Consider the following 56,575-nt stretch of genomic DNA (forward strand, 5'->3'; position numbering starts at 1 on the left):
CTGGCCAACTCCGGTGGTGCCTGGGACAACGCCAAGAAGCTCGTCGAGGACGGTCACCACGGCGGCAAGGGCAGCGAGGCCCATGCCGCGACCGTGATCGGTGACACCGTCGGCGACCCCTTCAAGGACACCGCGGGCCCCGCGATCAACCCGCTGCTGAAGGTGATGAACCTGGTGGCGCTGCTGATCGCTCCGGCGGTGATCAAGTTCAGCTACGGCGAGGACAAGAGCATCGGCGTGCGGATCTTCATCGCCGTCCTCGCGTTCCTCGTGATCGCCGGCGCGGTCTACGTCTCCAAGCGGCGCGGGATCGCCGTGGGTGACGAAGGCAACGAGAAGAAGGCGGCCAAGTCGGCGGATCCCGCGGTGGTTTCGTAGGCCCACCGACGAGTCCCAGCTCAAGGGGCGGGCGGGCGGCGCGCGTTCATGCGCCGCACGCCCGCCCTGTGCGTGCGCGCCGCTCGGCCGTGAGGCTTCTCTCTCCTGGGGCGAATGCTGATGAAAGGTGTCTATTAGTGACATTCAGGACGCAGATGTCATGCGTGTGCTGTGTAAGGTCCGGGGGCTGAGAGGCCACGGAAGGGACCGATCCGGTGAAAAAGAAGCTCGCGGCCGCACTGTCCGGCAGTGCGGTACTGGTACTGGCGCTGACGGGATGCGGTGGCGGCAGCGAGGACAACAAGGAACTCGACGCCTGGGCCAAGAAGGTCTGCGACCTGGTGCCGGCCCAAAACAAGAAGATCACGGCGGCCTACGACGCGATCACCAAGGCGGCCGAGGACACCGAGAGCACCCCGGCGGAGCTCCAGAAGGCCGACTCCCAGGCCTTCCAGGACCTGTCCGACGGCTACAAGGCGCGCGCCACGGTCATCCGCAACGCCGGGGCGCCTCCCGGTGCCGAGGACGGCGCGAAGAAGCTCCAGGAGGCCGTCAAGCAGCTCACGACGCTCTCGGCGTCCTACGCCGACATGAAGACGCAGGTGGACGGGCTCAACACCAAGGACCAGGCGAAGTTCGCGACCGGTCTCAAGGACGTCTCCGCCGAGATGCAGAAGGTCGAGACACAGCGTCAGACCGCGCTCGCCGCGCTGAAGGACCTGGAGTCGGGCGACACCAAGCAGGCCCTGGCCGATCAGCCGGGCTGCAAGCAGGCGTCCACGTCAGCGACGGGGTCCGCTTCGGCGACGGACAGCTGAGCGGCCGGAGCCGGCGGCCGAGCGGGGTCGCCTCGCGGCGAGCCGATCGTCGAGGCGTGGCGGGCGGCGGGTGCGGACGGCGGCCGCGGGCCACAATGGGGGCGTGAGTACCTCCAGTCTGCCCACGCTGCCCGCCGCTCCCGCTCCCGGCCGTCCCGATGTCACCGTCCGGCTGCGGGACGCCCTCCTCGGGGCCTCCTTCACCGCAGACGGGCTGCTGGAACTGCTCGGCGCCCCCGCCTACGCGGCCCTCGCGCGCAGCGAGACCGTCCCCGCGCTCCGGGCGACCCGCGGGGACACCCCGCTGGAGGTGCTCGTACGCCTGTTCCTCCTCCAACAGCCGGTGCCCCACGCGCGCGTGGCGGACGTCCTGCCCGTCGAGGCGTGTCTGCAGAGCGGCTGGCTGGTCGGCGCCGGCGCGGACGAGGTCGCCGCGACCGTGGACGTACGGCCGTACGGGGGCCCCGGTGGCGAGGACTGGTTCATCGTGTCGGACCTGGGCTGTGCCGTCGGCGGTGCCGGTGGCATCGGCAGCCGGGAGGAGGGCGTCGTCCTCGGCGTCGGCGGTGCCTCCACGACCCTGGCCGGCATCACGGTCCGTACGCCCGTCTCGTCCGCCCTCGACCTCGGCACCGGCTCCGGGATCCAGGCCCTGCACGCCGCGCAGCACGCCACGCGCGTGACGGCGACCGATCTCAACCCGCGCGCGCTGCACATCACCGCGCTCACGCTGGCCCTGTCCGGTGCCCCGGCGGCCGATCTGCGGGAGGGCTCCCTGTTCGAGCCCGTCAAGCAGGGGGAGACGTACGACCTCATCGTGTCGAACCCGCCCTTCGTGATCTCGCCCGGCGCGCGGCTGACGTACCGCGACGGCGGGATGGGCGGGGACGATCTGTGCCGCTCGGTCGTTCAGGGGGCGGGGGAGCTGCTGAACGAGGGCGGGTTCGCGCAGTTCCTCGCCAACTGGCAGCAGGTCGCGGGGGAGGACTGGCAGGACAGGCTCAGGTCGTGGGTGCCGCGCGGGTGCGACGCGTGGATCGTGCAGCGCGAGGTGCAGGACGTCACGCAGTACGCCGAGCTGTGGCTCAGGGACGCCGGTGACCACCGCGGCGACCCGGCCGAGTACCAGGCGCTCTACGACGCGTGGCTGGACGAGTTCGAGGCGCGCAAGGTGAGGGCCGTGGGCTTCGGCTGGATCACCCTGCGCAGGACGGGCTCCGCCGAGCCCTCGATCACCGTGGAGGAGTGGCCGCACCCGGTCGAGCAGCCGCTCGGCGACACCGTCCGGGCGCACTTCGAGCGCCTCGACTACCTGCGCGCCAACGACGACGCGGCCCTGCTGGAGGCCCACTTCACACTCGTGCCCGAGATCGTCCAGGAGCAGGTCGGACTGCCCGGCGCGGAGGACCCGGAGCACGTCGTGCTGCGCCAGCACCGTGGAATGCGCCGGGCCACCAAGGTGGACACCGTCGGCGCGGGCTTCGTCGGCGTGTGCGACGGCTCGCTCAGCGCGGGTCGCATCCTCGACGCGATCGCCCAGCTCATGGACGAGGACCCGGTCATGCTGCGCGACCGTACGCCCGCACAGATCCGGCTGCTGGTGGAGCAGGGGTTCCTGGAGCCGTCCCGGTCGGCCTGACCGACAACAATCCGGCCTGACCGGCAACAAGAAGAGTCGAGGGGGAGACACCCCCACCCGGCGCGGTCTGAATCCGGTCGGTTTCTGTGAGCGTCCGGCGTAGCCAGAGGTGGCGGTGGGGCGGGGCCGGCAAGGGGGTCCGCGGTCGTGGCGGCACGGCGTTCACCCGGGGTTCGTCCGCCCGCCGTCCGCGCGTGCCAGTCTCCACCGGAACCGCACGCGCGGACGGGAGAAACAGGGGGCACGGACAATCATGGAGAGCGGACCGGCGATCTTCACGGGAATGGTGTTCGCCCTGTTCGGAGGAGGGCTGCTGGTGTGGACCGCGGCCCGGGTACGGCATCGCGAGCCCGTCGCCCACGGTGTGAGTCCCGTCGCATCCGCGGCCCTGGCGACCCTCGCCGCCCTCATCGCGCTGGCCCTCGGCGCGTGGTGCCTGACCGGCCTCTAGGACGGCTCCCGGGAGGTCTTCGCGAGCAGGCCGACCGGTAAGAGGGAGATCACCCTCCGGATGAGACCGAAAAGGCCGGTGGGTACTCCGGGCGGCAGGAATGGCGGTAGTCGGGTTACCGTTCGAGTGGCCGTTGCGGGCTTTTCCCGTTTGACACGGGGGCGGGATGTACCGTCACACTCCGCAGCGTCAGCACGACCCGACCCCGGGAACCAAGGCCTGGGGATACCCCCAGCGTCGACCGGAGAGAAGAGCGAAGTTGTCCCCGACCAGCGACCCCGCACAGGGCGGCCGCCGACTCGTCATCGTCGAGTCGCCTGCCAAGGCGAAGACGATCAAGGGCTATCTCGGCCCCGGATACGTCGTCGAGGCGAGCGTCGGGCACATCCGCGACCTCCCCAGCGGCGCCGCAGAAGTGCCCGAGAAGTACACCGGCGAGGTCCGCCGCCTCGGCGTGGACGTCGAGCACGACTTCGAGCCCATCTATGTCGTCAACGCCGACAAGAGGGCCCAGGTCAAGAAGCTCAAGGACCTGCTGAAGGACTCCGACGAGCTCTTCCTCGCCACCGATGAGGACCGCGAGGGCGAGGCCATCGCCTGGCACCTCCAGGAGGTGCTCAAGCCCAAGGTCCCGGTCAAGCGGATGGTCTTCCACGAGATCACCAAGGCCGCGATCCAGGCCGCCGTCGCCAACCCGCGCGAGCTGAACCAGAAGCTGGTCGACGCCCAGGAGACGCGCCGCATCCTCGACCGCCTCTACGGCTACGAGGTCTCGCCGGTCCTGTGGAAGAAGGTCATGCCGCGCCTGTCGGCCGGCCGTGTCCAGTCGGTCGCCACCCGGCTCGTCGTCGAGCGGGAACGCGAGCGCATCGCGTTTCGTTCTGCCGAGTACTGGGACCTGACGGGCACCTTCGCGACCGGCCGCGCGGGGGACTCCTCGGACCCGTCGTCGCTGGTCGCGCGCCTCCAGACCGTCGACGGCAGGCGGGTCGCGCAGGGCCGCGACTTCGACTCCCTGGGACAACTGAAGAGCGCGAACACCCTCCACCTCGACGAGGCGAACGCCCGCGCGCTCGCCGCCGCCCTGGAGCAGACCCGGTTCGCGGTCCGCTCGGTCGAGTCCAAGCCGTACCGCCGCTCGCCCTACGCCCCGTTCCGTACGACGACCCTCCAGCAGGAGGCCTCGCGCAAGCTCGGTTTCGGCGCGAAGGCGACCATGCAGGTGGCCCAGAAGCTGTACGAGAACGGCTTCATCACCTACATGCGTACGGACTCCACGACCCTCAGCGACACCGCCATCACCGCGGCCCGCGCCCAGGTCACCCAGTTGTACGGTGCCGACTACCTGCCCTCGTCGCCGCGTACCTACGCCGGGAAGGTCAAGAACGCCCAGGAGGCGCACGAGGCGATCCGCCCCTCGGGTGATCGTTTCCGCACGCCCGCCGAGACCGGCCTGACCGGCGACCAGTTCAGGCTCTACGAGCTGATCTGGAAGCGCACGGTCGCCTCGCAGATGAAGGACGCGACCGGCAACAGCGTGACCGTGAAGATCGGCGGCACCGCCGCCGACGGCCGCGACGTCGAGTTCAGCGCCTCGGGCAAGACGATCACCTTCCACGGCTTCCTCAAGGCCTACGTCGAGGGCGCCGACGACCCGAACGCCGAGCTCGACGACCGCGAGCGCCGGCTGCCCCAGGTCGCCGAGGGTGACGCCCTGAGCGCCGAGGAGATCACGGTCGACGGGCACGCCACCAAGCCCCCGGCCCGCTACACCGAGGCCAGCCTGGTCAAGGAGCTCGAAGAGCGCGAGATCGGCCGCCCCTCGACGTACGCGTCGATCATCGGCACGATCCTCGACCGCGGCTATGTCTTCAAGAAGGGCACGGCACTGGTGCCGTCCTTCCTGTCCTTCGCCGTGGTCAACCTCCTGGAGAAGCACTTCGGCCGGCTCGTCGACTACGACTTCACCGCCCGGATGGAGGACGACCTCGACCGCATCGCGGCCGGTCAGGCGCAGTCCGTGCCGTGGCTGAGGCGCTTCTACTTCGGTGAGACATCGCCGAACAGCGGCTCCACCACCGGCGGTGCGGCCGACGCCGGCAACGGCGACGGGGACCACCTCGGCGGCCTCAAGGAGCTGGTGACCGACCTGGGCGCGATCGACGCGCGCGAGGTCTCCTCGTTCCCGGTGGGCAACGACATCGTGCTCCGGGTCGGTCGCTACGGCCCGTACATCGAGCGCGGTGAGAAGGACTCCGAGAACCACCAGCGGGCGGACGTGCCCGAGGACCTGGCGCCGGACGAGCTGTCCGTCGAGCTCGCGGAGGAACTGCTCGCCAAGCCGAGCGGTGACTTCGAGCTGGGCGCCGACCCGGTGACGGGCCACCAGATCATCGCCCGCGACGGCCGCTACGGCCCGTACGTCACCGAGGTGCTCCCCGAGGGCACTCCGAAGACCGGCAAGAACGCCGTGAAGCCGCGTACGGCCTCGCTGTTCAAGTCGATGTCGCTGGACACGGTGACCCTCGAGGACGCCCTGAAGCTGATGTCGTTGCCGCGTGTCGTCGGCAAGGACGCCGAGGGCCAGGAGATCACCGCGCAGAACGGCCGCTACGGCCCGTACCTGAAGAAGGGCACGGACTCGCGGTCGCTGCAGACCGAGGACCAGCTCTTCACGATCACGCTGGAAGAGGCGCTGGCGATCTACGCCCAGCCCAAGCAGCGTGGCCGCGCGGCCGCCAAGCCGCCGCTCAAGGAGCTGGGCACCGACCCGATCAGCGAGAAGCCGGTCGTGGTCAAGGACGGCCGCTTCGGACCGTATGTGACCGACGGGGAGACCAACGCGACCCTGCGCTCCGGTGACAGCGTCGAGGAGATCACCCCGGAGCGCGGTTTCGAACTGCTCGCCGAGAAACGGGCGAAGGCGCCCGTCAAGAAGACGGCGAAGAAGGCGCCCGCCAAGAAGGCTCCGGCCAAGAAGGCGACGGCCGCCAAGAAGACCGCGGCGAAGAAGACCACGACGGCCGCGAAGAAGACGGCCGCGAAGAAGACGACGGCGAAGAAGACGACCACCGCGAAGAAGGCGACGGCGTCGAAGGCGGCGTCCGAGGACTGAGTACACCGCTGTTCCTCCACTGAAACTTCGCAATGCGAACGTCCCGGCATCACTTTGGTGTCGGGACGTGCGCACGTCAGGACGCGCTCCCCGGGCTGTCGGTGGCTCCCGATAGGCTGAATGCATGACCCGTGCGGAGCAGCCAACGGCCCCTGACCCGGCCCCCGACGACGCCCTGGTCGCGGACTCCCGCGAGCGCGCCGTCCGCGCCCTGCTGCGCAGGCCCCAGCTCAAACGCCTGTGGAGCGCCCAGCTCGTCGGCGGGATCGGCGACACCCTCGCACTCCTGGTGCTGGTGCTGCTGGCCCTTCAGGCGGCGATCGCCGAGGGCTCCTTCGGCGGCGGCTACCGGGGCGTGGCGTTCGCAGTGGCGACCGTCTTCGGTACGCGCATCCTGGCGACGCTGCTCTTCGGCGCCGTCCTGCTCGGCCCGTTGACCTCGCTCACGTCGCAGGAGGGGCCGCTCGACCGCCGCTGGACCATGGTCGGCGCGGACGGAGTCAGGCTCGCGCTGCTCATCGTCGCGCCCCTGTGGGTCGACTGGATGCCGGACGACGCCCTCGCGATGCTCCTGGTGACCGTCTTCGTGGCCGGAGTCGCCGAGCGCTTCTGGACCGTGTGCCGCGAGAGCGCGGCGCCCGCCCTGCTGCCGGCTCCTCCGCCGGAGGGGGCGACGGTACGACCGCTGCCGGACCACCTGGACGCGCTGCGCCGCCTGTCGCTGCGGACGACCTTCGTGGCGATCCCGCTGGCCGGTGCCGCCCTTGTCGCCGCGGGCCTGCTCAACAATCTGCTGGGCTCCGGCATCGACTGGTTCGGCCAGCACCAGGCGGCCCTTGCGTCGTATGTCGCGGCCGGGCTGTTCGCCGCGTCCCTGTCCCTGCTGACCTTCCTGGAACTGCCCGCCACCCGCACTCCGCGCGCGCGTTCGCCGCTGGAGGGGCTGCGCCGTCCCAAGACGGGCACCGGCGTCGACAAGGGCCGTACCGGCGCGATCCCGCTGCTGGTGCCGGCCTGCGCGGCCGTCGCCGGGGCGATCGCGGCCGCGGTGGCCGTCGCCGTGCTGCACGCCAAGGACCTGGGCGGGGGCCCGGTGATGTACGGGCTGATGGTGCTCGCGCTGACCGGCGGCGTCGTGATCGGCATCCGTACGGCGCCCAAGGTGCTGGTCTCGCTGTCCCGGCGCCGGCTGCTCGCGCTGGCGATCGCCTTCACCGGGATCGCCCTGCTGGCCGCCGGGCTCGTCCCGGACGTCACCACCGTGCTGCTGATCGACGCGCTGGCCGGTGTCGGCGCGGGTGTGGCCGCCAACACCGGGCACACCCTGCTCGACCAGGAGACCGAGGAATACCGGCGGGCGCGGACCACCGAGCATCTGCACGCGGTCGTGCGGGTTGCCGTGGCGTTCGGCGCGCTGGTCGCCCCCGTGGTCGCCGCGGCGGTCGGACCGCACCGGCTGGAGAACGGCAAGTTCGTGTTCGCGCACGGCGGCGCCGCGTTCACCCTGATGCTGGTCGGCGCGCTCCTGCTGCCGGTGGCCGCGCTGGTCCTCGCCAAGGTCGACGACCGGTCCGGCGTACCCCTCCGGCACGACCTGCGGGACGCGCTGCTCGGCGGCGACGACCCGGAAGCGGTGCCCGCCGCCTCCGGCTTCTTCATCGCCCTGGAAGGCGGCGACGGGGCCGGGAAGTCCACCCAGGCCGAGGCGCTCGCCGAGTGGATAAGGGCCAAGGGCCATGAGGTCGTGCTGACCCGCGAGCCGGGGGCGACCCCGGTGGGCAAGCGGCTGCGGTCGATCCTGCTGGACGTGTCGAGCACCGGGCTCTCGCACCGCGCGGAGGCGCTGCTGTACGCGGCGGACCGCGCGGAGCACGTGGACACCGTGGTCAGGCCCGCGCTGGAGCGCGGCGCGGTCGTGATCTCCGACCGGTACATCGACTCCTCGGTGGCGTACCAGGGCGCCGGGCGGGACCTGTCCCCGACGGAGATCGCCCGCATCAACCGCTGGGCGACCGGCGGCCTGGCACCGCATCTGACCGTCCTGCTGGACGTGTCCCCGGAGATCGCCCGCGAGCGGTTCACCGAGGCGCCGGACCGGCTGGAGTCGGAGCCGGCGGAATTCCACGCGCGCGTGCGCTCCGGATTCCTCACGCTGGCCGCCGCCGACCCCGGCCGGTACCTGGTCGTGGACGCCGGGCAGGAGCCCGAGGCCGTCACGACCGTCGTACGGCATCGCCTCGACCAGATGCTTCCGCTGTCCGAGCAGGAGATCCGGGAGCAGGAGGAGGCCCGCCGCAAGGCCGAGGAGGAGGCGCGGCGCAAGGCCGAGGAAGAGGCCGCGCGCAAGGCCGAGGAGGAGCGCCTGGAGCGTGAGCGCCAGGAGCAGCTCGCCCGGTTGAAGGCCGAGGAGGAGGAGCGCAAGCGGCGCGAGCTGGAAGAGGCCCAGCGCCGCGAGGCGGAACGCCAGGCGGAGGAGGCCCGGCTGCGGGCCGAGGAAGCGCGCAGGCGGGCCGAGGAGGAGCGGGCACGGCTCCTCGCCGAGGAGAAGGCACGCGCGGAGGAAGAGGCGCGGCGCAAGGCCCAGGAGGAGGCCGCCCGCAAGCGGGCCGAGGAGGAGGCGCGACTGCGTGCCGAGGCCGAGGAGCGGCGGCTGGAGAAGCAGCGCAAGGCCGAGGCGGCTCTGCTGAGGGCCGAGGAGGCCCGGCGGCTCGCCGAGGCCGCGGCCCTGGCGGCGGAGGCGGGGCCCAAGCAGGCGGCCACTCCTGCCGTGGGCATGGACGCGGCGACCGTACCCACGCCTGTGGTGACGCCGACGAACGCCTCGGGCGGACCGGTGGAGGAGACGGCCGTGCTGCCTCGGGTGCCCATGGAGAAGGACGACGAGGATGCGTCCGCAGGTGGGACTTCCGGTGGGTCCACCTCCGATGCCGAGGTGACGGCCGAGCTGCCTCAGCCTCCGGTGCCGCCGGGTGCGGCGGACGAGACCGCGGTGCTGCCTCCCGTGCCGCCGGGTGCTGCGGACGAGACCGCGGTGCTGCCTCCCGTGCCGCCGGGTGCGGCCGACGAGACCGCGGTGCTGCCTCCCGTGCCGCCGGGTGCGGCCGATGAGACCGCCGTGCTGCCTCCCGTGCCTCCGACGCCGGGGGAGGGGCCTTCGGATCGGGTGCCGCCGGCGTACTTCCGGGACGAGGAGCGGACGCGTGAGCTGCCGCAGGTCGACGCGGAGGGGACGCCGCGGCGCAGGGCCCGGTCGGACTGGGCGGAGGAGACTCCGTTGGACGATCTGCCCACGCTGGCCGACGAGTTGCTCGGGCCGCATGACGACGAGCCCAGGGACGATCGCCGTCGCAGGCGCTGAGAGGCCACGCCGGTTGTCAGTGCTCGCCCCCACAATGGACCCCAAGGGCAATGGACAGCCGGCGCGAAAGATGACGAAAGGGCGGCGTGACCCATGACCGTATGGGACGACCTGGTCGGCCAGGAGAGGGTGAGCGAGCAGCTCGCGGCCGCCGCTCGGGACGCCGACGCCCTGGTCACCGCCGTCGCCACCGGTGCCCCGCCGCCCGAGGCGTCGAAGATGACCCATGCCTGGCTGTTCACGGGCCCCCCGGGGGCGGGCCGGAACCAGGCGGCGAGGGCCTTCGCCGCCGCACTGCAGTGCGTCAGTCCGGACCGGGCCCTCGGGGGAGTCCCCGGCTGCGGGTTCTGCGACGGGTGTCATACGGCACTCATCGGCACCCACGCCGACGTCTCCTCCGTGGCCGCCGTCGGCACCCAGATCCTCGCCGACGACATGCGGGACACCGTCAGGAAGTCCTTCACCTCACCGGCGACCGGCCGCTGGCAGATCATCCTCGTCGAGGACGCCGAGCGGCTGAACGAGAAGTCGGCCAACGCGGTCCTCAAGGCTGTGGAGGAGCCCGCCCCGCGCACGGTCTGGCTGCTGTGCGCGCCGTCCATCGAGGACGTCCTGCCGACGATCCGCTCCCGCTGCCGCCACCTGAACCTGAGCACCCCCTCCGTGGCGGCCGTCGCCGACATGCTCGTGCGCCGCGAGGGCGTCGAGCCGGCCGCCGCGATGGCCGCCGCCCGGGCCACCCAGGGCCATGTCGACCGGGCCCGCCGCCTCGCCACCGACCCGGCCGCGCGCGAGCGCCGTGCCGCCGTGCTGAAGCTGCCCCTGCGCGTCGAGGACATCGGCGGCTGTCTCAGGGCGGCGCAGGAACTCGTCGACGCGGCGGCCGACGACGCCAAGCAGCTCGCCGAGGAGGTGGACGGCAAGGAGACCGAGGACATGAAGGCGGCGATGGGCGCCTCCCAGGGCGGCCGCATGCCCCGCGGCACGGCGGGCGTGATGAAGGACCTGGAGGACCGGCAGAAGCGCCGCCGCACCCGTACCCAGCGCGACAGCCTCGACCTTGCCCTGACCGACCTCACCGCCTTCTACCGTGACGTTCTCGCCCTCCAGTTCGGCTCCCGGGTGGCGATCGCCAACGCGGACGCCGAGGACGTCCTGGAACGGCTCGCCCGCAGCAGCACCCCGGAGACCACACTCCGCCGCATCGAGGCGATCGGCGCCTGCCGCGACGCCCTCGACCGCAATGTGGCCCCGCTGCTCGCGGTGGAGGCCATGACGATGGCGCTCAGAGCCGGTTGAAGCGGAGTTGACCGGAGTTGACCACGTCACTCGTACGAGGCGTTGTTTACACGGATTGCAATCAGTAAACTGCACAGAGTTACGCTCGCCTGATGCAGACCAGGCGCAGCTCCCGCTCCTTCCGCACCGTCGGCACCCTTCTGGCCGCCGCGCTCCTCGTCTCCGCCTGCTCCGCGGGCGCCTCGACGAGTTCGGCCACCTCGGCCGCCGACGTGGCCCTGGGCGCGCTGCCGCAGTCGACACCGGCCGCGCTGTCGTCGTACTACCGGCAGAAGGCGCGCTGGCACGGCTGCGGGATCCCCGGTTTCGAGTGCGCCACGCTGAGGGCGCCGCTCGACTACGACCGGCCGGCCGGCGGGGACGTCCGGCTCGCGGTCGCCCGCAAGAAGGCCACCGGGCCGGGCAAGCGCCTCGGGTCGCTGTTCGTGAACCCGGGCGGACCGGGCGGCTCGGCGGTCGGCTACGTCCAGGCGTACGCCGGGATCGGCTACCCGGCCGAGGTGCGGGCCCGTTACGACATGGTCGCGGTGGACCCGCGCGGAGTCGGCCGCAGTGAGCCGGTCGCATGCCTCGACGGGCGGGACATGGACACGTACACCCAGACGGACGTCACTCCCGACAACGCGCGCGAGACCACCGAACTCGTCAGCGCCTACAAGAAGTTCGCGGAGCAGTGCGGCGCGCACTCGGCGAAGTTGCTGCGGCATGTGTCGACGGTCGAGACGGCCCGGGACATGGACATCGTGCGGGCGGCACTGGGCGACGCGAAACTGAACTACGTGGGGGCGTCGTACGGAACGTTCCTCGGGGCGACGTACGCGGGCCTGTTCCCCGGCCGTTCGGGGCGGCTCGTGCTGGACGGCGCGCTGGACCCCTCGCTGCCCGCGCGCCGGGTGAACCTCGACCAGACGGCGGGCTTCGAGACGGCGTTCCAGTCGTTCGCGAAGGACTGTGTGCAGCAGCCGGACTGCCCGCTCGGAGCGAAGGGCACCCCGAGCGCGGAGGTCGGCCGCAGGCTCAGGGCCTTCTTCAGGAATCTCGACGCGCACCCGATCCCCACCGGCGACGCGGACCGCCGCACCCTCGGCGAGGCCCTCGCCACGACCGGTGTGATCGCGGCGATGTACGACGAGAGTTCCTGGGCGCAGCTGCGGGAGGCGCTGAGTTCGGCCATGAAGGAGAACGACGGCGCGGGGCTGCTGGTCCTCGCCGACAGCTACTACGAGCGGGACGCCGACGGCCGCTACAGCAACCTGATGTCCGCCAACGCGGCGGTGAACTGCCTCGACCTCCCGCCCGCCTACGCCGGCCCGGAGGAAGTCGAGAAGGCCGTCCCGACCTTCGAGAAGGCGTCCCCCGTCTTCGGGGCGGGCCTCGCCTGGGCCTCCCTCAGCTGCGCGTACTGGCCGGTGCGGCCCACGGGTGAGCCCCACCGCATCGAGGCGCGGGGCGCCCGCCCCATCGTCGTGGTCGGCACCACCCGCGACCCGGCCACCCCCTACCGCTGGGCCCGCGCCCTGGCCGCCCAGCTCACCTCGGCCCGCCTGCTCACCTACGAGGGCGACGGCCACACCGCGTACGGCCGCGGCAGCGCCTGCATCGACTCGGCGATCAACGCGTACCTGCTCCGCGGGACCCCGCCGGCGGACGGGAAACGGTGCTCGTGACCCCCTCCCCGGACCGACGAACGGCTCCGGACACCGCACGCCGGGGCTGGTTCGGAGCACCCCCCGAAACTGTGTAGACTTGCCGACGTTGCTGACCGCACCATGGTGCGGACGGCGCGCCGCCTTAGCTCAGATGGCCAGAGCAACGCACTCGTAATGCGTAGGTCTCGGGTTCGAATCCCGAAGGCGGCTCTGAGAAACCTCAGGACTCACTCGCCGTGACCTGGGGTTTTTCTTTGTCCTTTGCTGCTCCAGCTCCAGCTCCAGCCCCAGTTGCCGTGCGGTCGGTTTCGGTTCGTGGTTCAGGTACGAGCGTGGAGGAACGCGTCGGGCAATGAGACGCGGTGCGTTTCCACGTAGTGCGGGTTGGCTTCCTTGCGTATCGATCCGTTCGGCCGGCCGGGGCGGTTGTCCAGTTCGTCGTGGAAGCCCAGCAATCCCAGCACGGCGTCTCGTTCGACGAGCCTTCGACGTGTGCGGGACAGGACGAACCGGCGCCGGGACGGTGTCCGGTCCGGTGGCTGGCGCAGACGGTTCGGGCCGGCTCCCCCGTGACGACGTGTCCGGGCGGACATCTTCCGCGCGGCCAGTCACCATGGGTCCGTCAGGATGGGCTCGTCACCATGGGTTCGTCACGACGGGGTGGACCGGGCTGGGCCAGCGCGCGGAGGTGCCGTATGTCAGGAACCGGGTCGGCGGGCGGCTACTCCGTCACGCCCCTCGCCAAGAAGCTCGGCATCAAGGCGGGGCACCGGGTCCGGCTCGACGGTGCGCCCGAGGGGTGGGACATCCCCGGCCTGCCCGACGACTGCGATGTCGCCGTCGGCGGCTCGCACGGCGCGGATGTCGTCCTCGCCTTCCACCGCGAGTACGCGCGGCTCGCCGCCGAGGCGGGTGAACTGGTCGCCGGCCTCGCGGACGACGCCGCCCTGTGGATCGCCTGGCCGCGCAGGGCCGCCGGGCACGTCAGTGACATCACCGAGAACGCCCTGCGGGAGGTCTTCCTCCCGCTCGGAGTCGTCGACGTGAAGGTCGCGGCGCTGGGGGAGGACTGGTCGGGACTGAAGTTCGTGCGACGGAGGGAGAACCGACGGACGTGACACACAGACCCCACACTTCCCCGTACCTGAAGTCCTCACCGAGGATCGCCGTAGCCGTCGTGACGATGGGGAACCGCCCCGACGAGGTCGACGCCCTGTTGCGGTCCGTGGCCAAGCAGGACATCGCGCCGGCCCGGATTGTGATCGTGGGCAACGGCTGCCGGCTGCCCGAGTTCGCCGAGCGGCTCTCCCTGCCCGGCGAGGTCACCACCGTCGACGTCGAGGAGAACCTCGGCTGCCCCGGCGGACGGAACGTGGCGCTCGCCCGGCTGCGGGACTTCGGCGACGTGGACGCCGTAGTGGAACTCGACGACGACGGCCTGCTCGTGGACGCCGATGTGCTGCGCCGCGTACAGGAGTTGTTCGCGGGAGACGAGCGGCTCGGCATCGTCGGCTTCCGTATCGCCGACGAGAGCGGCGAGACCCAGCAGCGGCACGTGCCCCGCGTCGGCACCTCCGATCCGATGCGCGGCGGCCATGTCACCGGCTTCCTGGGCGCCGGGCACGCCTTCCGCACGGCCATGCTCGCCGAGACGGGGGACTGGCCCGCCGAGTTCTTCTTCGCCCACGAGGAGACCGACCTCGCCTGGCGGGCCGCCGACCGCGGCTGGCGCATCCTGTACGCGCCCGAACTGCTGCTCCAGCACCCGAAGACCTCACCGGCCCGGCACGCCATCTACTACCGGGTCAACGCCCGCAACCGGGTCTGGCTGGTGCGCCGCCGACTGCCCCTGCTGCTCATCCCCGTGCATCTCGGTGTGTGGACGGCGCTCACCCTGCTGCGGATCCGGTCGGCGAGTGGACTGCGCGCGTGGTTCGGCGGGTTCGTCGAGGGCCTGCGGGAACCGGCCGGTGAACGGCGGCCGATGCGGTGGCGAACGGTGTGGCACCTCACCCGGCTGGGACGCCCGCCCGTGATCTGAGGGCCCCTGGTCCGGGGACAGGACGAGGATCCCGGTCGTTCACCTCCACCGACCGGGACCCTCTCGCGTCCCACGGATCCGGCCGCGACGGCGACACTCCCCCGAGTTGCGCGTCGTACGCGCGCGCCCTCGGGCCAGATCCGATGATGTGATCACATCAGGTTGCGCCAACAAATCGCTAACATGTGGCCAACGCATCTACGTGTGGTGGTCCGCCGGTTGGCGCGAAGTCGACGGCGGCGATGGGGGACCGACGGTGTGCAACCGCGGAGCGACAACGGATTCCGGCAGTGGCCGGCATCGGACGGCTGGCGGGAAACCGCCGTGAAGAGGGCGGATTTCCGCCAGAAGTGGGCGGCGTGATGGGGCGCGGATCGCAGTCGGGGCTGCGGTTCGGACTGCTCGGGCCGCCGATTCTGTACGACGGCCAGGGTGGCGCCGGTGTCCGGGTCGTCGGCAGCCGCAAGCAGCGGATCCTGCTGGCCGCGCTGCTCCTCGAAGCCGGCCGGGTCGTCTCCACCCACTCCCTCAAGGAGGCACTGTGGGGGAGTACCCCGCCCGCCTCGGCCAAGGCCTCGCTCCACAACCACGTCTCCCGGCTGCGACGGCTGCTCGACGACCCCGAACGGCTGCAGGCGGTGGCCCCCGGCTATCTGCTGCGCGTCGCGCCGGGTGAACTCGACGTCCAGGTCTTCGAGAGCCACGCCGCCCGGGCCCGCGGCGCGCACGCCGACGGGAACTGGAGCGAGACCGTCCGGGAATGCGCGGCGGCACTCGCGCTCTGGCGGGGCGCACCGCTCAGCGGGGTCCCCTCCGAGCTCGCCGGATACGCCCTGGTCCAGCGCCTGGAGGAGGCCCGGCTGCTCCTCCTGGAGTGGCACTACGACGCCGAGCTCGCCCTCGCCGACACCCGGCCGGACGCCCTCGTCCCCGAACTCTCCGCACTGGCCGCGGAACACCCGTTGCGCGAGTCCTACCACCGCCAGCTGATGCTCGCCCTCCACCGCACCGGCCGCCAGGCCGAGGCCCTCGCCGTCCACCGCGACCTGCGCACCCGCCTGGTCGAGGAACTCGGCGTGGAACCGGGCCCGGCGGTCCGCGAGGCACATGTGGAGGTGCTGCGCGGGGGAGACAGCGGCGGGCGGGCCGAGGCGGGGGCCCGGGGTGGGGGTGCTGTTCGGGGCGACGGGTCCGACCGGACCGGTGGTGAGAGCGCAACGGGCCGTTCGGGAGCTGCCGTTGACTTCGGTGAGTCACGGGAAGAGAGCAGGCCGGCCTCTCCCGGTTCCCGCCTCAGCGCCCCTCTTGGCGTCCCTTCCGGCGCCCTTCCCGTAGCCGCTACGCGCGAAGATGCCCCGCCCGCCACCCATTCGTCGCGCCCCGCCGCCCATTCGTCGCCCCCCGCCCCCGAGGCCGAGACCCCCCTCCCTCGCCCCGCCCAACTCCCCCCACCCCCAGGCCACTTCACCGGCCGTGTCACCGCCCGTGACGACCTCCGCCGGGCCCTCACCCTGGGCGACGGCCCGGCCGTAGGCGTCGTCAGCGGTATGGCCGGCGTCGGCAAGAGCGCGCTCGCGCTGCATGTGGCCCATGGGCTGCGGGAACGTTTCCCTGACGGCCAGCTCTACGTCAATCTCCAGGGCGCCACCCCGGGCATGACCCCCCTCACCCCGTCCCAGGCCCTCACCGCCCTGCTGCGCGACCTCGGCGCCGACCCGCGCCGTATCCCCGAACACCCGGACGCGGCAGCCGCGTTGCTGCGTTCGCTGCTCGCGCCCACCCGCACGCTCATGGTGCTGGACGACGCCGCGAGCGCCGCTCAGGTACGGCCGCTGCTGCCGGCCGGCGGCGGCTGCGCGGTGATCGTCACCAGCCGCTCCCCCCTGACCGCCCTCGACGACGCCCACCGTTTCCCGCTCTCCCCGCTCTCGGCCGAGGAGAGCGCGGAGTTGCTGCGCGCGGTGTCGGGCCGTGACGGCCGGGACAGCCCCGGCGCCGACGGCGGACCCGCCGACCGCGGATCCTCTGACGGCGGACCCACTGACGGCGGACCCACTCACGGAGGCACCCGCGCCACCTCCGCTCCCGGCACCCCCACCACCTCCCCCACCACCCTTATAGACGCCACCCACCCCCTCATAGAACTCACCGGCCGCCTCCCCCTGGCCCTGCGCGTCGTGGCCGCCCGCCTGGCCGCCCGGCACGCCCTCACCCCCGATGTCCTGGCCGACCAACTGGCCGCCACCGAGGACCGGTTGCGGCATCTGGAGTACGACGACCTCTCCGTCCGCCGTTCCCTGGCCGTCGCCCACGACGCCCTCGCCGCCTCGGGCCGCCGTTCCGACCGCGACGCCGCCCTCGCCCTGTGCCGCATCGGCGCCCTCGACCTGCCCACCTACGGCGTCCCCCTCGTCGCCCGCCTCCTCGGCGCCGACGGCGGCGACGAGACCCGGGCCGAGGACGCGCTCGACCGCCTCGTCGACGTGGCCCTCCTGGAGGAGACGGCGTACGGCCGCTACGCCCCGCACGGCCTGGTCCGCGACTTCGCCCGGGAACTCGCGCGCACCGGGCACGCCCCCGACATCGCCCGCACCGCTCTGCGCTGGTACGCGGCCGTCGCCGAACGCGCCCTCATCGCGATCGCCGAACCCGGCCTCGACCTGGAGGACCGCTGCCGCCCGACCGCCGCGCAGCCACCGGAGCACGCGGCGCATGTGCTGGCCATCCCGCCGTTCCCCTCCTCCGAGAGGGCCTTCGCCTGGTGCGAGTCGGAACTGGAGAACATCGTCGCCCTGGCCGAACGGCACGCGGACACCCCCGACGAACGCGCCGCCGCCCATGTCTCCACCCTGCTGCGACTGCTCTCGCCCTTCCTCCAGCGCAGCGGCCGGGTCGCCGAGACGGAGGTACTCGGCCGGGCCGCGCTCACGGTGGCGCGGCGGCTCGGTGACGAGGAGGCCGAGGCGTGCGCCCTGGGCGACCTGGCCGGACTGCACTTCCTGACCGGCCGGCACAGCGAGGCCCTGGCCCTCAACGACCAGGCCCTCGCCATCTGGCGGCGGCTGGGCAGGGACTCCTGGACGCGCCGCTGCCTCAACAACCGGGGTCTGCTGCTCGAAGGCCTGGGCCGGTACGCCGAGTCGGGCGAGGCACTGCGGCAGAGCCTCACCTACTCACCGCAGTTGAACGACCCCTTCGGCGAGGCCGTCACCCACAGCAATCTGGGCAACCTGTACGAGCACACCGACCCGCGCGCCGCCATCGAGCAGCACCGCCGCTCGCTCGCCATCGGCGAGGAGGCCGGCAGCGTGGTCGTACGGCACTCGGCGCACTGCAACATCGGCTACGCCCATCTCACCCTCGGCGAACCGGCCGCCGCGGTGGCCCACTTCGAGGAGAGCCTGCGCATCCTCGGCAGCCCCGGCGACTGGCACGGCGAGTCGCAGAGCCGTCTCGGCCTGGTCCGCGCCCTGCGCCTGACCGGCCACGGTGAGCGCGCCGCCGCCGAGTGCGCGGAACTGCTGCGCCGCGCGGACGCCCGCGCCGACCGCTACACCGGCGCCCTCGCCCGCCACCAGCACGGACTCCTGCTGCGCGAGCGGGGCAGGACCGAGGAGGCGTACGAACAGTGGCGGGCCGCTCTCGACGCGCTGGACGGCACGGACGAGAAGACGGTGCTCCAGGAGCTCATCGCCCTGCTCGACGACTCCTGTTTACGGTGATCACTTCGCGGTGATCACTTCGCGTCGGTGATCACTTCGCGTCCGCGTAGCACTCCACCACCGCCGTCGTGAACGGAAACCGCACCGGCGTCTCGCCGAACGTCAGCCGCCCGGCCAGGTCCGACGCCTGTCCGATCGCCGCCACGACCGCCCCGGCCTCCTCCTCGGGACAGTGCACGATCACCTCGTCGTGCTGGAAGAAGACGAGTTCGGCCGCCATTCCCGCACAGGCCTGGCGCAGTGCGGCGAGCAGCAGCAGGGCCCAGTCGGCGGCGCTGCCCTGCACCACGAAGTTCCGGGCGAAGCGGCCGCGGGCACGGGTGTTGGTGGAGGCGTACCCGGGGGCCCAGCCGTCCTCGCCGGAAGCGGGCTGCCCGGCCGGGTCGTCCTGGGGGATGCCCGCCTCCTCCGCGTCACCCGCCCCGGCGGCCGGCGGGCACGTCCGCCCCAGCCAGGTCCGCACCAGCCGGCCCTCCTCGCCCGCGCGGGCCGCGTCGTCGACGTACGCGACCGCCTTCGGGAAGCGGCGTCTGAGCGCGGCGAGGTTCTTCAGGCCGTCGCCGGAGGTCTGGCCGTAGACCGCGCCGAGCACGGCGAGTTTGGCCTGGGCGCGGTCGCCGGAGAAGGCCCGTTCGGAGACGGCCTGGTAGAGGTCGGTTTCGCGTCCCGCCACCTCCATGAGCCCGGGGTCGCGGGAGATGGCCGCCAGCACCCGCGGCTCCATCTGGTCGGCGTCCGCGACGACGAGCCGCCAGCCCGGGTCGGCAACCACCGCACGCCGGATGACCTTGGGGATCTGCAGGGCACCGCCACCGTTGGTGACCCATCTGCCCGTGACGGTCCCGCCCGCGTGGAACTCGGGCCTGAACCGCCCGTCCCGCACCCAGTCCTGGAGCCAGGACCAGCCGTGGGCGACCCAGATGCGGTACAGCTTCTTGTACTCGACCAGCGGCTTGACTGCCGGATGGTCGAGGGACTCGAGCTCCCAGCGGCGGGTCGACTTCACCTTGATGCCGGCCTGCGCGAACGCCTTGATGACATCGGCGGGCAGATCGGGCCGCACCCGGCGCCCGAAGGCCGCGGACACCTCGTCGGCCAGTTCGGCCAGGCGCCGGGGCTCGCCGCCGCCGGCGTACCGCTCGCCGAGCAGTTCGTGCAGCACCCGCCGGTGGGTCTCGGCGCTCCACGGCAGCCCCGCGTGGTTCATCTCGGCGGCCACCAGCATCCCCGCCGACTCGGCGGCGGTCAGCAGCCGCATCCGGTCGGGGTGCGCGGTGGCGTCGTGCCGCCGCTGCTGGTCGGCGTAGACCTCGGCGAGGTCGGTCAGCGGCACATGGACGCTCTGCGGCTCGAACAGGGACGACTGCGAACCCGGTACGGCGGCGCGCTGGGGCGGGTCGGGCGGTACGGGGCCGCCGCGCAGGCGGGCCAGGGCGGCGGCGGCCGACCGCGGTTCCCCGTACCGCCCCGCGTGGCCGAGCAGGAGGGTCTCGGCGTCCTCGATGTCGTAGCACCGCTCCACGCGCACCCCCGCGGCGAGCAGCCGCGGATAGACCTCGGCGGTGGACCGCCACACCCACCGCGCCACCTCCGGCCGCCCCCGCACGGCCTCGGCGAGGTCCCCCTCCCGCCGCACCGGCCCGACGGGCAGCCCGTCGGCCCCGAGGGCGGCCACCTCCACGCCACCGTCCTCGGCCGGAGCGAGAGCCCAGCGGTCGGTCATACCTGCGAGTCTGCCAGGCACCTCTGACAACGGACCTTCCGGACATCAGGGGCCCTGGCGGCTCTCCCGGCTCTCATGGCTCTCACGGCCCCGCGACTCCGCCCGAGCTGGTTTTCACGAGCGCCTGAGTCCGGGGCTGATCCGTGAGTCTCTGGGCGAGCCGTCCGAGGCCGCCCGCGTGGGGGTGGGGTTCGGGGTTTTCGCCGGCCACTTCCCGGCTCCCGAGGCACATGACACCCGCGAGCCGTGTGGCACACGACGCGCCCGTGCGCGCGGCCCGAGCGAGCAGGACGGGCATCCGGCGCCGCCGCGCGGAAAGTGCCCCTTACGCCCCCTGCGGGAGACTTACCCGCCGGCCCCGCCCAACAAGGCAGCCCTCGCCCGGCAGGATCTGCGCGGATGTCCCGGCCGCCCCGGCCGAGCCTCGCCGCCCACACCCCCTGGCCGCTCCCCTCAGCCCTGCTCGCCCCCGCCCCCTTCTCCGCCCTGCGACGTCACGTACTTCTCCAGCTCCTCGGCGATCGCGCCCTCCACCGGGCTCTTCTCGATGCCGAGGCCCGACAGGACGCCGGTGCCGTGTTCGAACTCCAGGAGGGCCAGCAGGATGTGTTCGGTGCCGATGTAGTTGTGGCCCAGCCGGAGCGCCTCGCGGAAGGTGAGTTCCAGGACCTTCTTGGCGGCCGAGCCGTACGGGATGAGCTCGGGGACTTCCTCGGCGGCCGGCGGGAGCGCGCCCGTCGCGGCCCGGCGGACGGCGTCGAGGGTGACCCCCTGGGCGACGAGTGCCTTGGCCGCGAGGCCCTCAGGTTCGGCCAGCAGTCCGAGGACGAGATGCTCGGGACGGCCCTCGGGGTTACGGGCGGCGATGGCCGCGTTGTGGGCCGCCATCACCACGTTGCGGGCCCGCGGGGTGTACCGGCTGAAGCCCTGGTCGGCCGACAGGTCCGCCGACTCCTTCGGCACGAACCGCTTCTGCGCCGCCTGCCGGGTGACCCCCATGCTCCTGCCGATGTCCGTCCAGGAGGCGCCCGAACGCCGGGCCTGGTCCACGAAGTGGCCGATCAGATGGTCGGCCACCTCCCCGAGGTGATCGGCGGCGATCACCGCGTCCTGGAGCTGGTCGAGGGGCTCGGGATGGACCTTCTTGATGGCCGTGATGAGGTCGTCGAGCCGTACGGATGACGTGATGTTGGGGTTCGTCGTCATGCTGTCAACCGTAGGTTGTCAGTGAGGGGGTGTCAACCAGAGGTTGCCTCTACTTCTTCACTTCGGTGAAGCGGCCAGCCGCACCGCGAGCCCCGTGAACACCGTCCCCGAGACGATGTTCATCCACCGGTTCACGCGCGCACTGCGCCGAAGGACGTTCCCGAGCCGCCCGGAGAGCAGCCCCACGCCGCCGTCCCACAGGAAGCCCATGACCACGAGCGTGATCCCGAGCAGCAGCAACTGCCCCGGGACATGGCCGAGCGAAGGGTTCACGAACTGGGGCAGGAACGCCACGTTGAAGAGGATCACCTTGGGGTTGAGCAGATTGGTGACCGCTCCCTGCCAGAAGGCCCGCCGCATCCCCGCCCCGCCTGTGGTGTCCCCGTCCTCACCCGGAACCGACCGATCCCGGAACGCCTTCACCGCCAGGTAGAGCAGATAGGCCGCTCCCACCCACCGCAGCACGTGGTACAGCGTCGGCAGCGTGTTGAACAGCGCCGACAGTCCGAGCGCCGCCGCGACCGTGTGCACGAGCATGGCGCAGGCCACGCCGAACGCGGCCATCACCCCCGCGGCGGGCCCGCCCCGCCCGCCCATCGCCACTATGAACATCATGTCGGGACCGGGAGTGACACAGAGCGCGAAGGCGGCGACGAGAAAGGCCGCGTACAGAGACATGTCCACCATGCCGCCATGCTCGAAGCGGCACACGCGCGTGGGCGACCGATTTTCGGAGAGTGAGACGATCGCCGCGTGAGCAGGAGTAAGAGCAGGGGCACGAGCGGCGGCAAGACCGGTGACAAGACCGGTGACAAGGTCGGCGGCAAGGTCGGTGGCAAGACGCATGGCCGACCCGGTGACAAGAGCGACAGCAGGCGCGGCGCCAAGGACAGCAGCGGTCCGACCGGCGGGACGACCGGCGGGACGACCGGCGATTCCACCGGCGACACGACCGGCACCGTCGACCGCGCCTTCCGTGCCGCTCTCTACGCCGACGACGACACCGCCCTGGACGCCGGTGCCTCCCTCCTCGCCGCCGACCCCGCCTCCGACGCCGAACTGGCCCGGCGCGGCGCCGAGTTCGTGGCGCAGGCCTGGCGGCGCGGCTGGCAGCCCGCCGATGTCGTACGGATCGTGCGACGCGAACTGGACGACACGCATGTGCGGCTCGCCACGGCCCTGATCCGCGCACAGGCCCCCGACGACCGCCCGCGCGGCCCGCGCTGGACCGCTCAGCTCGCCCAGCTCTCCGAGTCGCACGAGTCCGACGGGAACACCGCCCGCCCCGACCGCTTCACGCACGCCACCGCCGTACTGGAGCTGTACCGCCTGCTGTTGCGCCTGCCCGCGCTGGAACCGCTGGAGGAGCCCCGGCGGGAGCACAAGGGCGACGCCCGCATGCTGGGCCGTATCCGCGCCCTGCTCGCCAAGGCGGAGGCGACCGGCTACCCCGAGGAGGCGGAGGCGCTCACCGCCAAGGCGCAGGAGCTGATGGCCCGGCACAGTGTCGACGAGGCGCTGCTCGACGCCCGCGCGCCCGCGAAGGACAGCCCCGGTGCCTGCCGGATCGGGGTCGAGCCGCCGTACGAGCAGGCGAAGGCGGTGCTCCTCGACGCGGTCGCCACCGCCAACCACTGCCGGGCCGTGTGGAACGAACCGTTCGCCTTCTCCACGGTCGTCGGCTTCGAGGGCGACCTGGCGGCGGTCGAACTCCTGTACACCTCGCTGCTCGTGCAGGCGCAGTCCGCGATGGCGACGGCGGAGGCGGCCCAGCGGGCGGCCGGCCGCAAGCGCACCAAAACCTTCCGGCAGTCCTTCCTCGCGGCCTACGCCCACCGCGTCGGAGACCGCCTGCGTACGGCCGCCGAGGCCCCGGTGACCGATGACCTGCTGCCGGTCCTCGCCTCCCGCGAGGTCGCCGTCACCGACCATATGGAACAGATGTTCCCGCAGACCACGACGACCCGGCTGCGCGGTGTCAGCGACGAGGCGGGCTGGACCGAGGGCGCCCGGGCGGCCGACCGGGCGCAGGTCGGCAACCGGCCCCGGCTCAGTCCCCGGCCTGAGTGAAGGCGCCGACGGAGACGTTCGGGTCGCCGGCGTTGTCGCTCTTGCCCTGGACCGGTCCGTACGACCACTTGAAGCTCTTCTGGGTGTCCGCGCCGGGCAGGCCGATGGCCAGCGTCTTCACGTCGAGGCTCGCCTTGGCGCCGGCCTCGCCGCGCGTGTACGTGAGGGTGAAGGTGGCGGCCGTGCCCTTGGCCAGGGTGACCTTCGTGGCCTTCGCGCCTTCCGCGGGCGGGACGCTCGCCGACGAGTCCGCGGCGTTCAGGTCGATGCCGGGGAAGCCGTCCAGCGTGCAGTCGGCGCTCTGGTTGGTGAGCGTGACGGGGATGTTGCCGGTGTCCCCGGCGGCGGGGGCCACGTTGGCCGGTCCCACCTCCACGTCCATGTGAGCGATCCGGCACGTGGTGCCGTTGCTCGGGCTCGCGACGGCGTTGCCGCCGCCGGAGCTGTCACCGTCACCGGAGCAGCCGGTCAACAGCAGGGCGGCGGCGAGGGCGGTGACGGTGAGGGGGGCGGCGCGCATGTGAAGTCCTCTGGTGTGAGCGATCCGGTGCATGGATCATCACGCATGGCAGAACGCCACGGTTGTCCACCCCCACCGACACGTTCCGCTACGGCGGGAGGCTTGCGTGCGGCCCGAGACCCCTACGACCCGAGACCCGCCGTAGGCAGACCGCTCGGCAGGTTGTTGCCCTCCGCGCGGGTGTAGGTCTCGGTGCCGATTCCGCCCGACCACTTCACCTTGAGCGTGGTCTTGTCCACCGACTCGACCGTCCCCTCGGCCCGGTCCGTGCTGCCGTCCGAGCACTTGAGGCGGATCCTGTCCGCGCTCGCCGTACCGCTGCACACCGTGCCGCCGGTGACGAAGAGCCCGGCCCGGTCGCCGTTGACCAGGAGCGCCACCGCCTTGCCGCGGGTGGTGGCCAGCCAGTTGCCCGCGACCTCGCCGGACGCCGAGGACGACGTACCGCCGGTGCCGCCGGTGCCGCCGGAAGAGGAGGCCGAGGGCGACACCGGCGCGTTGGAGCTGGGCGACGTGTCGTCGTCCGAGCCCCCGCCGCTGCACGCGGTCAGGGCGAGTGCGCCCACCAGAGCCGCGGCCACGAGCCCGGCCCGCCGACCCGACACAGTGCGCGAGAAGATCGCCGAAGTCACTGGAAGCTCCCAAGCTGTAGCGGTCGGCCAGACGACCGCAGCAAGCTACCAGCGGGTACCCGTGAGTGCTACCAGGACGATTTGCGGACACCCGGCAGATAGCCCGCGTGCGCCTGCTCCCGCAGTCCCACCCGGGACAGTCCGAAGGCCCGGAAGTAGCCGCGCGGCCGCCCGTCCACCTGGTCCCGGTTACGCACGCGCGTGGCGCTCGCGTCCCGCGGCTGCCGCCGCAACTCCTCCCGCGCCGCGAGCCGTTCGGCGTCCGTGGACGACGGCCTGCGGATGATCTCCTTCAGCTCGGCCCGTCGTACGGCGTACCGCGCGACGATCTCCTGACGCTTCTCGTTCTTCGCGATCTTGCTCTTCTTCGCCATACCGGTGCTCCCCTCAGACCCGCACACCGCGCGCGCGGATCCGCGCCACGGCCGCCTCGACGCCGATCGAGTCGACGGTCTTGATGCCCTTGGTGCTCAGCCGCAGCCGCACGTACCGGCCCTCGCTCGGCAGCCAGTAGCGCTTGGACTGGATGTTGGGGTCGAAACGGCGCGAAGTGCGCCGGTGGGAGTGGGAGATGCGGTTGCCGAAGCCCGGCTGGGCGCCGGTCAGCATGCAGTGGGCGGACACGGGTGACGCACCTCTCTCGGAGTGGGGATGTAAATGGAATTCATTTTCAGTAAGATACCAGCATGGCACGCAACGAACTCCGCCCGGTCATCAAGCTCCGGTCCACCGCCGGGACCGGCTTCACCTATGTGACCCGCAAGAACCGCCGCACCGACCCGGACCGTATGACCCTGCGGAAGTACGACCCGGTCGTCGGCCGCCACGTCGACTTCCGAGAGGAGCGCTGACCATGCGCGAGGGAATCCACCCGTCCTACGGCCCGGTCGTCTTCCGTGACCGTGCCGCGAACCATGCCTTCCTCACCCGCTCGACCCTTTCGGCGACGGCGAGCGGGAAGACGATCGAGTGGGAGGACGGCCACACCTACCCGGTCGTGGACGTCGAGATCTCCAACGTCAGCCACCCCTTCTACACCGGCACGGCCCGCGTCCTGGACACCGCGGGCCGCGTGGAGCGCTTCGAGCGCCGGTACGGAAAGCAGGGCTGATGCTCTCCGTCGTGATCGTCGGCGGGCTGCACGCCGACGCGCGCAAGGCGGCCGTCGGGCAGCTGCTCGCCGACGTGCCGGGCAGCGTCGTCCTCCACCACGACCTGGCGACGGCCGCGGCCGGCACCGTCGTACGGACGGTCCGCGACGCCACCGGCATCCTGTCCGCAGGCGAGACACCGTTGGTCAACGACTGCGCCTGCTGCGCGCTCCGGGAGGACCTGGTCCCGGAGCTGCGCCGCCTGGACGCGGCCGGGACGCTCCGCCTCGCGGTCGTCGAGCTGTGGGACTCCGTCGAGCCCAAGGCGATGGCCGAGGTGGTCGCGGCCGCCGGGCTCACGGTCACCGGCGTGATCACCGCGGTCGACCCGGCCCTCGTCCTGCCCTGCCTCGGCAACGGCGACGACCTCGCCGACCGCGGCCTCGCCGCCGCGGCCACCGACCAGCGCACGGTCGCCGACACCTTCGCCCGCCAGCTGGAGTACGCCCCCGTCCTCGCCGTCCTCGACTCCCCGGAGGCCGACGAGGAGGACCACGAACTCCTCACCCAACTCCACCCGACGGCCCACCGGGTGCCGATCCGTGACGGCGAACCGGCCGACGAGGCGGGCACCCGCCATTTGGTACGGCACCGCGCGCACTCACCTCTCGCCCGTGCCGCCCTCGCCGGGTTCGACGTGGAGGCCGCCGCAGCGGCCCAGCATCCCGCCTGTGCCCTGCTGCCCGCCGAGGCCGACGCCCACGGTGTCGCCACGCTCGTCTGGCACCGGCGCCGGCCCTTCCACCCGGAGCGGCTGTACGAGGCACTGGAGGACGTCACCTGCGCGGCCGCCCGCAGCCGGGGCCGGTTCTGGCTCGCCGACAAGCCGGACGTGCTGCTCCACTGGGACGCGGCCGGCGGTGCCCTGTGCGTGGAGAGCGCCGGGCCGTGGCTGGCCTCGCTCCCGGACGCGGCCTGGGACATGGTCCCGCCGGTACGCCGGGCGGCCGCCGCGATGGACTGGCACCCCGAGCACGGTGACTGCTGCCAGCACCTCGTCTTCACCTCGCCCGGCCTCGACCGCGACGGACTCGAACGCCTCCTGGAGTCCTGCCTGCTGACCGATGCCGAGTACTCCGCGGGGCGCGACGCCTGGAAACGCCTCCCGCCCGCCTTCGACACCCTCCTGGAGGTCTGACCCGCCATGCCCCGCAAGCCCGAACGCAAGCCCGCCAAGGACCGCCCCAACCCGCTGGACCAAGCCAAGATCACCTACATCGACTACAAGGACACCGACCTGCTGCGGAAGTTCATCTCCGACCGCGGCAAGATCCGCAGCCGCCGTGTCACCCGCGTGTCGGCCCAGCAGCAGCGACAGCTGGCCCGCGCCATCAAGAACGCCCGCGAGATGGCACTGCTGCCCTACTCCAGCAGGTGAGCAGCCAGGTCGGTGATTCCCTACGCGCGACGCGCAGGGAATCACCGATGTCCTCGGCCTGACCCGCTCTCCGGGCCGGGCACGGGCGGCTTCGAGCCCGGCCCGGCCCGGAAGAACGGCGTGACCGCACCATGCAGTCGAGCCCGGGACCACCGAGACCACCGAGACCACCCAGGCCGGCCGGACCGCGTCTTCGCCGCACTCGCGAGCGCCGTACGCCGTGAGGTGCAGCAACTGCTGTGTGATGGTGGGCCGCGCCCCCGTCCGGGCTCTGGCCGGCGGCCACTTCGCCGTGCGGCGTCCGAGCCTGTCCGAGCACCTGAGGGTGCTGAGCGAGGCCGGCCTGGTATCCGGGCAGCGCTCCGACCGGCAGTGCATCAACCGACTGGAGACGGCCCCGCCCGCCAAGGTCTGGCGTGCCCTCACCGAGCCCGAACTGCCGCACCGGACGCCAAGCCTCCGGTGACCGACCCCGATCCGGCCAACTCCGCGCACCGGACCGTCACATGGAACGTGGAACAGGAAGGGCCCGGGACGCGTCTCTTCCTAGTGCACGAGGGATTCGATCCCGACGGTCCCGCTCGGCCGAAAGCCCGGACGATCATGGACGGGGGCGGGCGGACACAGGTGATGCGGGCACCGGGGCACACAATGGAACGTATCAAGCGCCCCGGGCGTCACATCTGTAACCACGGGAACACCCCGCGTGCACGTGCATCTGCTCATGCATCTGCAAGTGAACAGAGCTATGATCCGGACCAGTTGACCACTGCATCACTGGCCACAAGGGCCACCGCACCACCGGGGAGCGACCTGTGGACCTCGACGTGTACAACGGCATGACGGCCACGGATCTGCGGGGGGTGGCCTGGCAGAAGAGCCGGCACAGCAACTCGCAGGGTTCCTGCGTGGAGTTCGCGCGCCTTCCGGACGGCGGAGTTGCCGTTCGCAACTCCCGCTTCCCGGACGGCCCCGCGCTCGTCTACACCCGCGCGGAGATCGAGGCGATGCTTCTCGGCATCAAGGACGGCGAGTTCGACCACCTGATAGCGGGCTGACCCCGGTCACCTACAGGTGACCGGGGGTGAGTGCCACAGTACAGCGTGTAACGCGCGTAGAATCGTGGCCTCGTAAAGCGTCGCGGTGCATCACTCGGTGGAACCCGCGGCCGGCCCGGCGTGCGGCTGGAGCCGGAACAGCGCCCAGACCAGCTTGCCGCCCAGTGTTCCCGCCATCGGGTGCCATCCCCAGCTGTCGCTGAACGAGTCGACGAGGAACAGTCCGCGCCCCGACTCCGCCGAGAAGTCCTCGGAATCGCGGGCGACCGGACTCTCCTGGCTGGGATCGCGCACCGCGCACACCAGTCGCCCGGTCCACCGCATCAAGTGCAGCCGCACGGGCGGATTGTGCTCCACGGTGTGCACGCTGTTCGCCGGCACCGCGTGCCGCAGCGCGTTGGTGACCAGTTCGGAAACCACGAGACAGATGTCGTCGAAGTGGTCGCCCAGTTCCCACTGGTCGAGCGTTCTGCGAGTGAACCTCCGGGCGTCGCCCACCGCTTCGTAGCGGGCGGGCAGGGAACAGGAGGCGGCGTCGGACACGGCCGCGGGATCCAGCGGCGGAAGGCCCTGCCGTAACGGCTCGAGCATGGTCGATCCATTCATCCCCATGCGAGGCACTCCCGGGAACTCGCGGTCGTTGCGATGCAGCGGTTGCGCGGGACCATGGTTTCGGATGAGCGATGCAGATGCAAGGTGCAGATGCACGTGCACGTGACCGAATTGGCCCTACCCGTACCGCTTGTTGGCCATTTTTTCCGCCATCTTCTCTACAGGTTCTTGCCTCTTCCTCCCCTCTACCTGTCTCGGTACTGTGCAGAATCTTTGGCTTCTTTCCATATCTGTAATCGGACGAGTACTGCTCGGAGTGTTTTAGTGGCAGACTTCGGCCCCTGAAGACGTTGGGGAGGCTGGCGAACGTGAGCGCGGGAGAGCCCGGATCGGTGGTGCGGCGGATGCTGCTCGGCTCGCAACTCAGGCGGCTGCGTGAGGCCCGGGGCATCACGCGCGAGGCGGCGGGCTACTCGATCCGCGCGTCCGAGTCGAAGATCAGCCGGATGGAGTTGGGCCGGGTGAGCTTCAAGACGCGTGACGTGGAAGACCTGTTGACGCTGTACGGCATCACGGACGAGCAGGAGCGGGCCTCGCTCCTCTCCCTCGCCCGCGAGGCCAACGTCGCGGGCTGGTGGCACAGTTACTCCGACGTCCTGCCGAGCTGGTTCCCCACCTATGTGGGTCTGGAGGGCGCGGCCTCCCTCATCCGCGTCTACGAGGTCCAGTTCATCCACGGCCTGCTGCAGACCGAGGCGTATGCACGTGCAGTGGTGCGGCGCGGAATGAAGGGCGCGAGCGCGGCGGACGTCGAGAAGCGCGTGGCGCTGCGCCTGGAGCGGCAGAAGTACCTGGCCGACGACGGCGGTCCCGAGTTCCATGTGGTGCTCGACGAGGCGTCCCTGCGCCGCCCGTACGGCGACCGCCAGGTGATGCGCGGACAGCTCCAGCACCTCATCGACATCTCCGAACGTCCCAACGTCCGGCTGCAGATCATGCCGTTCGGCTTCGGCGGGCACTCCGGCGAGAGCGGCGCCTTCACGATCCTCAGCTTCACCGAGTCCGACCTGACGGACGTCGTCTACCTGGAGCAGCTCACCAGCGCGCTCTACCTGGACAAGCGCGAGGACGTCACGCAGTACGAGAAGGCGATGAAGGAACTCCAGCAGGACAGCCCTGGCCCGGACGAGAGCCGGGATCTGCTGCGCGGCCTCCTCCAGCTCTCCTGAGCGCGCGGGATCTCCACCAACCCCCCGAGGGTTCTCCCCAGAAGTTCGCTCAGCGTGCCCAACTGGCGTATCCCGCAAGTACGATGACGTGTGATCAGACCGTGACGTTGATCGTGTGTCTGCTAGTGATTTGGGGATCACATGTCGTCGTACTTCACCGACCTGGCCCAGCAGTACATCGACGGTGAGTGGCGCCCGGGCACCGGCTCCTGGGACATCATCGACTTCAACCCGTACGACGACGAGAAGCTCGCGTCGATCACGATAGCCACGGTCGATGAGGTCGACGAGGCGTACCGGGCCGCCGCCCGTGCGCAGAAGAAGTGGGCCGGGACCAACCCCTACGCCCGCCGCGCGGTGTTCGAGAAGGCGCTCCGGCTGATCGAGGAGCGCGAGGGGGAGATCTCCGAGGCGATCATCGCGGAGCTCGGCGGCACCCGCCTGAAGGCCGGCTTCGAACTCCACCTCGCCAAGGAGTTCCTGCGCGAGGCGATCCAGCTGTCGCTGCGCCCCGAGGGCAAGATCCTCCCCTCGCCGGTGGACGGCAAGGAGAACCGCGTCTACCGCGTGCCGGTCGGCGTCGTGGGCGTGATCAGCCCCTTCAACTTCCCCTTCCTGCTGTCGATCAAGTCGGTCGCCCCCGCGCTCGCACTCGGCAACGCCGTCGTCCTCAAGCCGCACCAGAACACGCCGATCGTCGGCGGCTCCCTGGTCGCGAAGATCTTCGAGGACGCGGGGCTGCCCGCCGGTCTGCTCAACGTCGTCATCACCGACATCGCCGAGATCGGCGACGCCTTCCTCGAGCACCCGGTCCCGAAGGTCATCTCCTTCACCGGCTCCGACAAGGTCGGCCGCCACGTGGCCACCGTCTGCGCCTCGCACTTCAAGCGCTCGGTCCTCGAACTCGGCGGCAACAGCGCCCTGGTGGTCCTCGACGACGCCGACCTCGACTACGCGGTCGACGCCGCCGTCTTCAGCCGGTACGTCCACCAGGGCCAGGTCTGCATGGCTGCCAACCGCGTCCTGGTCGACCGTACGGTCGCCGAGGAGTTCACCGAGAAGTTCGTCGCCAAGGTGCGGACGCTGAAGGCCGGCGACCCGCGCGACCCCGAGACGGTCATCGGCCCGGTCATCAACTCCTCGCAAGCGGAGGCCATTTCGGGCGCCGTCGAGCAGGCGCTCGCCGAGGGCGCGACCGCGCTGATCCACGGCACCAGGACGGACAACCTGGTCGAGCCCTCCGTCCTGACGGACCTGCCCGCGAACTCGCCCCTGCTCAAGCAGGAGCTCTTCGGGCCGGTCGCCCTCCTCGTCACCTTCGACGGCGAGGAGGAAGCCGTCCGCCTGGTCAACGACACCCCGTACGGCCTCAGCGGCGCCGTCCACACGGCGAACATCGAGCGCGGTGTCGCCTTCGCCAAGCAGATCGACACCGGCATGTTCCACGTCAACGACGGCACCGTCCACGACGAGCCGATCGTCCCCTTCGGCGGCGAGAAGCACTCCGGCATCGGCCGCCTGAACGGCGACACCATGCTGGACTCCTTCACCACCACCAAGTGGATCTCGGTCCAGCACGGCCGGAGCGCCTTCCCCTTCTGATCCGCTCTGATCCGCCGAGAACGACCGCCGCCACGGCCCCTTCAGGACAGAACCTGTCCTGAAGGGGCCGTAGCTTCGTAGGTGACGGGGAAGGCCCCCGAGCCCGACGAAAGGCGGCTGTCATGGTCACTCACGTTCCCGCGGAGAAGTACGGCGACGAGCGCGGGGCGCTTCTGGCCTTCCTGGAGGAGCAGCGCGGCGGGATCCGGCGGTCGGTGCTCGGACTGACGGACGAGCAGGCCGCCGCCAGGCCCAGCGCGAGCGAGCTCTCCCTCGCCGGGCTGGTCAAGCACGTCGCCGAGGTCGAACAGAGCTGGATCGCCCGCGCCAAGGGCGAGGACCCGGCTGTGCAGCGGGACCAGTCGAACTGGCACGAGTGTTTCGCCCTGGTCGGCGACGAGACCGTCGCCTCGCAGCTGGCTTACTGGGAGAAGGTGGCCGCCGAGACGGAGGCGTTCGCCCGCTCGGTGCCGAGCCTCGACGACACCTTCCCGCTCCCCGACCAGCCCTGGTTCCCGCCCGAGGGCCGGGTCTCCGTGCGCTGGGTGCTGCTGCACCTGATCCGTGAGACGGCCCGCCACGCCGGGCACGCCGACATCATCCGCGAGTCCCTCGACGGGAAGACCGCGTTCGAGCTGGTGGCGCTCGCCGAAAAGTGAGGCCATAACCTGGACCGCATGTCAGCGATCCGACTTCTCGTGCTCGGCGCGGTCCGCCAGCACGGGCGGGCCCACGGCTACCAGGTGCGCAACGACCTGGAGTACTGGGGCGCGCACGAGTGGTCCAACGCCAAGCCCGGCTCGATCTACCACGCCCTGAAACAGATGGCGAAACAGGGGCTGCTGATCGAGCACGAGACGGCGCCGTCCACCGCGGGCGGTCCGCCGCGCACGGAGTACGAGATCACCGAGGCCGGCACCGAGGAGTGCTTCCGGCTGGTGCGCGAGGCGCTGACCTCGTACGACCAGAAGATGGACGTCAAGTCGGCGGCCATCGGCTTCATCGTCGAACTGCCGCGCGCCGAGGCTGTGGCGCTGCTCAAGGAGCGGATCCGCGGCATCGAGGCGTGGCGGTCCTCGGTCACGGAGCACTACGTCCCCGAGGACGGTCCGGAACAGCTCGGCCACATCGGCGAGATCATGAACCTCTGGCTCCACACGGCCGACGCCGAGGCCGAGTGGACCCAGGGGCTCATCGCCCGCATCGAGGGCGGGGCGTACACCTTCGCGGGGGAGGGCGAGCCGTTCGTCGGTGTCCTCGCCGAGGGCGAGGAGAACCCGTACGCGACGGGGGAACGGCATCCCGGGGACGTCGGCTAATCAAGTTTGACGAGTGTGGTCGATGGCGTTACTTTGGAAGGGTAGTCAAGTTTGACTACGTTGTGATCCTGGAGGTTGCCCGATGACCGACGTGCCCGACGTGATCGTCACGGAAGGCCTGCGGAAGCGGTACGGCGACAAGACCGCCCTGGACGGGCTCGACCTGAGAGTCGCGCGCGGCAGCGTCCATGGCGTGCTCGGCCCCAACGGCGCGGGAAAGACCACCCTGGTCCGCGTCCTGTCCACCCTGTTGCGCCCGGACGAGGGCCGCGCCGAGGTGGCCGGCCGTGACGTGGAGCGCGATGCCTATGACGTACGGCTGCGCATCGGCCTGCTCGGCCAGCACGCGGCCCTCGACGAGGAGCTCGGCGGCCGCCAGAACCTGGAGATGTTCGGCCGTCTGTACCACCTGGGCGCTCGCCACGCGCGTGTGCGCGCAGCCGAACTCCTGGAGCGCTTCGGCCTCGCCGACACCGGCCGCAAGCCGGTCCGCGCCTACAGCGGCGGTATGCGGCGCCGCCTGGACCTCGCGGCCTCCCTGATCCGCGACCCGGAGGTGCTGTTCCTGGACGAACCCACGACCGGCCTCGACCCGCGCGGCCGCGCCGAGGTGTGGGCCGCGGTCCGCTCCCTGGTCGGCGGCGGTACGACGGTCCTGCTGACCACGCAGTACCTGGAGGAGGCCGACCAGCTCGCCGACCGGATCTCCCTCGTCGACCGGGGCCGGGTCGTCGCCGACGGCACGCCGGACGAGCTGAAGGCGCGCACCGCGGGCGACCGCATCGACGTGGTCCTGCGGGACGCGGGCCAACTGGGCGCGGCCGTCGCCCTGTTGCCGCTCGACGCAGCCGGGGTCTCGGTCGACCCCGACCGCCGGCTGCTCAGCGCCCCGGTCACCGACCGGATGGCGGCGCTCTCCGGTGTCGTACGGGCCCTGGAGGTGGCCGGTATCGAGGCGGAGGACGTGGTCCTGCGCCGGCCCACGTTGGACGAGGTGTTCCTGCACCTCACCGGTGACGACCGCCGAGTGAAGGAGGCCGCGTGAGCACATACGCACTGACCGATTCCTGGACCATGACCCGGCGTGAACTCGCCCACTGGGCACGGCAGCCGGTGCGGGTCCTGGTCGGGCTGGTGTTCCCCGTGATGCTGCTGCTGATGTTCGGCTATCTCGTCGGCGGCGGCCGGGGCGTCCAGGGGGAGTACGTCGACTATCTGGTCCCGGGGATGCTCGCGCTGACCATGGCGTTCGGGCTGGAGGCGACCATGATCGCCGTCACCCAGGATCTCAACAAGGGCGTGATCGACCGATTCCGGTCCATGCCGATGGCCAACGGGGCGGTCCTGGTGGGCCGTTCGGCCGCCGACATGCTCCAGTCCGTGCTGAGCCTGGCCGCAATGATCGGCGTCGGGTACGCGATCGGGTGGCGGGTCCACGGGGGCGCCGGCGGACTCCTGGCCGCGGTGGGCCTGTTGCTGCTCTTCCGCTTCGCGATGCTCTGGATCGGCATCCACTTGGCGATGGTCGCCGGGAAGCCGGAGATGGTGCAGGCCGTGCAGATCCTGGTCTGGCCGGTCGGCTTCCTGTCCAACGCGTTCGCAACCCCCGACTCCATGCCCGGCTGGCTGGGCACGGCCGTCGACTGGAACCCCATGTCCCAGACGGCAACGGCGGTCCGGGACCTGGTGGGCGGCCCGGGCGGCGAACCGGGGCACGTGTGGGCGGCGGTGGTGTGGCCGGTGGTGTTGCTGGCGGTCTTCTTTCCGTCGGCGGTCCGCAGGTTCGCCAGGCTGAGCCGCTAGGGCCGGTTGGTCCCGGGGCACCAGCGGCGTTGCCGCATCCGCCGTGGGCCCGGGGTCCTAGTGATGGAAGCCGGTCGCCGCGCCCTTGTTCCTGGTGAACGGGTGGGACTGCGCGCGCAGTTCGGGCAGCAACTGCTCCAGGTCCTCCACGAACAGCTCGGCGAGGTCGGCCGAGAAGCCGTTGCGGCACACCACCCGCAGTACCGACAGGTCCTCCCTGTTGGGCGGGAAGGTGTACGCCGGCACGAGCCAGCCCCGCTCGCGCAGCCGCCGGGAGACGTCGAAGACGTCGTACGCCTGGATGTCCGGGGCCGTCGTGAACGCGAACACAGGGAGTTCGTCGCCGCGGGTCAGCAGCCGGAAGTCGCCGAGCGCCTCCACGCGGTCGGCGACGCTCCGGGCCACGTCCCGCGTGGACTGCTGCACGGCCCGGTAGCCCTCGCGGCCCAGGCGCAGGAAGGTGTAGTACTGCGCGACGACCTGGGCGCCGGGGCGGGAGAAGTTCAGTGCGAAGGTCGGCATGTCGCCGCCCAGGTAGTTCACGCGGAACACGAGCTCCTCGGGCAGGGCCTCCTTGTCCCGCCACAGCGCCCAGCCGACCCCGGGATAGACCAGCCCGTACTTGTGCCCGGAGGTGTTGATCGAGGCGACCCTGGGCAGCCGGAAGTCCCACACCAGGTCCTCGTCGAGGAAGGGCGCGACCATGGCACCGGACGCCCCGTCGACGTGCACGGGGATGTCCAGACCGGTGCGCTCCTGGAGGGCGTCCAGAGCCGAGCAGAGGTCCGCGATGGGCTCGTAGGAGCCGTCGAAGGTGGAGCCGAGGATGCCGACGACCCCGATGGTGTTCTCGTCGCACAGCTCGGCGGCGGCCTGCGGGTCGAGGTGGAAACGGTCGCCCTCCATGGGCACCAGACGGGCCTCGACCTCCCAGAAGTTGCAGAACTTGTCCCAGCAGACCTGGACGTTGACCCCCATGACCAGGTTGGGTCGCGCACCCGGGTACCGGTCGGCGTTGCGCTGCGCCCAGCGCCGCTTCAGGGCCATGCCCGCGAGCATGCACGCCTCACTGGATCCGGTCGTCGAACAGCCCACCGCCGCCGAGGGATCCGGCGCGTTCCACAGGTCGGCGAGCATCGCCACACAGCGGCGCTCCAGCTCGGCGGTGCGCGGGTACTCGTCCTTGTCGATCATGTTCTTGTCCCGGCACTCACCCATCAGGACCCCGGCCTGCGGTTCCATCCAGGTCGTGACGAAGGTGGCGAGGTTCAGCCGGGAGTTGCCGTCGAGCATCAGCTCGTCGTGGACCACCTGGTAGGCGGTCGACGGCGGCAGGGGAGCGGTGGGGAGCCGGTGCTTGGGCGGGGCCTCGGTCATGCCGCCGACCGGATCGGCCTCGCCGTAGAAGGGATTGACGGACAACGGGCGCTCGTCGGGCTTCTCGGGTCCTTTGTGCAGTGGCATGGGCGTGCCTCCTGAAGGGATCAACGTGGGTCAGCGGACGGGGGTTCCGTCCTCGCGCAACTGCATCTGCGGCCGCCCCGTCACCAGCAGCCAGGCCGCGAGGGAGCCGATGCACAGCAGCGCGAGGATCGTGGGCGAGGCCACCAGCACGGCGGCGACGAACAGACTCACCCAGGCCTGTCGGGTGATGGCGAGCAACACGCCCAGCACTCCGGCCGCCACGCCGACGGCCGGGTGCACGGCGTCCACGAGCGCGTGCGCGCACAGCCCGAAGGCGACGCCCACGAACACGGCCGGGAAGATCCGCCCGCCCCGGAAGCCGCAGGAGGTGGCGACGAGCAGCGCGGCCAGCTTCACGACCGTCATGGTGGCGAACTGCCCGGCCGACCAGCCGTCGGGATCGGCAGCCAGCTCCCCGGTCTCCTCGAGCCCTTTGAAGAGCGTCAGATGGCCGCCCACGGCCGCCAGCAGCCCCAGGACGAGCCCGCCCACCGGCAGCATCAGCATCGGGTGCCGCAACCGCGCGAAGGCTCCGTGGACGTACGGGAGGGCGAGCACGGCCGCCATGCCGAGCAGGGCGGCGGCCGACGCGATCACCAGCATCGCCAGCAGGTCGCCCCAGCCGGGCAGCCCGAACGCGGGCAGATGCAGGTCGAAACTCGGCTCGGCCACCAGAGTGGTCGTCAAGGAGCCGGCCGTGGCCGCCACCAACGGGCCGAAGACGTTGTCCCACAGAGCACCCTTGAGCTGCCGGCCGGCCAGTGCCTCGGAGATCACCAGCGCCGCCGCCACCGGCGTCCCGAACAGCGCGCCGATCGTCGCCGCTTCCGCCAGCACCGGCCACACTGCGCCCGGCATCCGCGGGATCAGCCTGCGCCCCAGCCAGAAGGCGAGCCCCACGTTCACCGCGATGATCGGGTTCTCGGGCCCCAGGCTCGGCCCGCCCGCGAGCATCAGCGCGGTCGCCAGGAGGAGCCCCGGCAGCACGGCGGGCGGCAGCACGGGCGCGTCCAGCCCGGTGGTCGCCGGATCGGGACCGGCGTGCCCGGGCGCCTTCCACACCACCAGACCCACGGCCACCCCGGTCGCGGTGAGCATGACCAGCATCCACAGCACGGAGTACCGGCCCACCCCCAGCGCGTCCGGCAGGTTCCGCCACAGCACGTGCTGGAGCTGCTCGGCTGCCGCGCTCACCCCAAGGAACAGCAGACTCGCGGCCACCCCGACGACGAGAGCGGGGAGGATCAACGGCAGCAGGGCGCGCGCCGGGGTCGCCGGGGCGGCGGATGCCTGCTGCGCGGTGTCCTGGGCCACGAGCTCACGATAAACGGACATAACGGGCGGGACATCCGGAGGTGTCCCTACGGACTTGCACCTCACGTCGCGTGAGGAACCACCGTGGAGCGCGTACCGAGAAGGGAGCGGACGAAGTGAGCTACTCCGTGGGACAGGTCGCGGGCTTCGCCGGCGTCACGGTGCGCACACTGCACCACTACGACGACATCGGCCTGCTCGTGCCCAGCGAACGCAGCCACGCGGGCCACCGGCGCTACAGCGACGCCGACCTCGACCGGCTGCAGCAGATCCTGTTCTACCGCGAGCTCGGCTTCCCGCTCGACGAGGTCGCCGCCCTGCTCGACGACCCGGACGCGGACCCGCGCGCGCACCTGCGCCGGCAGCACGAGCTGCTGACCGCCCGGATCGAGAAGCTGCAGAAGATGGCGGCGGCCGTGGAGCACGCCATGGAGGCACGCACGATGGGAATCGATCTCACGCCGGAGGAGAGGTTCGAGGTGTTCGGGGACAAGGACCCCGAGCAGTACGCCGAGGAGGCGGAACAGCGGTGGGGCGGCACGGACATCTACGCCGAGTCTCAGCGCCGCGCGGCCCGCTACACCAAGGACGACTGGAAGCGCATCACCGCCGCGGTGAACGACTGGGAGCAGCGCTACACGGCCCTGATGGCCGCCGGTGAGCCCCCGACCGGCGAACGCGCCATGGACCTGGCCGAGGAACACCGTCGGCACATCAGCACCTGGTACTTCGAGTGCCCGTACGAGATGCACACGTGTCTCGCCGAGATGTACGTCTCCGACGAGCGTTTCAAGGCGTACTACGACTCGATGCGCGAGGGCCTGGCCGAGCACCTCAAGGACGCGATCCTCACCAACGCCGCCCGGCACACCTCGTGACCGTCCTGGCCCGGGGTCCCGTACGGGTCACTCCCGGGCCAGGACCACCGCCGTGCCGTAGGCGCACACCTCCGTGCCGAGGTCCGCCGCCTCCGTCACGTCGAAGCGGAACATCAGCACGGCGTTCGCGCCACGCGCGCGTGCCTGCTCGACGAGCCGTTCCATGGCCTGGTTGCGGGTCTGCACCAGCGTCTTCGTGAGCCCCTTGAGCTCGCCGCCGACCATCGACTTCAGCCCGGCACCGATCTGACTGCCGAGGTGCCGGGAGCGCACGGTCAGCCCGAAGACCTCGCCCAGCACCTCCTGGACCCGGTGGCCCGGCACGTCGTTCGTCGTCACCACGAGCACGTCTGGCTGGGGCCCCTGGCCGCCGCCGTATTCGTCAATACCCATGGCTCACAGCTTTGTCCCGGACGGGGCACAGTGCATCCTGGGGACGCCCATGGAACCTGGGCCACCATGGCTGCGTTGATACTTGAGGCAGCCAGTCCCCGCCCCGATCCCCACACGCAGGAGCCACAATCCCGTGACCACGCTCGCGCTCGGCCCCGAGTGGATCAGCCCCGACTATCTGATCCAGACCTTCAGTCTCCCGGGCATCCTGCTGATCGTCTTCGCCGAGTCGGGCCTCTTCGCGTTCCTGCCGGGCGACTCCCTGCTGTTCACGGCGGGCCTCTTCGTGGCAGAGGGGAACTTCATCAGCCAGCCGCTGTGGCTGGTGTGCGCGCTCATCGTGCTGGCCGCCGTCCTCGGCGACCAGGTGGGCTACATGATCGGCAAGTTCTTCGGGCCGAGGCTCTTCAGCCGCCCCAACTCCAAGCTCTTCAAGCAGGAGAACCTGGAGAAGGCCCACGAGTTCATGGAGAAGTTCGGCCCCAAGGCCATCGTCCTGGCCCGCTTCGTGCCGATCGTGCGGACCTTCGCCCCCATCGTGGCGGGCGCCGGCCGGATGAAGTACCGCACCTTCCTGACGTACAACCTCATCGGCGGCGTGGCCTGGGGCACGGGCGTCACCCTCGCCGGCTACTGGCTCGGCCAGATCGACATCATCAAGAAGAACGTCGAGGCGATCCTCGTCCTGATCGTCCTGGTCTCGGTGGTCCCGATCCTCATCGAGTACCTGCGTGAGCGCTCCAAGAAGAAGAAGGCCGCGGCCCAGGCCCCGCCCCAGCAGCCGTACCAGCCCATGGACGACGCGACGACCCAGCTCCGCCGCATCCCGTCGAACGACGAGCAGCAGCCGCCTCAGCAGTACTACGGCCAGCAGCAGCCCTACGCCCAGCAGTACCCCCAGGGATACGGCAACCAGCAGCAGTACGGGCAGCAGAACCAGCAGTACCCCTACAACGAGGGCTACTGAGACTCTCAAGGGGCGCGGGGAACAGTGCGGCCGACCACGACGAGCCCGCGGTCACCGGCTCTCAGAACCCTCGCGTCCTCTTCGCGGCCCGCCGCTTCCCCGCGGAACCGACCCTCAGGAACAGCCGGGAAATCTCGGATCCCAGGTTGACGCCGATGGCGATGGCCATGGCCAGAGCCGCCGCCTTCGACAGGGACACCAGCCCTTCGTCGACCCGGCTCCCGGCGATCGACAGCAACCCGAAGTACGTGGCGGAACCCGGCAGCAGCGGCCCGATCGCCGCGGTCGTGTACGGCAGCGCGGACGCGAACCGGTACCGGGACAGCAACTGCCCGAACAGCCCGACCAGCCCCGCCGCCACGGCGGTGGAGGCGACCGGGGAGAACTCGCCGGTGTAGCGCATCGCGCCGTACACACACCACGCGACACCGCCGTTCAGTGTGACGGCCAGCACGGTGGATCGTTCCTGCTGCAACAGCACCGCGAACGTCAGCGACAGCAGCATCGACGCCGCGATCTGCCACAGCGGCCGCGAAACCGTCGACAGCGCCTCGTCGGGGTTGAGATGCGCCCCCAGCTGCACCCCGACGTAGAGCATCACGAGCACGCCCACCACGATGCCCACGAAGAAGTACATGACCTCCAGGAGCCGGGCCGACGCGGTGATGTAGAAGCCGGTCAGGCCGTCCTGGACGCCCGCCACCAGCGCCCGTCCGGGCAGCAGCGCGAACAGCCCACCGGTGATGACCGCGGACGCCTTCACGTCCACATGGGCCAGCGTCAGCGCGATCCCGATCGCGGCGGGCGGCATCGCGGCGACCGTGAACTGGTAGAACTCCGGCAGCCCCCGCCCCGCGCACAGCCACGCCAGCCGGTCGCCGAGCATCGCGCCCAGCATGGCCGCGACGAACACCAGCAGGTCACCGCCGACCAGGATCGAGGCCGCGCCCGCGAGCAGCCCGCTCGCCGAGGTGAGCACCCAGGTCGGATACGGGTGCCGGTTGCGGCGTATCTCCGCGAGCCGCCGGTAGGCGTCCTCCAGGGAGATGGCCGTCTCGGGGTCGCTGAGGTCGTCCACGAGCTGGAACACGGCCGCGAGGCGCGTGTAGTCGGTACCGCGCCGCCGCACCGTCCTGGAGGCCGTCACGGGGTCGTCCACGAGCGACGGCTGGTATGTGATCGACAGCAGTGTGAAGGTGACGTTGGGCTCGCAGCGGTCCAGGCCGTAGGACCGGCAGACGGCGAACATCGCCGCCTCCACGTCCTCGGCGCCCTCACCGCCCGCGAGCAGCAACTCGCCGATCCGCAGGGTCAGGTCGAGCACGCGCGGGACGGCCGGGCCGGCGTCGTCCTCGGTCTTCTGCGCCGGCTCCGGGGCGGGCCGCTCGGCCACCGGCATCCGCAGCATCGTGCGCATCCGGTCCTGCCAGGGCACGTCCTTGGTGAGACTGACCACCGGTATGCCGGCCGGCGGGGTGAACGCGGGCGGCGCGTCCTTCGCGCTGTAGGTGCGGGGCGTACTGAACGCCGACCCCTCCGGCTCCGCCACCGACGGCTGCGGAACGTCCAGTCCCTTCGGCACCGCGAACTCCGACGTGGTCTCCGGCTCGCCGCCGACGACGGTTCTCGGCACGGCGAGCCCGTGGGGAAGGGTGAACTCGGACGTGATCTCGGAGTCGTAGAAACTCCTGGCCTCGTCCGACTGCGGCTTGCGGTGCTCCGCCTCCGTCACTGAGTAACGCTCCCTGAACGACACATTCCGTAGGCCTCAGTATGCGCGGGCATGCGGACGGGCCGCACGCGTGCGCGTGCGGCCCGTCCGTGACACAGGCTCAGTGGCCGCCCGAGTCCTTGAAGCGCTTGTAGGACCGCTCGATCTCGGCCTCCGCGTCGACACGGCCGACCCAGTCGGCGCCCTCGACGGACTTGCCGGGCTCCAGGTCCTTGTAGACCTCGAAGAAGTGCTGGATCTCCAGGCGGTCGAACTCGGAGACGTGGTGGATGTCGCGCAGGTGCTCGACACGCGGGTCCGTCGCCGGGACGCACAGCAGCTTGTCGTCGCCGCCCGCCTCGTCCGTCATGCGGAACATGCCGATCGCACGGCACTTGATGAGGCAGCCCGGGAACGTCGGCTCGTCAAGAATGACCAGCGCGTCCAGCGGGTCGCCGTCCTCGCCGAGGGTGTTCTCGACGAAGCCGTAGTCGGTCGGGTAGGCGGTCGAGGTGAAGAGTCGACGGTCCAGGCGGATCCGACCGGTCTCGTGGTCCACCTCGTACTTGTTCCGCGAACCCTTCGGGATCTCGATCGTGACGTCGAACTCCACCGGTGACTCCTCCATGATCAACACATAGTTCTGGTGGTTAAGTGTCCCTCACGCAGGTGTGTGATCGCGAAAGGGGCTGTTGGTCGTGCCTGAACTGAGGCCTTGGCGGGCCGCGGGACCGCGGGTGACGCGGATCGCGAACGCCGTACGACCGCGTCTGGCACGCGCCGCGGACGCCGTACGACCAGGACTGACCCGGGCCACGGACACCGTACGGCCGTATCTCGCTCGGACCGCCGAAGCTGTGAAACCGCAGGTCACACGGCTTGCCGGGGTGGGCAGGCCGAAGTCCGCCAAGACCTGGCAGTACACCGCCGGTGCCGCCGGCGCCGGTCTGGCGCTGGCCGCCACCGTGGCGACCGCCGCCGGTCCGTGGGACTCCTCGGGTCAGCGTACGGCCGAGCGGGACCGGGCGGTCGCACTGGAGCAACCGGGTGGCGCAGATCACGGCGGTGATTCCGGTACGTCGGCCACGGCCCCGCGTCCCGCCCCGAGCGCCGCGTCCGTCCTCACCGGCCTGGGCCCGGCCGTCGTCACCGTGAAGTCCGCGCCGACCGGCAAGGCCCTCGCCGACGTCCTGGGGCCGCTCCTCGGCAACACGGCCCTCGGCACCCGCCGCACGGCCGTCGTCGTGGACGTCGCCGACGGCAAGCGGCTCTACGGCACGGGCGCCGACACGGCGCTGACCCCCGCCTCCACCACGAAGATCGCCACCGCCGTCGCCGCCCTGTCCGCCCTCGGCGCCGACCACCGCCTCACCACGCGCGCGATGCTGGAACCCGACACCGGGGAACTCGTCCTCGTCGGCGGCGGCGACCCCACGCTCACCGCCCGCGCGGACGACGGGGGAGGCTGGGCCAGCCTGCGCGAACTGGCCCGGGAGACCGCCGCCGCCCTCAAGAAGCGGCACATCACGACCGTCACGCTCTCCTACGACAAGACCCTCTACGCGGGCACCGAGATCCACCCGATCGGGGTCAACGACAACCTGGCCCCGGTCAGCGCCCTGATGGTGGACGAGGCCCGCACCGACGACTCCGCGAGCGGCCCCGTCGCGCGCGTGAGCGACCCGGCGACGGACGCGACCCGCACGTTCGCGCGGTTCCTCGCGGACGACGGCATCAGGACGACGTCCCCCGGCCCCTCCAAGGCGACCGGCCGCGCCCAGGACCTCGCCGAGGTCTCCTCACCGCCCCTGTCCGCCCTGGTCGAACGCATGCTGACCAACAGCGACAACGACATCGCCGAGGCGCTCGCCCGCCAGACCGCCGTGGCGGACAAGCAGCGCGCCGACTTCGAGGGCGGCGGTGACGCCATCCGCGACCGGCTCAGGAAACTCGGACTCCCGCTCGCCGGCGCCGACTTCCACGACGGCAGCGGACTCGACCGCGCCGACCGGCTCACGGCGAACCTGCTGACATCCCTCCTGGTGAAGGCGGGCGACCCGGCCCACCCGGAATTGCGCCCGGTCCTCAGCGGCCTCCCGGTGGCCGGTTTCACCGGCACTCTGAGCAGCCGTTACACCGACGGCGCGGCAGGCGTCGTACGGGCGAAGACGGGCACGTTGACCGGGGTGAACACCCTGGCGGGGACGGTCGTCGACCGGGACGGCCGGCTGCTGGCCTTCGCCTTCCTGGCCTCGGACACGACGGACCCGGGAGCGGCGCAGAGCGCACTGGACCGCACGGCCTCGGCGCTGGCCGCCTGCGGCTGCGGCTGACCCGGCGTCCGCTTCCCCGCCCGCGCGGCCTGCCCCAAGCGGGAGCGCTCACGTACGGTTGACGCATGACGAGCATCGGTGGTGCCGAGATGGTCGACTGGAATCTCGCGGTGGCGACCGCGACCCGACTGGTACGGCCGGGCCCCGACGTGAGCCGCGACGAGGCCCGGGCCGTCGTCGCGGAACTGCGCCGGCACGCCAAGGCCTCGGAGGAACACGTCCGCGGCTTCACCCGGATGGGGACGGAAGGCGTCCACGACACACCCGTCCTCGTCGTCGACCGTCCCGGCTGGGTCCGGGCGAACGTCGCCGGGTTCCGGGAGATCCTCAAACCGCTCCTGGAGAAGATGCAGGAGCGGCGCGGCAACACCCCCGGCGGCGCGGTCCTCGGCGCCGTCGGCGGCAAGGTGACCGGCGTCGAACTCGGAATGCTCCTGTCGTTCCTGTCGTCCCGCGTCCTCGGCCAGTACGAGACCTTCGCCCCGGCCACCCGCGAACTCCCGGCGGGCGAGAACGGCGGCGGCCGACTCCTCCTGGTCGCCCCGAACATCGTCCACGTGGAGCGCGAACTCGACGTCCAGCCCCACGACTTCCGCCTGTGGGTGTGTCTGCACGAGGAGACGCACCGCACCCAGTTCACGGGCGTGCCCTGGCTGCGCGACCACCTGGAGGGCGAAATCCAGTCGTTCCTGGGGGAGACCGAGGTCGACCCCATGACGGTCCTGGAGCGCATCCGGGAGGCCGCCCAGTCGCTCGCCGGCGGACGGCCCGAGGGCGAGGACGAGGACGACGGCGGGCGCTCGCTCGTGGAGATCGTGCAGACGCCGGCCCAGCGGGAGATCCTCGGCCGCCTCACCGCCGTGATGTCCCTCCTGGAGGGCCACGCCGACTTCGTCATGGACGGAGTGGGCCCGGCCGTCGTGCCGAGCGTCGCCGAGATCCGCGAGAAGTTCCAGCAACGGCGGGCCAAGGGCGCGTCCCGCCTGGACATGGCCCTGCGCAAGCTGCTCGGCCTGGACGCCAAGCTCCGGCAGTACCGCGACGGCGAACGCTTCGTGCGGGCCGTCGTCGACCAGGTCGGCATGGACGGCTTCAACCGCGTGTGGACCTCCCCGAACACACTCCCGACCAAGACGGAGATCGCCAAACCGGCGGACTGGGTCGCGCGGGTGCACCGCAAGGCCGAGTCGTGAACCGCGTACGGACGTCGTGAGAGGAATCCGGCCGACGGCAGGCGAACGCCCCTTCAATCACCCGTCCGAGGGACCGTGAGCGATGGGTAGGCGTGCAATGCTCGGGGAACGCCCCGGTTCTGTCACCATCTACACACTCTGAGTGACCGAACCTCGGGCTCACCCCCCGAAAACTTCATGAAGGGAACCGGACATGGGTCCCCATCCTGCGGTCGCGGCGATACGCCTGGCGGTCCGCCGCGTCCTCCACGACCTCCTCAACGACCATCACGCCTCTGACGCCCATCATGCTCCCGCCGGGCAGCGCCCGCCGTCGCCGCTCGTGCTCGTGGCCTGCTCCGGCGGTGCCGACTCCATGGGCCTCGCCTCCGCCCTCGCCTTCGAGGCTCCCAAGCTCGGCATCCGCGCCGGCGGCATCACCGTCGACCACGGCCTCCAGCCCGGCTCCGACCTGCGCGCCGAGGAAGTCGTCCTCAGGCTGCGCGAACTCGGCCTGGATCCCGTCGAGTCCACCGCCGTGAGCGTCGGCCGCGAAGGCGGACCCGAGGCCGCCGCGCGGGACGCCCGCTACGCCGCCCTCGACGCCGCGGCCGAACGCCATGGCGCGATCGCCGTCCTGCTCGGCCACACCCGCGACGACCAGGCCGAAACCGTCCTGCTCGGCCTCGCCCGCGGCTCCGGCATCCGCTCGCTGTCCGGGATGGCCGCGGTCTCGGGGGCCGACGGCCGTTACCGCCGCCCCTTCCTGGAGCTCGACCGGCAGACCGCCCGCAAGGCCTGCATGGTCCAGTCGCTGCCCGTGTGGGACGACCCGCACAACACCGACCCCGCCTACACGCGCTCCCGGCTGCGCCATGAAGGCCTGCCCGCCCTGGAGAAGGCCCTCGGCAAAGGAGTCGTCGAGGCCCTCGCCCGTACGGCCCAGCTCTCCCGCGACGACGCCGACGCCCTCGACAGCTGGGCCCGCCAGGCCGAGGCGTCCGTACGCGACGCCGCCGGCCTCCTGGAGTGCGCCAAGCTCTACGCGCTGCCGCCCGCCGTACGCCGCCGCATCCTGCGCCGGGCGGCCATCGAGGCGGGCGCCCCGGCCGGATCGCTGTTCGCCCGCCACATCGAGGAAGTCGACCGGCTGATCACCGGCTGGCGCGGCCAGGGAGTCATCAATCTCCCGGGCAAGGTCGTCGCCCAGCGGCAGGGTGGCAGACTGGTGATTCGGCAAGGCTGACTCCCTGCCTCCTGCGGGGGGCGACGGGCGGCGCTGGTGGGACGACCGAAAGTGATGCGGGTGGACGCGAAAGACATGGGTGCCGACCTCAAAGAGGTACTCATCACCAAGGAAGAGATCGACGCGAAGCTCGTGGAGCTCGCCGCGAAGATCGACGCGGAGTACGCGGGCAAGGACCTCCTGATCGTCGGCGTCCTCAAGGGCGCGGTGATGGTCATGGCCGACCTCGCCCGGGCGCTGTCCACCCCCGTCACCATGGACTGGATGGCCGTGTCGTCCTACGGCGCGGGCACCCAGTCCTCCGGTGTGGTGCGGATCCTCAAGGACCTCGACACCGACATCAAGGGCCGGCACGTCCTGATCGTCGAGGACATCATCGACTCCGGCCTGACCCTGTCCTGGCTGCTGTCGAACCTGGGCTCGCGCGAGCCGGAGTCGCTCAAGGTGTGCACCCTGCTGCGCAAGCCGGACGCCGCCAAGGTCGCCATCGACGTCGAGTGGGTCGGCTTCGACATCCCCAACGAGTTCGTCGTCGGTTACGGTCTCGACTACGCCGAGAAGTACCGCAACCTCCCGTTCGTGGGTACGCTCGCGCCCCACGTCTACGGCGGCTGAGCCAGATAGCCCAAGCCCTGTAAGACGATCGGGAACCCCAGCGGGTTTCGCGCCGTTGGAGGGAGCAGACGGGTTCGTCAGCCACTCCTGTGCGGCTTCGGTCCACAATGCTGGGGTACCGTCAGAAGAACTGTCTTATCAAACTCACTATGGCAGGAGGGACGGGGCGACACCGCTCCGTATGGATGGACGTGAAGCGATACTTCCGTGGGCCGGTCATGTGGATCGTGCTGGCCGTCCTTGCCGTGGTCGTGTTGATGCAGGTCGTCGGCTCGTCCGGCGGCTACAAGACGGTGGACACCGGCCAGGTCGTCCAGGCGATCAATGACAACAAGGTCGAACAAGCCAAGCTGACCACCGGCGACGAGCAGACCATCAAGGTCGAGCTCAAGGACGGCGAAAAGGTCGAGGGCAGCTCGAAGATCCAGGCGAGCTACATCGGCGACCAGGGCGTGACCATCGCCAACACGCTGCAGACCAAGTTCCAGGACAAGCAGATCCCCGACGGGTACACCGTCTCTCCGACGAAGCAGAACGCCTTCGTCGGGATCCTGCTCTCCCTGCTCCCCTTCGTCCTCATCGTGGTCGTCTTCCTGTTCCTGATGAATCAGATGCAGGGCGGCGGCTCCCGGGTCATGAACTTCGGGAAGTCCAAGGCGAAGCTCATCACCAAGGACACCCCGAAGACGACGTTCTCGGACGTCGCCGGCTCGGACGAGGCCGTCGAGGAGCTCCACGAGATCAAGGAGTTCCTCCAGGAACCGGCGAAGTTCCAGGCGGTCGGGGCCAAGATCCCCAAGGGCGTACTGCTGTACGGCCCCCCCGGCACCGGCAAGACCCTGCTCGCGCGCGCCGTCGCGGGCGAGGCCGGCGTGCCGTTCTACTCGATCTCCGGTTCCGACTTCGTCGAGATGTTCGTCGGTGTCGGTGCCTCCCGAGTCCGTGACCTGTTCGAGCAGGCCAAGGCGAACGCCCCGGCGATCGTCTTCGTCGACGAGATCGACGCGGTCGGCCGCCATCGCGGCGCCGGCCTCGGCGGCGGTCACGACGAGCGCGAGCAGACGCTGAACCAGCTGCTCGTCGAGATGGACGGCTTCGACGTCAAGGGCGGCGTGATCCTCATCGCCGCGACGAACCGGCCCGACATCCTCGACCCGGCTCTCCTGCGCCCCGGCCGCTTCGACCGCCAGATCGCGGTCGACCGCCCGGACATGCAGGGCCGTCTGGAGATCCTCAAGGTCCACCAGAAGGGCAAGCCGGTCGCGCCCGACGTCGACCTGTCGGCCGTCGCGCGTCGCACGCCGGGCTTCACCGGTGCGGACCTGAGCAACGTCCTCAACGAGGCCGCCCTGCTCACCGCCCGCAGCGACAAGAAGCTGATCGACAACTCGATGCTCGACGAGGCGATCGACCGTGTGGTGGCGGGCCCGCAGAAGCGGACCCGGATCATGTCGGACAAGGAGAAGAAGATCACCGCGTACCACGAGGGCGGACACGCCCTGGTCGCGGCGGCTTCCCCGAACTCCGACCCGGTCCACAAGATCACGATCCTCTCCCGAGGCCGTGCTCTGGGCTACACCATGGTCCTGCCGGACGAGGACAAGTACTCGACCACCCGCAATGAGATGCTCGACCAGCTCGCCTACATGCTGGGCGGCCGCGCTGCCGAGGAACTGGTCTTCCACGACCCGACCACCGGCGCCGCGAACGACATCGAGAAGGCCACGGCAACGGCCCGCGCGATGGTCACCCAGTACGGCATGACCGAGCGTCTCGGCGCCATCAAGTTCGGTGGCGACAACACCGAGCCGTTCCTCGGCCGCGAGATGTCGCACCCGCGTGACTACTCGGAAGAGGTCGCCGCGCTGGTCGACGAAGAGGTCAAGAAGCTCATCGAGACGGCGCACAACGAGGCCTGGGAGATCCTGGTCGAGAACCGTGACGTCCTCGATCAGCTGGTGCTCCAGTTGCTGGAGAAGGAGACGCTGAACAAGGAGCAGATCGCCGAGATCTTCGCTCCCATCGTCAAGCGTCCGCCGCGGCCGGCCTGGACCGGTTCCTCCCGGCGTACGCCCTCCACCCGCCCGCCGGTGCTCTCCCCCCGGGAGCTCGCACTGACGAACGGCGCCAACGGCGCGACCCCGGCGATCAGCACCGCCAAGGCCACCGCGTCGGAGCAGGCCACGGATCCCGTTCCCGAGGAACGCCCCGAGAGCTGACGCTCGCCCCTTTCGCGCCGGTGACCTCACCGGGCCCGGAATGGATGCCGCGCCCCCCAGGTTTTAGCCTGGGGGGCCGCGGCGTTTTTCGGCCGTGAGGACTCTAGGAACGAGGCACCAGATGACCGACCCCGTGACGCTCGACAGCGAGGGCTCCATCGGCGAGTTCGACGAGAAGCGCGCCGAGAACGCCGTACGCGAGCTGCTGATCGCGGTCGGCGAGGATCCGGACCGCGAGGGGCTCCGGGAGACGCCGGGGCGGGTGGCGCGGGCCTACCGGGAGATATTCGCGGGGCTGTGGCAGAAGCCCGAGGACGTGCTGACCACGACGTTCGACCTGGGGCACGACGAGATGGTGCTCGTGAAGGACATCGAGGTGTACTCGACCTGTGAGCATCATCTCGTGCCGTTCCGGGGCGTCGCGCACGTCGGATACATTCCCGCCACCACCGGCAAGATCACGGGGCTGTCCAAGCTGGCCCGGCTCGTGGACGTCTACGCCCGCCGGCCGCAGGTGCAGGAACGACTCACCACGCAGATAGCGGACTCCCTCATGGAGATCCTGGAGCCGCGGGGCGTGATCGTCGTCATCGAGTGCGAGCACATGTGCATGTCGATGCGGGGCATCCGCAAGCCCGGCGCCAAGACCCTCACCTCGGCCGTACGCGGTCAGCTGCGGGACGCGGCGACGCGGAACGAGGCGATGAGCCTCATCCTGGCGCGCTGACGGCTCGGCCTGTCAGGCCGCCGACGGGGCCCCGGTGTTGCGGTCGTCGTCCTCCGGCAGCTTGCACACCCGCTCCAGGAAGATCGCCGCCGCTATCACCGCGATGCCCGCGAGGACCGAGAACCCGGCGTAGATGGCCTGGTCGCGGCGGGCGGGGATGTCGAGGGATTCCAGGAGGAAGACGCCGGTGCCCCCGTACATGCCGGAGACGAGGGCGGCGACCAGGGCGCTGGCCTGGCCGAAGACGACCGCGCGGGCCGCCATCAGGGGGTCGACGCCCTTCGCCTCGGGGACGCGCTCGCGCTGGGCCTTCAGGCGGGCGCGCAGGGAGAGCGCCGTGGCCATCAGGACCACGGCGATCAGGGCGAGGACGATGGGGGCGGCCAGCGGGACGCTGGGCAGGGTCCCGACCGAGTTCCACAGGCGGGCGCCCGCCCAGGACAGGAGCCCGGCCACGGCGAACACGCCGGCCAGCAGCCTGATGCGCAGCTCTTTCACGGTGCCCCTTCAGCTCCCCCGAGGTCCTTGGGCGGTCCCACGGACTGTGGTCGTCTTGACCTTAACGGCTATTCGGGCAGCCGGAGTTCCAGGTCCTTGCGGGGTTCCACGCCGTTTCGCGTGACGGTGTCGAGGAGTGCTGCGACCGGGCCGTGGCCGGGCAGTTGTGCCTCGGGGTCCACGTCGTGCCAGGGGGCGAGGACGAACGCGCGCTCATGGGCGCGGGGGTGCGGCAGGGTGAGGACCGGATCGTCGGAGACCACCTCGGCGTACGTCACGATGTCGACGTCGAGGGTGCGCGGGCCCCAGCGCTCGTCCCGCACCCGGTTGAAGGCCTCCTCGACCGCGTGGGCCCGCTCCAGCAGGGAGGACGGGGGGAGCGTGGTCTTCAGCACGACGACCGCGTTGAAATAGGACGGCTGGCTGTCGGCGTCCACGCCCCACGGCTCGGTCTCGTAGACCGGGGAGACGGCCTTGACGCGGACGCCGGGCGTGTCCTCCAGGGCGTCGACGGCCCCTTGGAGGGTCTCCAGACGGTTGCCGAGGTTGGAACCGAGGGAGAGCACGGCGCGCTTGGGGTTGTGGAGGGTGACGTCGGCGGCGTCCACCCGCTGCACGACGGAGGCGGGCACCGGCTGTACGGTCGGGTCGCTGTGACCCGCGGCGAAGGACGCGGTCATACTCGGCTCCGGGTGATGGTGACGGTCACGTCGTCGAAGGGCACGGTGATCGGTGCGTCGGGTTTGTGGACCCTGACCTCGACCTCCTCTACCCGCTGGTGCTTCAGACAGACCTGGGCGATGCGCTCGGCGAGCGTCTCGACGAGGTTGACGGGCTCGCCCTCGACGACGGCCACGACCTCCTCCGCCACGATGCCGTAGTGCACGGTCTTCGTCAGGTCGTCGTCGGCGGCGGCCGGCCGGGTGTCCAGCCCGAGGACGAGGTCCACGACGAAGGTCTGGCCCTCCTTGCGCTCCTCGGGGAACACACCGTGGTGCCCGCGGGCCTTCAGGCCGCGCAGCGCGACACGATCCACGCGAATCACTCCTGCAATCGTCGGTGACGGCCGGTCCGTACCGTGTGCGGGCGGTACCCCGGCCTCGAACGAATCTACCTGCGAGCACTGACAGGGCCGGGCCACGGGGCCACTGCTCACGGGCTGGTAGCCGCCCATACCCGGGGCTTCGTGATCCCAACCACTTCTTGGTCCGGGCGGGTCAGGAAGGCCGCTCAGGAAGGGGTTTCCTCGTCCTCGTCCTCGCCGTTCTCGGCCAGCACCGGCGAGGCGTGGTGGGACCACATCTTCCAGCCCTCCGAGGTGCGGCGGAACACGTTCGTGGCGACCACCAGCTGCCCGACGAGCGGGCCGAGCTCCTCGCCGCCCTCGGGTGCCGGGCCACCGCTGAGGATGTTCTCGGTGCAGGTCACCAGGGCGGTGTCGCCGGTCACGGAGACGTGCACGTCCGTGAGGAAGAACTGGATGTAGTCCGTGTTCGCCATGATCAGCGCGTACGACCTCAGGACCTCGCCGCGCCCGGTCAGCACGGGCCAGCCGGGGTGCACGCAGGAGACCACGCCGACGTCCGCCGGGTCGTGGTAGGTCTCGTCGACGCCCAGGTCGGCAGGGGTGAGCCAGAACGAGGACAGCTCCTCGAAGTCGCCGCGCTCCAGCGCCTCGTAGAAGGCGGTGTTGGCGGCTTCCACCTGTTCCACGTCGGTGTGGGGGGCGCTCACCGGGCCCCCTCCACGGCACGGGCGACTCGCACCGCGTCGGCCGTGGCACGCACCTCGTGCACCCGCACCGCCCACGCGCCGGCGTGCGCGGCGAGGGCGGAGACGGCGGCCGTGGCGGAGTCGCGCTCGCGCGCGGGCGGCGGGGCGCCCTCGGGCCCGGCGAGGACACGGCCGAGGAAGCGCTTGCGGGAGGCGGCGACGAGCAGGGGGTGGCCGAGGCCGAGCAGGCGGTCGAGGTGGGAGAGGAGGACCAGGTCGTGCTCGGCGTCCTTGGAGAAGCCGAGGCCCGGGTCGACGATCACACGGTCGGGGGAGATGCCGCCCGCGAGGACGGCGTCCACGCGCGCGTGGAGTTCGTCGACGACCTCGGCGACGACGTCGTCGTAGACGCCCCTGACGTTGCCGCCCTCCAGGAAGCCGCGCCAGTGCATGACGACGAAGGGGGCGCCCGCGTCGGCGACGACCGGGATCATCGCGGGGTCGGCGAGGCCGCCGCTGACGTCGTTGACGAGGGCCGCGCCGGCGGTGAGCGCCTGTTCGGCGACACGGGCGCGCATGGTGTCGACGGAGACGGTGACGCCCTCGGCGGCGAGGCCGCGGACCACGGGGATGACGCGCCGGAGCTCCTCGGCCTCGTCGACGCGGGTGGCGCCGGGGCGGGTGGACTCGCCGCCCACGTCGACGAGGTCGGCGCCCTCCTCGACGAGGGCCAGGCCGTGCTTGACGGCGGCCGCGGTGTCGAACCAGCGGCCGCCGTCGGAGAAGGAGTCGGGGGTGACGTTCACGACTCCCATGACCGCGCAGCGGTCCCAAGGGGGAAGGCCGGCGACGCGCCCGCGTCCGCTCTGCTTGCTCATGCGTTCAGCCTAGGCCCAGCAGGGAGCGGGGGTACCGCGCGGCCTGTGGGTCAGGCCGCTCTGACGTCCCGTTCCGCGACCGCGTGGGCACACGCGCGTGCGGTGTGCGTGCGGCGGCGCAGGAAGCGCGGCAGCGGGAGGGCGAGGTTGACGAAGCCCTCGGCCTGCATGGCGGCGAAGCCGATGCGCGGCAGGTCTCCTGAGGCCCGGTACACGACGAAGCGGGGCTCCCAGCGGGGCTGGAACTTCGCGTTGAACTTGTACAGGGACTCGATCTGGAACCAGCGGGACAGGAACACCAGCAGGCCCCGCCAGGCGCGCAGCACCGGCCCCGCGCCGATCTTCTCGCCGCGTGCCAGCGCCGCGCGGAACATCGCGAAGTTGAGGGACACACGCGTGATGCCGAGCTTCGGGGCCGCCTGGAGGGCCGCCACGATGAGCAGTTCGTTCATGCCGGGGTCCGCCGAGCGGTCCCGCCGCATCAGGTCCAGCGAGACGCCGTCCGCGCCCCACGGAACGAAGTGCAGGATCGCCTTGAGGTCGCCGTAGGGACCGGGCTGGTCGTCGGCCTTGTGGGCGGTGGCGATGAGGCAGTCGCCGTCGGCGAGGTCGCCGATGCGGCCCAGGGCCATCGAGAAGCCGCGCTCGGTGTCGGTGCCGCGCCAGTCGTCGGCGGCCTGCCTCACCCGCTCCAGCTCCGTCTCCCCGAGGTCACGGACGCGCCGTACGCGGGTCTCGTAACCGGCCCGCTCGATGCGCTTGACCATCTGGCGGACATTGCGCATCGCGCGGCCGGCGAGCGAGAAATCCGCGACGTCCACCACCGCCTCGTCGCCCAGTTCGAGGGCGTCCAGGCCGGTCTCGCGGGTCCAGACCTCGCCGCCGGTCTCCGAGCAGCCCATGACGGCGGGCGTCCAGGAGTGCGCCCTGGCCTCGTCCATGAAGCGCTCGATGGCGCCCGGCCAGGCCTCCACGTCACCGATCGGGTCGCCGCTGGCGAGCATCACCCCGGACACGACGCGGTAGGTCACCGCCGCCTTGCCGCTGGGCGAGAAGACGACGGCCTTGTCGCGGCGCAGCGCGAAGTGGCCGAGGGAGTCGCGGCCGCCGTGCTTGGCCAGGAGCGCCCTGAGGCGGGACTCGTCCTCCTCGGTGAGCTGTGCGGCGGGGTGCTCGGGACGGAAGGCGAGGTAGATCGTCGTGATCGCCGTGAGCAGGCCCAGGGCGCCCAGGGAGGCGCCGACGGTCCACGAGGTGTCGCCCTGGTAGTCGACCGGGCCCTCGAAGCCGAAGAGGCCGTACAGGACGTGCGTGATGCGATCGGCCAGGCTCGGGTTTCCGACCATGCGGTTCGGATGGGCGCTGACGATGATCAGCCCGAGGGCGAGGGAACCGGCGCCCATGAGGACGAAGTTGGCGAGTGCGCGCCAGCGGCTGCGCGGGTCGGGCAGCGCCCTGAACTGGTCGCGGTGGCGCAGCAGCGGGGCGAGCAGGGCGAGCGAGATGGCCGCCCCGACGAGGGAGTGGCGGTAGGTGAACTGCGCCAGCGCGCCCGCCGGCAGCAGCACCACGGCCGCCCGCCAGGCCCGGCGCTTGTGCCGCCGGAGGCCGTGGGCGAGCAGCAGCAACAGCACGCCGGTGCTGAGCGAGAGCGCGGCCGCGAACGGGCCCAGCGCGCCGGGCAGTACCTCGGCCATGGTGTGCATACGGCTGTGCCGGAAGCGCGGGAAGACGCCGGCGGCGACGTCCAGCAGGCCTACGAGCGCGCAGGCTCTGGCGACGAGGACGGGGACGGCCTCGGGGCGCGGTCCGTGCAGTGCACGCCGCAGCCGTGTTGATCGGATCGGAACCCCGCCCGACATTTCCTCATCTGTCCTGACAGACATCGCATCCCATGGTTCTGCGAGTGACTCTGGATCCGGAGCCCTGATTCGGGCATCCGGCGACATTGCGCCCTCTAGGACGGTGTCTCGGGAGGAGAGGTTCACTCACCTCCTCAAAGCCGTTTCAAAGGCAGAGGAAAGCGGAAGCAAGCAATGGGTCTCACGAGCAACAACACGCTGGTGACAGCGGTCCTGGCCGCCATGGCACTGTTCGCCGGCACGGTGTGGCTCTGGCCACGACTGGCGCGCCGCGGCTGGCGGTCCGTCGGCGGCCGCATCGGGCTGCTGCTCGCGACGCAGTTCATGCTCTTCGTCTCGGCGGGCCTCGCCGCCAACCATGCCTTCGGGTTCTACGCCTCCTGGGCCGACCTGTTCGGCCGGGAGACCGACCAGGGTGTGGTGGTCGACCACACCCCGGGCATCCGGTCGAGCGGGCCCCTGAAGGTGACCGAGATCGGGGACGTGCCCGGCAGGGGCGGCTTTCGGCCGTCGTCGGTCGGGCAGATACAGAAGGTCGACATCGTCGGCCCCACGAGCCACATCGCCAGTCCCGCGTACGTCTATCTGCCGCCGGAGTATTTCCAGGCGCGCTATCAAAAGCGCACCTTCCCTGCGGCCGTCGTGCTCACCGGTTATCCGGGCACCGCGAGAGCGCTGGTGGACAAACTCCACTTTCCGCGCACGGCTCTGGAACTCGCCAAGGACGGCCGTATGCAGCCGATGATCCTGGTGATGCTGCGGCCGACGGTGGCGCCGCCGCGCGACACCGAGTGCGCGGACGTTCCGGACGGTCCGCAGACCGAGTCGTTCTTCGCGAAGGACCTTCCCGAAGCGGTGACCGCGCACTACCGGGTGGGCAGGGAACCGGGGAGCTGGGGAATCATCGGGGACTCCACGGGCGGCTACTGCGCGCTCAAGCTCGCCATGCACCACCCCAAGGTGTACGCCGCGGGGGCGGGCCTGTCCCCGTACTACAAGGCGCCCGTCGACCCCACCACGGGCGACCTGTTCCACGGTGACAAGACGCTGCGCGGCCGGGCCGACCTGTGGTGGTGCCTCAAGCACCTGCCCGCCCCCGACACCTCACTGCTCGTCACCAGCAGCAGGGTGGGCGAGGCGAACTACAAGGACACGTTGAAGTTCATCGAGCGGGTGAAGGCGACGGAAACGACTCGGATCTCGTCGATCATCCTCGAAAGCGGCGGGCACAACTTCAACACCTGGCGGCGCGAGATCCCGGCGACCTTGGAGTGGGTCAGTGAGCGGCTGAGTGGCCGGTCGGCGAGCGACGAGTGAGCGATGAGTGATCAATAGGCGGAATTCGGTGGCTCCTCGGATTCCTGATGTCGTGTGAAGGCAGCGGGGTGGCGGTGTTTTTACGGGGCGGGGCACCAAGGTTCGCCTACTCGCGGTAAGTTTCTGGCCATGCCACGTGGACGTCACCGCCATTCCCCGCCTCTGCACAGGCTGCTGCCTCCGTCGGCGATCGCAGGCGTCTCCCTCGTCTGCGCCTTCGGCCCCTGGGTGTTCTCGCAACAGGCCGTGCTGCGCGTCATAGCCGCGTTCGCCGCGGCGGTCGCGGTCGTCGGGGCGGCCGTCATGCGCCGTTGGGACGCGCAGGCGGGCAAACAGGTCGCCGACCTCACGCGCGCGCGTGCGAGCGACGAGTGGCGGCACGAGGAGCGGGTCGCCGAACTCGAGACCGATCTCGAGGAGTCGCGGGAGCTGCGCGTCAAGCTGGAGCAGCGGCTGCGGGCCAAGCGCGCGGAGCTGGCGGGCCTGCGCAATGAACACGCGGCGCTGCTGCGGCGGTACGCCACGGCGGAGACCGAGCGGGCGAGCGCCCTGGAG

General features: G+C 71.1%; 53 protein-coding genes, 1 tRNA gene and 1 pseudogene (2 of these 55 cut by a window edge). 35 read left to right on the forward strand and 20 right to left on the reverse strand.

Going from position 1 to position 56,575, the window contains the following annotated elements; translation table 11 throughout:
- The 9 genes from ACGFWE_RS28750 to ACGFWE_RS28790 form a co-directional block, all read left to right on the forward strand.
- Positions 1-378, forward strand: the 3' portion of a protein-coding gene (locus ACGFWE_RS28750) for a sodium-translocating pyrophosphatase (RefSeq protein WP_352387831.1). The gene continues 2,028 nt to the left of window position 1, outside the view; only the last 378 of its 2,406 coding nucleotides appear in the window; its start codon lies beyond the left edge, outside the window; it ends in the stop codon at positions 376-378.
- A 215-nt stretch (positions 379-593) separates the two neighbouring features.
- Entirely contained in the window at positions 594-1,196 is a 603-nt protein-coding gene (locus ACGFWE_RS28755; protein WP_352387833.1) for a small secreted protein, read from the forward strand.
- Positions 1,197-1,299: 103 nt separating this feature from the next.
- Complete coding sequence (locus tag ACGFWE_RS28760) at positions 1,300-2,835, forward strand: methyltransferase (protein WP_393602692.1); 1,536 nt, start codon at positions 1,300-1,302, stop codon at positions 2,833-2,835.
- 253 nt (positions 2,836-3,088) lie between these two features.
- On the forward strand, positions 3,089-3,286 hold the full coding sequence (locus ACGFWE_RS28765; RefSeq protein ID WP_393602694.1) for a hypothetical protein: 198 nt from the start codon (positions 3,089-3,091) through the stop codon (positions 3,284-3,286).
- 259 nt (positions 3,287-3,545) lie between these two features.
- A complete protein-coding gene (gene topA, locus ACGFWE_RS28770; protein WP_393602696.1) occupies positions 3,546-6,401 on the forward strand; it encodes a type I DNA topoisomerase in 2,856 nt (951 codons plus the stop codon).
- A gap of 124 nt (positions 6,402-6,525) precedes the next feature.
- The gene (gene tmk / locus ACGFWE_RS28775) at positions 6,526-9,759 is read left to right on the forward strand and encodes a dTMP kinase (protein WP_393602698.1); all 3,234 of its coding nucleotides are present in this window, start codon (positions 6,526-6,528) and stop codon (positions 9,757-9,759) included.
- Between the two features lie 93 nt (positions 9,760-9,852).
- Complete coding sequence (locus ACGFWE_RS28780; RefSeq protein ID WP_393602700.1) at positions 9,853-11,058, forward strand: DNA polymerase III subunit delta'; 1,206 nt, start codon at positions 9,853-9,855, stop codon at positions 11,056-11,058.
- 92 nt (positions 11,059-11,150) lie between these two features.
- Entirely contained in the window at positions 11,151-12,725 is a 1,575-nt protein-coding gene (locus ACGFWE_RS28785; RefSeq protein WP_352387845.1) for an alpha/beta hydrolase, read from the forward strand.
- A gap of 118 nt (positions 12,726-12,843) precedes the next feature.
- Positions 12,844-12,917, forward strand: a tRNA-Thr gene (locus ACGFWE_RS28790).
- A 110-nt stretch (positions 12,918-13,027) separates the two neighbouring features.
- On the opposite strand, the gene ACGFWE_RS28795 is transcribed toward ACGFWE_RS28790, so the two are convergent.
- A complete protein-coding gene (locus ACGFWE_RS28795; protein WP_352387847.1) occupies positions 13,028-13,171 on the reverse strand; it encodes a hypothetical protein in 144 nt (47 codons plus the stop codon).
- Positions 13,172-13,402: 231 nt separating this feature from the next.
- Here ACGFWE_RS28795 and ACGFWE_RS28800 point away from each other — a divergent pair, with 231 nt between their 5' ends.
- The 3 genes from ACGFWE_RS28800 to ACGFWE_RS28810 all read left to right on the forward strand — a co-directional run bounded on the left by ACGFWE_RS28800 (position 13,403) and on the right by ACGFWE_RS28810 (position 18,470).
- Complete coding sequence (locus ACGFWE_RS28800) at positions 13,403-13,825, forward strand: DUF3052 domain-containing protein (RefSeq protein ID WP_352387849.1); 423 nt, start codon at positions 13,403-13,405, stop codon at positions 13,823-13,825.
- Complete coding sequence (locus tag ACGFWE_RS28805) at positions 13,822-14,748, forward strand: glycosyltransferase family 2 protein (RefSeq protein ID WP_393602703.1); 927 nt, start codon at positions 13,822-13,824, stop codon at positions 14,746-14,748. Before ACGFWE_RS28800 ends, ACGFWE_RS28805 begins: the two co-directional genes overlap by 4 nt.
- 362 nt (positions 14,749-15,110) lie before the next feature.
- On the forward strand, positions 15,111-18,470 hold the full coding sequence (locus tag ACGFWE_RS28810) for a BTAD domain-containing putative transcriptional regulator (RefSeq protein WP_393602705.1): 3,360 nt from the start codon (positions 15,111-15,113) through the stop codon (positions 18,468-18,470).
- A gap of 31 nt (positions 18,471-18,501) precedes the next feature.
- Here ACGFWE_RS28810 and ACGFWE_RS28815 read toward each other — a convergent pair whose 3' ends face one another.
- The 3 genes from ACGFWE_RS28815 to ACGFWE_RS28825 form a co-directional block, all read right to left on the reverse strand.
- Positions 18,502-20,193 (reverse strand): bifunctional 3'-5' exonuclease/DNA polymerase, encoded by a 1,692-nt coding sequence (locus tag ACGFWE_RS28815; RefSeq protein ID WP_352387853.1) that lies wholly within the window; start codon positions 20,191-20,193, stop codon positions 18,502-18,504.
- A 453-nt stretch (positions 20,194-20,646) separates the two neighbouring features.
- The gene (locus tag ACGFWE_RS28820; RefSeq protein ID WP_393602707.1) at positions 20,647-21,399 is read right to left on the reverse strand and encodes a Clp protease N-terminal domain-containing protein; all 753 of its coding nucleotides are present in this window, start codon (positions 21,397-21,399) and stop codon (positions 20,647-20,649) included.
- 57 nt (positions 21,400-21,456) lie between these two features.
- Positions 21,457-22,086, reverse strand: a complete 630-nt coding sequence (locus ACGFWE_RS28825) for a LysE family translocator (protein WP_393602709.1) — start codon at positions 22,084-22,086, stop codon at positions 21,457-21,459.
- Positions 22,087-22,407: 321 nt separating this feature from the next.
- Between ACGFWE_RS28825 and ACGFWE_RS28830 the strand changes: the two genes are divergently transcribed.
- Positions 22,408-23,469 (forward strand): DUF2786 domain-containing protein, encoded by a 1,062-nt coding sequence (locus ACGFWE_RS28830; protein ID WP_393602808.1) that lies wholly within the window; start codon positions 22,408-22,410, stop codon positions 23,467-23,469.
- Here the strand turns inward: ACGFWE_RS28830 and ACGFWE_RS28835 are convergent.
- The 4 genes from ACGFWE_RS28835 to rpmB all read right to left on the reverse strand — a co-directional run bounded on the left by ACGFWE_RS28835 (position 23,450) and on the right by rpmB (position 25,245).
- The gene (locus tag ACGFWE_RS28835; RefSeq protein WP_393602710.1) at positions 23,450-23,989 is read right to left on the reverse strand and encodes a DUF4232 domain-containing protein; all 540 of its coding nucleotides are present in this window, start codon (positions 23,987-23,989) and stop codon (positions 23,450-23,452) included. The genes ACGFWE_RS28830 and ACGFWE_RS28835 overlap by 20 nt on opposite strands.
- Before the next feature lie 122 nt (positions 23,990-24,111).
- Complete coding sequence (locus ACGFWE_RS28840; RefSeq protein ID WP_352387861.1) at positions 24,112-24,621, reverse strand: hypothetical protein; 510 nt, start codon at positions 24,619-24,621, stop codon at positions 24,112-24,114.
- Between the two features lie 68 nt (positions 24,622-24,689).
- Positions 24,690-24,995, reverse strand: coding sequence for a 30S ribosomal protein S14 (rpsN, locus tag ACGFWE_RS28845; RefSeq protein ID WP_352387863.1), 306 nt, complete (start codon positions 24,993-24,995; stop codon positions 24,690-24,692).
- Between the two features lie 13 nt (positions 24,996-25,008).
- Entirely contained in the window at positions 25,009-25,245 is a 237-nt protein-coding gene (gene rpmB / locus ACGFWE_RS28850) for a 50S ribosomal protein L28 (RefSeq protein ID WP_352387865.1), read from the reverse strand.
- Between the two features lie 62 nt (positions 25,246-25,307).
- On the opposite strand from rpmB, the gene rpmG reads away from it, so the two are divergent.
- The 6 genes and pseudogenes from rpmG to ACGFWE_RS28880 all read left to right on the forward strand — a co-directional run bounded on the left by rpmG (position 25,308) and on the right by ACGFWE_RS28880 (position 28,208).
- Positions 25,308-25,472: a 50S ribosomal protein L33 gene (gene rpmG / locus ACGFWE_RS28855; protein WP_393602711.1), complete on the forward strand. Its 165-nt coding sequence runs from the start codon at positions 25,308-25,310 to the stop codon at positions 25,470-25,472.
- 2 nt (positions 25,473-25,474) lie between these two features.
- Positions 25,475-25,732, forward strand: coding sequence for a type B 50S ribosomal protein L31 (locus ACGFWE_RS28860; RefSeq protein WP_352387869.1), 258 nt, complete (start codon positions 25,475-25,477; stop codon positions 25,730-25,732).
- Positions 25,732-26,910 carry a GTP-binding protein gene (locus tag ACGFWE_RS28865; protein WP_352387871.1) on the forward strand — a complete coding sequence of 393 codons (1,179 nt, stop codon included), beginning with the start codon at positions 25,732-25,734 and terminating at the stop codon, positions 26,908-26,910. The genes ACGFWE_RS28860 and ACGFWE_RS28865 overlap by 1 nt, the downstream gene beginning before the upstream one ends.
- Before the next feature lie 6 nt (positions 26,911-26,916).
- Positions 26,917-27,150 (forward strand): 30S ribosomal protein S18, encoded by a 234-nt coding sequence (rpsR, locus tag ACGFWE_RS28870; RefSeq protein WP_393602712.1) that lies wholly within the window; start codon positions 26,917-26,919, stop codon positions 27,148-27,150.
- Between the two features lie 183 nt (positions 27,151-27,333).
- A pseudogene (locus ACGFWE_RS28875) lies at positions 27,334-27,562 on the forward strand (ArsR/SmtB family transcription factor); the annotation flags it as partial.
- Between the two features lie 403 nt (positions 27,563-27,965).
- A complete protein-coding gene (locus ACGFWE_RS28880; RefSeq protein WP_031042736.1) occupies positions 27,966-28,208 on the forward strand; it encodes a DUF397 domain-containing protein in 243 nt (80 codons plus the stop codon).
- Between the two features lie 90 nt (positions 28,209-28,298).
- On the opposite strand, the gene ACGFWE_RS28885 is transcribed toward ACGFWE_RS28880, so the two are convergent.
- Positions 28,299-28,799 (reverse strand): ATP-binding protein, encoded by a 501-nt coding sequence (locus ACGFWE_RS28885; protein WP_393602713.1) that lies wholly within the window; start codon positions 28,797-28,799, stop codon positions 28,299-28,301.
- Between the two features lie 365 nt (positions 28,800-29,164).
- On the opposite strand from ACGFWE_RS28885, the gene ACGFWE_RS28890 reads away from it, so the two are divergent.
- The 6 genes from ACGFWE_RS28890 (at position 29,165) to ACGFWE_RS28915 (ending at position 34,713) form a co-directional block, all read left to right on the forward strand.
- The gene (locus ACGFWE_RS28890) at positions 29,165-29,989 is read left to right on the forward strand and encodes a helix-turn-helix transcriptional regulator (RefSeq protein WP_352388076.1); all 825 of its coding nucleotides are present in this window, start codon (positions 29,165-29,167) and stop codon (positions 29,987-29,989) included.
- 141 nt (positions 29,990-30,130) lie between these two features.
- Entirely contained in the window at positions 30,131-31,591 is a 1,461-nt protein-coding gene (locus ACGFWE_RS28895; RefSeq protein ID WP_352387879.1) for an aldehyde dehydrogenase family protein, read from the forward strand.
- 122 nt (positions 31,592-31,713) lie between these two features.
- Positions 31,714-32,250: a DinB family protein gene (locus tag ACGFWE_RS28900; protein ID WP_352387881.1), complete on the forward strand. Its 537-nt coding sequence runs from the start codon at positions 31,714-31,716 to the stop codon at positions 32,248-32,250.
- A gap of 18 nt (positions 32,251-32,268) precedes the next feature.
- Complete coding sequence (locus ACGFWE_RS28905; RefSeq protein ID WP_352387883.1) at positions 32,269-32,910, forward strand: PadR family transcriptional regulator; 642 nt, start codon at positions 32,269-32,271, stop codon at positions 32,908-32,910.
- Positions 32,911-32,992: 82 nt separating this feature from the next.
- Positions 32,993-33,955 carry an ATP-binding cassette domain-containing protein gene (locus tag ACGFWE_RS28910; RefSeq protein ID WP_393602714.1) on the forward strand — a complete coding sequence of 321 codons (963 nt, stop codon included), beginning with the start codon at positions 32,993-32,995 and terminating at the stop codon, positions 33,953-33,955.
- Complete coding sequence (locus ACGFWE_RS28915) at positions 33,952-34,713, forward strand: ABC transporter permease (protein WP_352387887.1); 762 nt, start codon at positions 33,952-33,954, stop codon at positions 34,711-34,713. The genes ACGFWE_RS28910 and ACGFWE_RS28915 overlap by 4 nt, the downstream gene beginning before the upstream one ends.
- Before the next feature lie 57 nt (positions 34,714-34,770).
- Here the strand turns inward: ACGFWE_RS28915 and ACGFWE_RS28920 are convergent, their stop codons facing one another.
- Positions 34,771-36,177: a glutamate decarboxylase gene (locus ACGFWE_RS28920; protein ID WP_393602715.1), complete on the reverse strand. Its 1,407-nt coding sequence runs from the start codon at positions 36,175-36,177 to the stop codon at positions 34,771-34,773.
- Positions 36,178-36,207: 30 nt separating this feature from the next.
- Positions 36,208-37,491: an ion channel protein gene (locus ACGFWE_RS28925; protein ID WP_393602716.1), complete on the reverse strand. Its 1,284-nt coding sequence runs from the start codon at positions 37,489-37,491 to the stop codon at positions 36,208-36,210.
- A 116-nt stretch (positions 37,492-37,607) separates the two neighbouring features.
- Here ACGFWE_RS28925 and ACGFWE_RS28930 point away from each other — a divergent pair, with 116 nt between their 5' ends.
- The gene (locus ACGFWE_RS28930) at positions 37,608-38,369 is read left to right on the forward strand and encodes a MerR family transcriptional regulator (RefSeq protein WP_352387893.1); all 762 of its coding nucleotides are present in this window, start codon (positions 37,608-37,610) and stop codon (positions 38,367-38,369) included.
- Positions 38,370-38,396: 27 nt separating this feature from the next.
- Here ACGFWE_RS28930 and ACGFWE_RS28935 read toward each other — a convergent pair whose 3' ends face one another.
- Positions 38,397-38,762, reverse strand: coding sequence for a YbjQ family protein (locus ACGFWE_RS28935; protein ID WP_352387895.1), 366 nt, complete (start codon positions 38,760-38,762; stop codon positions 38,397-38,399).
- Between the two features lie 133 nt (positions 38,763-38,895).
- On the opposite strand from ACGFWE_RS28935, the gene ACGFWE_RS28940 reads away from it, so the two are divergent.
- On the forward strand, positions 38,896-39,729 hold the full coding sequence (locus tag ACGFWE_RS28940) for a DedA family protein (RefSeq protein ID WP_393602718.1): 834 nt from the start codon (positions 38,896-38,898) through the stop codon (positions 39,727-39,729).
- 61 nt (positions 39,730-39,790) lie between these two features.
- On the opposite strand, the gene ACGFWE_RS28945 is transcribed toward ACGFWE_RS28940, so the two are convergent.
- Together ACGFWE_RS28945 and ACGFWE_RS28950 are read right to left on the reverse strand one after the other, a co-directional pair.
- Complete coding sequence (locus tag ACGFWE_RS28945; protein WP_352387899.1) at positions 39,791-41,461, reverse strand: threonine/serine exporter family protein; 1,671 nt, start codon at positions 41,459-41,461, stop codon at positions 39,791-39,793.
- Positions 41,462-41,561: 100 nt separating this feature from the next.
- Positions 41,562-42,053, reverse strand: a complete 492-nt coding sequence (locus ACGFWE_RS28950; RefSeq protein ID WP_059209164.1) for an inorganic diphosphatase — start codon at positions 42,051-42,053, stop codon at positions 41,562-41,564.
- A gap of 79 nt (positions 42,054-42,132) precedes the next feature.
- Here ACGFWE_RS28950 and dacB point away from each other — a divergent pair, with 79 nt between their 5' ends.
- From dacB to folE, 6 genes are all read left to right on the forward strand, one after another.
- On the forward strand, positions 42,133-43,773 hold the full coding sequence (gene dacB, locus ACGFWE_RS28955; protein ID WP_393602721.1) for a D-alanyl-D-alanine carboxypeptidase/D-alanyl-D-alanine-endopeptidase: 1,641 nt from the start codon (positions 42,133-42,135) through the stop codon (positions 43,771-43,773).
- A gap of 65 nt (positions 43,774-43,838) precedes the next feature.
- A complete protein-coding gene (locus ACGFWE_RS28960) occupies positions 43,839-44,966 on the forward strand; it encodes a zinc-dependent metalloprotease (RefSeq protein WP_352387904.1) in 1,128 nt (375 codons plus the stop codon).
- Between the two features lie 193 nt (positions 44,967-45,159).
- The gene (tilS, locus tag ACGFWE_RS28965; protein ID WP_352387906.1) at positions 45,160-46,191 is read left to right on the forward strand and encodes a tRNA lysidine(34) synthetase TilS; all 1,032 of its coding nucleotides are present in this window, start codon (positions 45,160-45,162) and stop codon (positions 46,189-46,191) included.
- Between the two features lie 54 nt (positions 46,192-46,245).
- Positions 46,246-46,806, forward strand: a complete 561-nt coding sequence (hpt, locus tag ACGFWE_RS28970) for a hypoxanthine phosphoribosyltransferase (RefSeq protein ID WP_020122574.1) — start codon at positions 46,246-46,248, stop codon at positions 46,804-46,806.
- Between the two features lie 185 nt (positions 46,807-46,991).
- The gene (gene ftsH, locus ACGFWE_RS28975; protein ID WP_352387908.1) at positions 46,992-49,025 is read left to right on the forward strand and encodes an ATP-dependent zinc metalloprotease FtsH; all 2,034 of its coding nucleotides are present in this window, start codon (positions 46,992-46,994) and stop codon (positions 49,023-49,025) included.
- A 121-nt stretch (positions 49,026-49,146) separates the two neighbouring features.
- Entirely contained in the window at positions 49,147-49,752 is a 606-nt protein-coding gene (gene folE / locus ACGFWE_RS28980) for a GTP cyclohydrolase I FolE (RefSeq protein WP_352387910.1), read from the forward strand.
- Positions 49,753-49,764: 12 nt separating this feature from the next.
- Here folE and ACGFWE_RS28985 read toward each other — a convergent pair whose 3' ends face one another.
- The 6 genes from ACGFWE_RS28985 to ACGFWE_RS29010 all read right to left on the reverse strand — a co-directional run bounded on the left by ACGFWE_RS28985 (position 49,765) and on the right by ACGFWE_RS29010 (position 54,703).
- On the reverse strand, positions 49,765-50,250 hold the full coding sequence (locus ACGFWE_RS28985; RefSeq protein ID WP_352387912.1) for a DUF3180 domain-containing protein: 486 nt from the start codon (positions 50,248-50,250) through the stop codon (positions 49,765-49,767).
- Between the two features lie 68 nt (positions 50,251-50,318).
- Positions 50,319-50,930 (reverse strand): 2-amino-4-hydroxy-6-hydroxymethyldihydropteridine diphosphokinase, encoded by a 612-nt coding sequence (gene folK, locus ACGFWE_RS28990; RefSeq protein ID WP_352387914.1) that lies wholly within the window; start codon positions 50,928-50,930, stop codon positions 50,319-50,321.
- On the reverse strand, positions 50,927-51,286 hold the full coding sequence (gene folB, locus ACGFWE_RS28995) for a dihydroneopterin aldolase (RefSeq protein ID WP_393602725.1): 360 nt from the start codon (positions 51,284-51,286) through the stop codon (positions 50,927-50,929). Before folB ends, folK begins: the two co-directional genes overlap by 4 nt.
- A gap of 194 nt (positions 51,287-51,480) precedes the next feature.
- On the reverse strand, positions 51,481-51,984 hold the full coding sequence (locus ACGFWE_RS29000) for a nuclear transport factor 2 family protein (protein WP_352387918.1): 504 nt from the start codon (positions 51,982-51,984) through the stop codon (positions 51,481-51,483).
- On the reverse strand, positions 51,981-52,841 hold the full coding sequence (gene folP, locus ACGFWE_RS29005) for a dihydropteroate synthase (protein WP_393602727.1): 861 nt from the start codon (positions 52,839-52,841) through the stop codon (positions 51,981-51,983). The genes ACGFWE_RS29000 and folP overlap by 4 nt, the downstream gene beginning before the upstream one ends.
- A 50-nt stretch (positions 52,842-52,891) precedes the next feature.
- Complete coding sequence (locus tag ACGFWE_RS29010) at positions 52,892-54,703, reverse strand: phosphatidylglycerol lysyltransferase domain-containing protein (RefSeq protein WP_352388079.1); 1,812 nt, start codon at positions 54,701-54,703, stop codon at positions 52,892-52,894.
- 174 nt (positions 54,704-54,877) lie between these two features.
- Here ACGFWE_RS29010 and ACGFWE_RS29015 point away from each other — a divergent pair, with 174 nt between their 5' ends.
- Both ACGFWE_RS29015 and ACGFWE_RS29020 read left to right on the forward strand, forming a co-directional pair.
- Complete coding sequence (locus tag ACGFWE_RS29015) at positions 54,878-56,020, forward strand: alpha/beta hydrolase-fold protein (protein WP_352387922.1); 1,143 nt, start codon at positions 54,878-54,880, stop codon at positions 56,018-56,020.
- A 129-nt stretch (positions 56,021-56,149) separates the two neighbouring features.
- Positions 56,150-56,575, forward strand: partial view of a hypothetical protein gene (locus ACGFWE_RS29020; RefSeq protein WP_393602729.1) — the 5' end (the start) only. The gene runs 810 nt beyond the window's last position; 426 of the gene's 1,236 nt are visible here — the first part of the coding sequence; the start codon lies at positions 56,150-56,152; the stop codon falls past the right edge of the window.

This window comes from Streptomyces sp. NPDC048523 (assembly GCF_043199815.1).
Classification (GTDB): domain Bacteria; phylum Actinomycetota; class Actinomycetes; order Streptomycetales; family Streptomycetaceae; genus Streptomyces.

Coding starts and splice junctions, on each gene's coding strand:
- ACGFWE_RS28765 (WP_393602694.1), top strand. CDS start 3,089: ATGGAGAGCGGACCGGCGATCTTCACGGGAATGGTGTTCGCCCTGTTC.
- tmk (WP_393602698.1), top strand. CDS start 6,526: ATGACCCGTGCGGAGCAGCCAACGGCCCCTGACCCGGCCCCCGACGAC.
- ACGFWE_RS28780 (WP_393602700.1), top strand. CDS start 9,853: ATGACCGTATGGGACGACCTGGTCGGCCAGGAGAGGGTGAGCGAGCAG.
- ACGFWE_RS28785 (WP_352387845.1), top strand. CDS start 11,151: ATGCAGACCAGGCGCAGCTCCCGCTCCTTCCGCACCGTCGGCACCCTT.
- ACGFWE_RS28800 (WP_352387849.1), top strand. CDS start 13,403: ATGTCAGGAACCGGGTCGGCGGGCGGCTACTCCGTCACGCCCCTCGCC.
- ACGFWE_RS28810 (WP_393602705.1), top strand. CDS start 15,111: ATGGGGCGCGGATCGCAGTCGGGGCTGCGGTTCGGACTGCTCGGGCCG.
- ACGFWE_RS28815 (WP_352387853.1), bottom strand. CDS start 20,193: ATGACCGACCGCTGGGCTCTCGCTCCGGCCGAGGACGGTGGCGTGGAG.
- ACGFWE_RS28820 (WP_393602707.1), bottom strand. CDS start 21,399: ATGACGACGAACCCCAACATCACGTCATCCGTACGGCTCGACGACCTC.
- ACGFWE_RS28825 (WP_393602709.1), bottom strand. CDS start 22,086: ATGGTGGACATGTCTCTGTACGCGGCCTTTCTCGTCGCCGCCTTCGCG.
- ACGFWE_RS28835 (WP_393602710.1), bottom strand. CDS start 23,989: ATGCGCGCCGCCCCCCTCACCGTCACCGCCCTCGCCGCCGCCCTGCTG.
- rpsN (WP_352387863.1), bottom strand. CDS start 24,995: ATGGCGAAGAAGAGCAAGATCGCGAAGAACGAGAAGCGTCAGGAGATC.
- rpmG (WP_393602711.1), top strand. CDS start 25,308: ATGGCACGCAACGAACTCCGCCCGGTCATCAAGCTCCGGTCCACCGCC.
- ACGFWE_RS28860 (WP_352387869.1), top strand. CDS start 25,475: ATGCGCGAGGGAATCCACCCGTCCTACGGCCCGGTCGTCTTCCGTGAC.
- ACGFWE_RS28865 (WP_352387871.1), top strand. CDS start 25,732: ATGCTCTCCGTCGTGATCGTCGGCGGGCTGCACGCCGACGCGCGCAAG.
- rpsR (WP_393602712.1), top strand. CDS start 26,917: ATGCCCCGCAAGCCCGAACGCAAGCCCGCCAAGGACCGCCCCAACCCG.
- ACGFWE_RS28885 (WP_393602713.1), bottom strand. CDS start 28,799: ATGCTCGAGCCGTTACGGCAGGGCCTTCCGCCGCTGGATCCCGCGGCC.
- ACGFWE_RS28890 (WP_352388076.1), top strand. CDS start 29,165: ATGCTGCTCGGCTCGCAACTCAGGCGGCTGCGTGAGGCCCGGGGCATC.
- ACGFWE_RS28895 (WP_352387879.1), top strand. CDS start 30,131: ATGTCGTCGTACTTCACCGACCTGGCCCAGCAGTACATCGACGGTGAG.
- ACGFWE_RS28900 (WP_352387881.1), top strand. CDS start 31,714: ATGGTCACTCACGTTCCCGCGGAGAAGTACGGCGACGAGCGCGGGGCG.
- ACGFWE_RS28905 (WP_352387883.1), top strand. CDS start 32,269: ATGTCAGCGATCCGACTTCTCGTGCTCGGCGCGGTCCGCCAGCACGGG.
- ACGFWE_RS28910 (WP_393602714.1), top strand. CDS start 32,993: ATGACCGACGTGCCCGACGTGATCGTCACGGAAGGCCTGCGGAAGCGG.
- ACGFWE_RS28920 (WP_393602715.1), bottom strand. CDS start 36,177: ATGCCACTGCACAAAGGACCCGAGAAGCCCGACGAGCGCCCGTTGTCC.
- ACGFWE_RS28935 (WP_352387895.1), bottom strand. CDS start 38,762: ATGGGTATTGACGAATACGGCGGCGGCCAGGGGCCCCAGCCAGACGTG.
- ACGFWE_RS28960 (WP_352387904.1), top strand. CDS start 43,839: ATGACGAGCATCGGTGGTGCCGAGATGGTCGACTGGAATCTCGCGGTG.
- tilS (WP_352387906.1), top strand. CDS start 45,160: ATGGGTCCCCATCCTGCGGTCGCGGCGATACGCCTGGCGGTCCGCCGC.
- hpt (WP_020122574.1), top strand. CDS start 46,246: ATGCGGGTGGACGCGAAAGACATGGGTGCCGACCTCAAAGAGGTACTC.
- ftsH (WP_352387908.1), top strand. CDS start 46,992: ATGGACGTGAAGCGATACTTCCGTGGGCCGGTCATGTGGATCGTGCTG.
- folE (WP_352387910.1), top strand. CDS start 49,147: ATGACCGACCCCGTGACGCTCGACAGCGAGGGCTCCATCGGCGAGTTC.
- folK (WP_352387914.1), bottom strand. CDS start 50,930: ATGACCGCGTCCTTCGCCGCGGGTCACAGCGACCCGACCGTACAGCCG.
- folP (WP_393602727.1), bottom strand. CDS start 52,841: ATGAGCAAGCAGAGCGGACGCGGGCGCGTCGCCGGCCTTCCCCCTTGG.
- ACGFWE_RS29010 (WP_352388079.1), bottom strand. CDS start 54,703: ATGTCGGGCGGGGTTCCGATCCGATCAACACGGCTGCGGCGTGCACTG.
- ACGFWE_RS29015 (WP_352387922.1), top strand. CDS start 54,878: ATGGGTCTCACGAGCAACAACACGCTGGTGACAGCGGTCCTGGCCGCC.